Raw genomic sequence first — 54,832 nt, 5'->3', positions numbered from 1 at the left:
TCCAGCGATTTGGCGGGAGACAGCAGGAACAGCATGGAGGCGTGGTGGTTCGTCGAGGTCGAACAGAAGGAAAGTGAGACACCGAGGTCGTGGCCGCAAGGATACCGGCATCGGCCGTGCGCCAGCGCAAAGGCGGGGCCCAAAAAGCAAGAAGGCGGCCGAGGCCGCCTTCTTGCTTGCTCACCGCATCAAGCTGCTGGAGGCTGCTCGAACGGGAGTTTCATGGCCGAGAGGTCGCGGCGGGTTTCCACCAGCACCAGCGGGCCCTCATCGGCCACCACCACCTGCGGACGCTCGCGCGGCACATGGATGGGCTTGGGTTCCGCCGCGATAGCGGCCTGCACGGCAGCGATCTTTGCGGCATCGGAGTTCACCCACTGCAGGCCCGACGATTCGGCGACCTGCTGCAGGTCATCCAGCGGCAGCGTGAACGCCTGCACACGGGGCAGACCCGCTGCGGGGGCCGGCGCTGCCACGGGGGCGGCGGCTGCAGGCGCAGGGGCCGCTACAGGTGCTGCCACAGGTGCTGCCACAGGTGCTGCTATGGGGGCGGGGGCCTGTACCACCGGTGCAGGGGCTGCCACGACAGGTGCGGCAGCAGGAGCCGGGGCCGGTGCGACGGGGGCGACGGCCACAGGGGCAGGGACGCTCTCTTGCACTGCAGCCGCGACAGGTGCCGCCACGGGCGCTGCGGCTTCGGTGGCGGCAGCAGGGGCTGCTGCGCTGAAGTAGCTGCGGCGCGGTGGCTCGTCCTGGGGCTCTGCCGTTGCTGCGGCCGGGACATTCGAGGTATCGAAGTCCAGCAGGGGGGCTGCCGGTGCTGCGGCGGCTTCGGCGCCGTCGCGTGGACCGCGCTCACCGCGTTCACGGCGGTCACGGCCATAGCGGTCGCGCGAGCGGCGCTCACGGCGCTGCTCTTCAGTGCCTGCGGCTGCGGACTCGTTGCCCGTCAGGTCCAGATCGGGCAGCAGCGCCAGCGGCGAGGTGTCGGCAAAGTCGCCTGCCGGTGCAGCGGCTTCCGTGCCCTCGGCGTTGCGGGGCGAACGCTCGCCACGTTCGCGGCGGCCGGAGCCGTCGCCGCGCTCGCGGCGGGGGCCGCGCTCGCCACGTTCACTGCGCGGTGCCTGGCCGGCGGCGGCGTCGGAGCCACTGCCGATCGGGCCTTCCACCTGGGCACCGGCGACTGCCGCTGCCTGCTCGCCATTCAGGGCGGCGCCATTGGACTGGTTGCGGCCTTCGCTGTCGTTGCGGCCACCACGGCCGTTGCGGCCGCCGCGTCCGTCACGTCCCTCGCGGCCTTCACCCTCGGGGCGGCGCTCGCCGCCTTCGCGCGGTGGGCGGCTGCCCTGGACTTCGGCGTCGCGGGGTGCACGGCCTTCGGCCGGGCGTTCGCCACGGCGGCCACGTCCTTCTGTGGCGCCATCGCGGTTGCCGCCTTCACGGCCGCCACCTTCGCGCTGGCCATCGCTGCGGCCGGGCGCATCGCGGTTGCTGCGGCGTCCGCCACGGCCTTCGCCGCGGCCATCACGGCGGGGTTCGCGGGCGGTGGTTTCCGCGGCGGGTGCGGCTGCTGGTGCAGGGGCCGCCACCGGTGCAGGTGCTGCCGCCGGTGCGCCACCAAAGCCGAACAAGCCCTTGATGAAGGCAAGAATCCCTTGCTCCTGAGGTGCAGCAGGCGCTGCCGCAGCGGGTGCCGGTGCGGGCATGGGCGCAGCAACTGGCGTGGCCGCAGGGCGCTGGCCCTGGCCGGCGCGCGGTGGGCGGGCCGCGCCTTCGGGGCGGGGCTCGACCTGCGGTGCCGGTGCGTCGGGCAGCACGCCCTTGATCACCGGGGTCTGCTTGTTGGTGGGCTCCTGCGAGCGGCGCGTCACGGCCGTGGGGTCTTCCACTTCTTCGGCGAGCTTGTAGCTGGCTTCGATGTGGTCCAGGCGCGGGTCGTCGTGCTTCAGGCGTTCCAGGCGGTAGTTGGGGGTTTCCAGCGTCTTGTTGGGAACCATCAGCACGGCCACGCGTTGCTTGAGCTCGATCTTGGCGATTTCGGTGCGCTTTTCGTTCAGCAGGAACGAAGCCACTTCCACCGGCACCTGACAGTGCACGGCGGCCGTGTTGTCCTTCATCGACTCTTCCTGGATGATGCGCAGGATCTGCAGCGCCGAGGACTCGGTGTCGCGGATGTGGCCCGAGCCGCCGCAGCGCGGGCAGGGGATGGACGAGCCTTCGGACAGCGCGGGCTTCAGGCGCTGGCGGCTCATTTCCATGAGGCCGAACTTGCTGATGGTGCCGAACTGCACGCGGGCGCGGTCTTGGCGCAGCGCGTCGCGCAGGCGGTTTTCCACTTCGCGGCGGTTCTTGCTCTCCTCCATGTCGATGAAGTCGATCACGATCAGGCCGCCCAGGTCGCGCAGGCGCATCTGGCGGGCCACTTCGTCGGCGGCTTCCAGGTTGGTGCGGGTGGCGGTTTCCTCGATGTCGCCGCCCTTGATGGCGCGGGCCGAGTTCACGTCCACGCTGACCAGCGCTTCGGTGTGGTCGATCACGATGGCGCCGCCCGAGGGCAGTTGCACGGTGCGGGCGTAGGCCGATTCGATCTGGTGCTCGATCTGGAAGCGGCTGAACAGGGCGGCGTCGTCGCGGTAGCGCTTCACGCGGGCGGCATGCTCGGGCATGACGTGCGCCATGAACTGCTGCGCCTGTTCGTAGATGTCGTCGGTATCGATGAGGATGTCACCGATATCGTTGTTGAAGTAATCGCGGATCGCGCGGATGACGAGGCTCGATTCCTGGTAGATCAGGAAGGCGCCCTTGCCACCCTTGGCAGCGCCGTCGATGGCGTTCCACAGCTTGAGCAGGTAGTTCAGGTCCCACTGCAGCTCGGGCGCGGTGCGGCCGATGCCGGCGGTGCGCGCGATGATGGACATGCCATTGGGGTACTCCAGCTGGTCCATCGCCTCCTTGAGCTCGGCGCGGTCCTCGCCCTCGATGCGGCGCGAAACGCCACCGCCACGGGGGTTGTTGGGCATCAGCACCACGTAGCGGCCGGCCAGCGAGACGAAGGTGGTCAGGGCCGCGCCCTTGTTGCCGCGCTCTTCCTTTTCGACCTGGACCAGCAGTTCCTGGCCTTCGCGGATCACTTCATTGATGCGCGCCTGGCTGGGCGAGACGCCCGGGGCGAAGTAGCTGCGCGAGATTTCCTTGAACGGCAGGAAGCCGTGGCGGTCTTCGCCGTAGTCGACGAAGCAGGCTTCCAGCGAGGGCTCGACGCGTGTGACGACGGCCTTGTAGATGTTGCCCTTGCGCTGTTCGCGCCCTTCGATCTCGATCTCGTAGTCGAGGAGCTTTTGTCCGTCGACGATGGCCAGGCGCCGCTCTTCGGGCTGCGTGGCGTTGATGAGCATCCGCTTCATGATGCGTTTCCTTCTTGTGTTTCGCGGAGGGCAGCGGCGCAGCCAACACAGCTGCAGCGGGCTGCCACCCGCAGTTCCAAAACAATGAACAAGCTCTACAGGAGCTGTGAATGCCTGGACTGACGCATCGAAACGAAGGGAATTGCCGGGGATGCCGAAAGCCTGCCGCGCGTTAGCGCGGCAGCGAAAGGCAGGGGCGCATGGAAGGGGGCGAGTGGGAGAGGCGCAGTTTTGCCACGAACAAGGTGGCTGGTTGCGCTGGCCGGACGGATGTTGCAGGCAATTGCGCGCGCATGGCCAGGGGCATGCGCCACCGCCACAAGGTCACAATCCAAGCCATCAACAACCACATGCTCGCTTCGATCCGCTGACAGACCCTGCCCTGGTGGGGCGCATCTGCCAGCTTGGGGGATTCCGTATCAGTGTTTCAATCTGTCAGCCCGCCGGCTGGCACCCAGGCCATTGCAGGCATCTGGCCTGCAATCTGCGTGGGCGACACCCGCTGGCATCGACCTGCCTGCGCCCGTGTTGTGATCGCGTGGACTAAACTCCAGACAAATCAACCACTTACACAGCAACGCGCAGGTGAAACACATTATAGGGGGCAAACCGCCGTCCGGCCCCGCCCCGGCTTCCAACCCGCCCGCCGCCCGGCTCGTCGAGGTCGATGAGGACTCTGCAGGCCAGCGCCTCGATAACTTTTTGATACGCCACCTCAAGGGCGTGCCCAAGACGCATGTCTACCGCATCATCCGCAGCGGCGAGGTGCGCATCAACAAGGGCCGCGCCAGCGCCGATACCCGCGTGGAAGCGGGCGATCTGGTGCGCCTGCCGCCCGTGCGCATCTCCGAGAAGGTGGCCGAGAAGGCCGAGCGGCCTGCGCCCGCGCGCGAATTCCCCATCCTGCTCGAAGATGAGCACGTGATCGCAATCGACAAGCCTGCGGGTGTGGCCGTGCATGGCGGCAGCGGGGTGAGCTTTGGCGTGATCGAGCAGCTGCGCCAGGCGCGACCCACCGCGAAGTTCCTGGAGCTGGTGCACCGGCTGGACCGGGACACCTCGGGCATTTTGCTGGTGGCCAAGAAACGCTCGGCGCTCACGCACCTGCAGGACCAGTTCCGCGAGCGCGAAACCGGCAAGACCTACCTGGCGCTGGTCACCGGGGTGTGGACCGCCAGCAACAAGGTCATCGACCTGCCACTGCACAAGTATTTGCAGGCCGATGGCGAGCGCCGCGTGCGCGTGACCACGGCCGACGACCCTGACGGCATGCGCTCGATCACCCTGGTCAAGGTGCGCCAGGCCGTGCCGGCGCGCCAGGAACAGGGCCTGCCGGCCATGACGCTGCTGGAGGTGACGATCAAGACCGGGCGCACGCACCAGATCCGGGTGCACTTGGCGAGCCAGGGCCACGCCATCGTCGGTGACGACAAGTACGGCGATTTCGAGTTGAACAAACGCTTGCAGAAGCTGGGCATGCGGCGCATGTTCCTGCACGCGTGGCGGTTACAGTTCAACCACCCGGCCAGTGGCGAGCGCGTGGCGCTCAACGCCCCACTGCCGCCCGAGCTGGCCGATTTCGTACCCTCTGCCTGAGTGCCTTGCCCCATGCGTCCCACGTCCCGCCCCCGCCGTTTCGACCTGATTGCCTTTGACTGGGATGGCACCCTGTTCGACTCCACGCAGATCATCGTGCGCTGCATCCAGGCGGCCGTGAAGGACGTGGGCGGCACCGTGCCCACGGACCAGGCGGCCTCGTACGTGATCGGCATGGCCCTGATGCAGGCGCTGGCCCATGCCGCGCCCGACGTGCCGCCCGAAAAGTACCCGGAGCTGGCCAATCGCTACCGTTTTCACTATGTGCAACACCAGGACGACCTGAGCCTGTTCGAGGGCGTGCTGCCGATGCTGGCCGACCTGCGCGATGCCGGGCACCTGATCACGGTGGCCACGGGCAAGAGCCGGCGCGGCCTGGACGATGTGCTGCATTCCAAGGACCTCAAGGGCGTGTTCGACGGTTCGCGCACGGCCGACCAGACGGCCGGCAAGCCCCACCCGCTGATGCTGCAGGAGCTGATGGCTGAGTTCGACGTGCTGCCCGAGCGCGTGCTCATGATCGGCGACACCACGCACGACCTGCAGATGGCGCTCAACGCCGGCTGTGCCAGCGTGGGCGTGAGCTATGGGGCGCACGAGCCCGACGCCTTCCACGTGCTGCAGCCGCTGGCCGTGGCGCATTCGGTGCGCGAGCTGCACGACTGGCTGCGGGCCAACGGATAGCCTCTTCATCGGTCACTTTCTTCATCTGCCACTGCCGTTGTCCTCCCATGAGCACTGCCGAGCCTGCCTCCATTCCCTTGTGCAACAGCGCCGATCTGGTGGATGGCGGGCTGGCGGTGCCCTTTGATGTGAAATACGCGGGCCAGACCTGCAGGGCCTTTGCCATTCGCTACAGCGGGGCGCCGCATGCCTACCTCAACCGCTGCACGCATGTGGCGATGGAGATGGACTACCAGCCCGACCGGTTTTTCGACGATTCCGGCAACTGGCTGCTGTGCGCCACGCATGGCGCGGCCTACCTGCCCGACACGGGCCAGTGCGCGGGCGGGCCGTGCAGGGGCGGGCTGGTGAAGATAGCCCTGTCGGAGTCCGATGGTGCAGTGCACTGGCATACTGCATACAACCTCCAGCCCGTCGAGTTTTAGGGGCGTTCCCTGGCTCGTCCTGTTTTTTGCATATTTGCCTGTGGCGGCCTGCCCGCCAAGGGCCGCATGGTGTCTCAAAAGGCCTGAAATGACCGATCCCCAACAGCCTGGAATCCCGGGTTCCGACAAGAATTTCCCCCCGTCGCAGGACCTGTGGTCGCAATCAGCCGCCCCGTCCGGCGCCCGCGCGGCTGTGCAGGAGCCTGGGTGGGAGCGCGCCACGCTGGAGAAGCTGGCCTTTGCGGCCCTCAGCGAGCAGCGCTCGGCCCGCCGCTGGAAGATCTTTTTCCGCTTTGCCTGGTTGCTGCTGATCGTTGCGCTGGCCTGGGGCGCCATGCGCCAGGCATCGACCGGCGCGAGCAAGAGCACGCCGCACACGGCGGTGGTGGACATCAAGGGCGAGATCGCCTCGGGTGCCGAGGCCAGTGCCGAGTTCGTGGTGGCCGCCATGCGCAGCGCCTTCGAGGACGAAGGCTCTCAGGCCGTGGTGCTACTGATCAACTCGCCGGGCGGCAGCCCGGTGCAGGCCGGCATCATCAACGACGAGATCGTGCGCCTGAAGGTCAAGTACAACAAGCCCGTGTATGCCGTGGTCGAGGAGACCTGTGCCTCGGCCGCCTATTACATCGCTGCGGCGGCGGATGAAATCTTCGTGGACAAGGCCAGCATCGTGGGCAGCATCGGCGTGCTGATGGATGGCTTTGGCTTCACCGGCATCATGGAAAAGCTCGGTGTCGAGCGCCGCCTGCTCACGGCAGGCGAGAACAAGGGGTTCCTCGATCCCTTCAGCCCCCAGACCGAAAAGCAGCGCGAATACGCGCAGGCCATGCTCAACCAGATCCACCAGCAGTTCATCGGCGTGGTGAAGGCTGGCCGGGGCGACCGGCTCAAGGTCACGCCCGAAACCTTCAGCGGCCTGTTCTGGACCGGCCAGCAGGCCGTGGAGATGGGCCTGGCCGACAAGCTCGGCAACCTCGACTACGTGGCGCGCGAGGTGGTCAAGGCCGAGGAGATCATCGACTACACGCGCCGTGACAACGTAGCCGAGCGCCTGGCCAAGCGCTTCGGCGCGGCCATGGGCATCGGCGCCGCCAAGGCGATGATGTCTGCCGGGCCGCAGCTGCGCTGATCAGGAATCCAGTCCGCCAGCCTTGCGCTGGCGCGATCCGTCTTCCAGGATGGTGTCGTCGGCCAGCAGCTTGCCGGATTCGTCCCACTGCTTGCGCGCTTCCAGCCGCGTGCTGCCCCGGTTGTCGGGTGCCGTGTATCGGTCTTCCTGGGCCACGCGGCCATTGGCGTGGAACTGCTGCTGAATGCCGGTGCGCTGCTGCTGTTCGGTGAGCAGTTCCCGGCGCGTGAGCCGGCCCTCGTCATCGCGCAGTTCGCGCTGGATGCGGGTGGACTCCCCGATGCCGGTCATCGTCGAGCGTTCGCGTGCCGCCCCGTTGAGGTACCAGCGCTCAAGCAGCGCTTCGCGCCCATCGGCATAGCCATGCTGTTCGATCAGCTGGCCCGTGCTGCCAAAACGGCGCAGGCTGTGCAGCGGGCCGCGCGTGTCGCGCAGGAAGCGCTGCTCATCTGGCGTGAAGATGCGCTCTTCGCGCAGCACGCTCTTGCCGCCTTCGGTGAAAAAGCTGCGGTGCACGCGCCGCCCTTCCTCGTAGAGCATCTGCTGCGCCACCACGCCATCGCTCGTCCATTCGGTGGACAGCAGCAGCCGGCCCTGGTCGTAGCGCACCTGGCCGGCCTTGGTGCCAGCACTGGTATACAGCGGGGTGTCCGCAGCGCCTTCGAAGCCGCAGGGCTTGCGGTCTTCGGGCAGGACGCTGGCGCGCGGGCACTGCAGCCGCGTGGGCTGGCCGGCGGCGTTGTATTCGATGACGAACTGCTCCTGCCCTCCCGTATGGAAAGAAAGGCGTTCGGGCCGGCCATTGGCATCGAAGCGGCGCACGGCCCCGACCGTGCTCCCGTTCTCGGCGAATTCCTCGCGCTTGAGTTGACCATTGGGCCAGAACTCGGCCACGCGGCCCTGGCTGTTGCCGCGCTCGTTCACGCTGCGCTCGCGCGTGAGCTTGCCTTCGCGGTCGAAAAAGCGCTCCCGGCCCAGGTACTTGCCGTCCTTGAGTTCCTGCTCGCGCTGCAGCTGGCCGGTGTTTTCGTCGCGGCAGCGCAGCAAGCCGGTCAGGCCCGCGGTCTCGGCGCCGTTGGACGGGTTGACGCTCTTGCCGTTGAATTCGCAGCGGACGATGGCGTGTGCGCCCGTGGCACAGGTGCCCAGGGCAAGGAGCAGAAGGGCTGCTGAGAGGCTTTGCATGGCATGGAGCGGGCTCAGCGGCCCAGGGCAAACACGATGGGGGTGCGGTTGCTGGGTACCAGGGGCTGGGCGCGCCACTTGCGCACGAGCTGGCTGCGGATCTGGGCGCTGGGCAGCGTCAGGCCACTGGCCAGTGCCAGGCGGGTGTGGGGCTGAAGGGTCTGCACCAGGGCTTGCCAGAGCGCGGGGTTGCGGTAGGGCGTCTCGATGAACAGCTGGGTCTGGCCGGTCTTGAGGGCCAGGGATTCGAGCTCGCGGATGCGCTGCGTGCGTTCCTGCCCGTCCTGTGGCAGGTAGCCGGCAAAGGCAAAGCTCTGGCCGTTCAGGCCGCTTGCGGCCAGGGCCAATAGCAGCGAGACTGGGCCGACCAGTGGCACCACGAGAATGCCCAGGTCGTGCGCGGCGCGCACCACGGACGATCCCGGGTCGGCCACGGCCGGCATGCCCGCTTCACTGACCAGGCCCATGGCGTGGCCGGCCAGTGCCGGGGCCAGCAGGGGCTTGGCGTCGAACGTGGCGGAGCCCTTGTCGCCGTGGTCGCCTTTCTTGTGCACCTCGCGTGGCAGCTCGGTGATTTGTTGCTGCTGCAGAGGTGTTGCCAGTGGGTGCAGGGCATCGATGCGCTTCAAGTATGCGCGGGTGCTCTTGGCGTTCTCGCAGATCCAGTGGGTGAGCAGCGCGGCCTGCTGCAGGGTGCCGGCGGGCAGGGCGTCCTGCAGGGGGGCTTCCACCTCGCAGCCGAAGTCCAGCGGTGCGGGCACCAGGTACAAAGTGCCGCTGGCGGCTGCGCCGGTCGGTGCGTCCATGGGCGTGGCGGGGCGGGTGCTCATGGCAGAACCACTCCGGCAGCGCGCAGCATGCGGCAGGTGCGGATCAGCGGCAGGCCGATGAGGGCTGTGGGATCGTCGCTGTGGATGGCGTCGAGCAGTGCGATGCCCAGGCCCTCGCTCTTGGCGCTGCCGGCGCAGTCGTAGGGCTGCTCGGCGCGCAGGTAGCGCTCGATTTCATCGTCCGACAGGTCGCGAAAGCGCACTTCCACGGGGGCGATGTCCACCTGCTCGAAGCCGCTGGCCTGGCATACGGTGGCCACGGCGGTCTGGAAGATGACTGTCTGTCCGCGCATCTGGCGCAGTTGCAGCACGGCGCGCTCATGGGTGCCGGGCTTGCCCAGCGGCTGGCCGGCCAGGTCGGCCACCTGGTCGGAGCCGATGACCACGGCCTCGGGATAGAGGTGTGCCACGGCCCGGGCCTTGGCCAAAGCCAGGCGCAAAGCCAGATCGCGCGGGGCCTCGCCCGGGCTGGGGGTTTCGTCCACCTCGGGAGAGGCGACCTCGAAAGGCAGGTTCAGGCGCGAGAGCAGTTCGCGGCGGTAGCGCGAGGTGGAGCCCAATACCACAGGGCGTTGCAGGGCAGGGGATTGATGCATTCGCTGATTCTCTTACACTGCCGCCATGACCAAGGAATTCTCAGTGGACCGGCTCGACGTCAAAGCGTTTGCTTTGGCCGGCGCGCGCCTGGCCGGCCATGATTCCCTTTTGAAGTATGAGCGCCTGGCCCAGGAGGCCCGGGGGCTGCACCCCGACCTGCTGGTGGACTGGCAGGCGCAGGGGGAAGTGCGCACGGCGCTTGGCGGCGCAGGCCAGGTGTGGCTGGTGCTCAAGGTGCGTGCGTCCTTTCCCATGGAATGCCAGCGCTGCCTCACGCCGGTGGATGTGCCGCTGGAGGTGGACCGTGCGTTTCGCTTCGTGGCCGACGAGGCCACCGCCGAAGCCCTCGACGACGAGAGCGAAGAGGACTTGCTGGCGATGACCCGTGAGTTCGACCTGCACGAGTTGATCGAGGACGAATTGCTCATGGCGCTGCCCGTGGTGCCCAAGCATGACGAGTGCCCGACGGCTGTGCCGCTGGCATCGACGGACGATGACTTCGAGGCGGCAAGCGCCGACAAGCCCAATCCTTTTGCAGCGTTGGCAGGCCTCAAGAAAGACCGCAAGGGAGACTGAATCCATTTGGGATATAATCGAGGGCTTCGCGCGAATCCCTCGTGTCTTCTATGGGCTCATCGCGTATTTACCAACCTATTTAAGACCAGGAGCCATCATGGCCGTTCAGCAAAACAAAAAGTCCCCTTCCAAGCGCGGTATGCACCGCTCGCACAATGCCCTGAATGTGCCAGGCATTGCAGTGGAGCCCACCACCGGCGAAACCCACCTGCGCCACCACATCAGCCCCAACGGTTTCTACCGCGGCCGCCAGGTGCTCAAAAACAAGTCTGAAGCCTGATCTTCAGTACCCTTCAAAGGCCCGTAGCTACGGATTCTGTAGCGCGGGCCTTTGTTTTGACCGTTGTATCCATCTTCCGGCCAGCGCAGTTGGTCGGACAAGTCGCCCATGATCACACTGGCTGTTGACTGCATGGGGGGCGATCACGGCCCCCGCGTCACGCTCGCGGCGTGCCGTCAGTTCCTTGGCAATCACCCGGATGCCCGCTTGCTGCTGGTCGGCCTGGCGGACAGCCTGAAGGATTTTTCCCATGACCGCGCCACCATCGTCCCTGCCACCGAGGTGGTGGCCATGGACGATCCGGTCGAGGTGGCCCTGCGCCGCAAAAAAGACTCTTCCATGCGCGTGGCCATCCAGCAGGTCAAGGATGGAACTGCGGGGGCGGCGGTTTCTGCTGGCAATACCGGCGCCCTGATGGCCATTGCGCGCTATCTGCTCAAGACCCTGGACGGCATTGATCGGCCTGCCATTGCCACCCAATTGCCCAATAACCAGGGGCGCGCCACCACGGTGCTCGACCTGGGTGCCAATGTGGACTGCTCGGCAGAGCATCTGCTGCAGTTCGCGGTGATGGGTTCGGCCCTGGTGTCGGCCTTGCGCGATGATGGCGGCGAGCCCACCGTTGGGTTGCTCAATATTGGTGAAGAGATCATCAAAGGCAGCGAAGTCATCAAAAAAGCGGGTGAACTGTTGCGATCTGCTGCCGAAGCGGGCGATCTCAATTTCTACGGCAACGTCGAAGGCAATGACATCTTCAAGGGCACGGTGGACATCGTGGTCTGTGACGGATTTGTCGGCAACGTGGCGCTCAAGGCCAGCGAAGGGGTGGCTGCGATGGTGATAGGAGGGCTCAAAAATGAGTTTTCTCGCAACATTTTCACAAAAGCTGCTGCTATCGTTGCCTATCCGGTGCTAAAGGCGCTCATGATCCGCATGGACTACCGGCGCTACAACGGCGCGGCACTTTTGGGGCTGCGCGGACTGGTGTTCAAGAGCCATGGCTCGGCCGATGCCATGGCCTTCGAGCAGGCCTTGAACCGGGCGTATGATGCAGCCCGCAACAACCTGCTCGACCGTGTCCGGACCCGGATTGCGCATGCGGCGCCGCTCTTGGCCCCCGCCGATGCCCAGCCCAGGCCTGCTGCGGCGACGACGACACATTAATGAGACGCTATTCCCGCATAACCGGCACTGGCAGCTATCTGCCACCGCGCCGGCTCACGAATGCCGACCTCGTGGCCGAGTTGGCCCGCGATGGCATCGAAACCTCGGACGAGTGGATCGTTGAGCGCACGGGGATCCGGGCGCGGCATTTCGCCGCCCCTGATGTGACGGCCAGCGACCTGGGTCTCGAAGCTGCTCGCAATGCCTTGCAGGCTGCGGGCCTGCAAGCGCAGGACATCGACCTGATCATCGTCGCCACGTCCACGCCGGACATGGTGTTTCCCTCGGTCGCTTGCATCCTGCAGCACAAGCTGGGTGCCAATGGCTGCCCGGCGTTCGATGTGCAGGCCGTGTGCAGTGGTTTTGTCTATGCACTGGCCGTGGCCGATTCGATGATCCAGACCGGCGCGGCGAACCGTGCCCTGGTGATTGGCGCCGAAGTCTTCAGCCGCATCCTCGACTTCAAGGACCGGACCACCTGCGTGCTGTTCGGTGATGGTGCCGGTGCCGTGGTGCTGGAGGCGTCCGAGACGCCCGGCATCCTGTCGAGCGACCTGCATGCCGATGGCAAGCATGTCGGCATCCTGTGCGTGCCGGGCAATGTCTCGGGCGGCCAGGTGCTGGGCGACCCGGTGCTCAAGATGGACGGCCAGGCCGTGTTCAAGCTGGCCGTGGGCGTGCTGGAAAAGGCCGCCCATGCCGCTCTGGCCAAGGCCGGCATGACCGAAGCCGATGTGGACTGGCTGATTCCCCACCAGGCCAACATCCGCATCATGCAGGGCACGGCCCGCAAGCTCAAGCTGTCGATGGACAAGGTGGTGGTCACGGTGGACCAGCATGGCAACACCTCGGCAGCGTCGATTCCCCTGGCGCTCGACCACGCGGTGCGCAGCGGGCAGGTCAAGAAGGGTGAAACGCTGCTGCTCGAAGGCGTGGGCGGTGGATTCACCTGGGGTGCTGTGCTCCTGAAGCTGTAGCCCGCCGCCTTTGGGCGGCCTGCAGAACCCGATTCCTCTTATCTATCTGTGCTGGCATGAAGTCATTTGCATTTGTTTTTCCCGGGCAGGGCTCGCAGTCGGTCGGCATGCTCGATGGCTGGGGTGACCACCCTGCGGTTGCCGAGACCCTGCGCGAGGCCTCGGATGCCCTGGGCGAGGACATTGTCCTTTTGATCAGGGAGGGCCCCAAGGAGGCGCTGGCCCTGACAACCAACACGCAGCCCGTGATGCTGGCCGCCGGTGTGGCGGCATGGCGCGTGTGGCGTGCCGAAGGCGGTGCGGCGCCCGTCGCGCTGGCGGGGCACTCGCTGGGCGAGTATTCGGCGCTGGTTGCTGCGGGCGTGCTGACGCTGTCGCAGGCTGCGCCCCTGGTGCGCCTGCGTGCTGCCGCCATGCAGGAGGCCGTGCCCGTGGGAACCGGTGCCATGGCAGCCATCCTGGGCATGGATGCAGCCAAGGTCATCGCCGGTTGCGCCGAAGCGGTAGCCACATTTGGCTCTGGCAGCGCCGAGGTGGTGGAGGCTGTGAACTTCAATGACCCCATCCAGACCGTGATCGCGGGCACGAAGGCGGCGGTGGACAAGGCCTGCGAGGTGCTCAAGGCCGGCGGCGCCAAGCGTGCGCTGCTGCTGCCGGTGTCGGCGCCTTTCCATTCAAGCCTGATGAAGCCCGCAGCCGACAAGCTGCGCGAGGCCCTGGCTGCGGTAGTGCTGGCAGCGCCCGCCATTCCCGTGGTCAACAACGTGGATGTGGCAGTGCACAGCGATGCCGACGCGATCCGTGATGCCCTGGTGCGCCAGGCCTTTGGTGCCGTGCGCTGGGTGGAGTGCGTGCAGGCGCTCAAGGCGCGCGGCGTGACGCACATTGTGGAGTGTGGCCCGGGCAAGGTGCTGGCGGGCCTGACCAAGCGCATCGACCCCGAGCTGGTTGGTGCCGCAGTATTTGACACGGCCTCGCTGGCCGAAGCATGGGAGTTGCTGGCATGACGGAAACTGTTCAACCCACCCAGGTGGCCCTGGTCACTGGCGCATCGCGCGGCATTGGCGCGGCAATCGCGCTGGAGCTGGCCGTGCGCGGCTACCAGGTCGTCGGCACGGCCACCACCGATGACGGCGCTGCCCGCATTTCTGCGGCCCTGGCGGCCTATCCTGGCTCCAAGGGGGTCAATCTCAACGTGAACGACGGTGCGGCCATCGAGGCCACCATCGATGCCATCGTGAAACAGCAGGGTGGCCTGCATGTGCTGGTGAACAACGCCGGCATCACGCGCGACACCCTGGCCATGCGCATGAAGGACGACGATTGGGATGCGGTGCTGGACACCAACCTCAAGGCGGTCTTTCGCGTGAGCCGCGCCGCCATCCGTCCCATGATGAAGCAGCGCTTCGGGCGCATCATCAGCATCACCAGCGTGGTCGGTGCATCGGGCAACCCAGGCCAGGCCAACTACGCTGCCGCCAAGGCCGGCGTGGCCGGCATGACGCGCGCACTGGCGCGTGAACTGGGCAGCCGCAGCATCACCGTGAACTGTGTGGCCCCTGGTTTCATCGAAACCGACATGACCGCCGGACTGCCCGAAGAGCAGCAAAAAGCGCTGCGCACGCAGATCGCTTTGGGTCATCTGGGCAAGCCTGAGGACATCGCACACGCGGTCGCCTACCTCGCTTCACGCGAGGCTGGCTATGTGACTGGGCAGGAGTTGCATGTCAATGGCGGCATGTACATGTAATTGTTGAAAGATAACGCCGGTTCATCCGGACGGCGGGCTGCTGAGGGGCTTCTCCTTAAGCGGCTAGAATCGCGGATTCATTCACAACCCCCAGAGGGAAACCATGAGCGATATCGAAGCACGCGTCAAAAAAATCATTGCCGAACAACTCGGTGTGGAAGAGTCCCAAGTCACCAATGAAAAGGCCTTCGTGGCAGACCTCGGTGCCGACTCGCTCGACACGGTGGAACTGGTGATGGCCTTGGAAGACGAGTTCGGCATCGAGATCCCCGACGAAGACGCCGAGAAGATCACGACGGTGCAAAACGCCATCGATTACGCCAACACCCATCAGAAGGCCTGAGCCGGCGCACTGCGCCTGACTTGAGCGATCAGCAGAAGGTTTTTACGCATGAGCCGTCGTCGCGTTGTCGTGACCGGCCTGGGTTGCGTCAGCCCCGTGGGAAACACGGTGGCCGATGCCTGGGCCAATGTCCTCGCTGGAAATTCCGGCATTGACCTCATCACCAAGTTCGATGCGTCGAACTTTTCCTGCAAGATCGCAGGGGAGGTCAAGGGGCTTGACCTGGAGTCGTACATCAGCGCCAAGGACGCGCGCGCGATGGACGCCTTCATCCATTTCGGCATTGTCGCGGCAGCGCAGGCCATACAGGATGCGGGGCTGCCCACCGGAGAGGCGCTGGACGACGAGTTCGCCACGCGCATCGCCTGCGTGATCGGATCCGGAATCGGCGGCCTGCCGCTGATCGAGGACACCCATGCCGAGCTGACCAACCGCGGACCACGGCGCATCACGCCGTTCTTCGTGCCGGCATCCATCATCAACATGGTGGCGGGCCATGTGTCCATGCGTTTTGGCTTCAAGGGCCCGAATCTGGCTGTGGTGACGGCCTGCACGACGGGCCTGCACTGCATTGGCGAAGGCGGCCGCATGATCGAGTACGGCGATGCCGATGTCGTGATTGCCGGCGGCACGGAATCCACGGTGTCACCGTTGGGCATTGGTGGCTTTGCTGCGATGCGCGCGCTGTCCACCCGCAACGATGACCCTAAGACGGCCTCGCGCCCCTGGGACAAGGACCGTGACGGCTTCGTGCTGGGTGAGGGGGCTGGCGTGCTGGTGCTCGAAGAGTACGAACACGCCAAGGCCCGCGGCGCCAAGATCTATGCCGAGCTCAGCGGCTTTGGCATGAGTGCCGATGCCGGGCACATGACCGCGCCGAACATGGACGGCCCGCGTCGCGCCATGATCAGCGCCATGCGCAATGCCGGCATCAATCCCGGCGATGTGGGTTACCTGAACGCGCACGGAACCTCCACGCCCTTGGGCGACCTCAACGAGACCAATGCCATCAAGGCGGCCCTCGGCGAAGCCGCCTACAAGACGGTGATCAGTTCCACCAAGTCGATGACGGGCCACCTGCTCGGCGGAGCGGGCGGGATCGAAAGCGTGTTCACCGTGCTGGCACTGCACCACCAGAAGGTGCCGCCGACCATCAACCTGTTCAACCAGGACCCCGAGTGCGATCTCGATTACTGCGCCAACACGGCCCGTGATGTGAAGATGGACTATGCGCTCAAGAACAACTTCGGCTTCGGCGGGACCAACGGTTCCCTGGTGTTCAAGCGGGTCTGACGGCTTGATGTCAGTGCCCTTGCGGGCGCTGGCATGCTGTTTGCGGCAAACTGCAGGACGATGATGTACCTGCATTCCCCCTCCTTTCCATGAATTCCATGGCGCGCCAGGCCCCTGCCGTGCGCTTGCCCGTGCGGCGCAGCCGCGCCGTGGGCGCTGTGCTGGCCGCCGTGGCGCTGGCCGGTGCTGCGGTGCTGTGGGCCTGGTGGCTGCTGGGGGCGGGGCAGGGGGTGATCCCTGCACTGGCCGGTTTGAGCGCCTGGCTGGCCGCAGTGGCTGGTGCCTGGCACTGGTGGCTGGGCCAGTTTTGCGGAGAGTTGCACTGGGACGGCCAGCAGTGGTGGCTGGATGCGCTGCTTCCAGGCCGCTCGCCGGTGATGCTGCAAGGCGCTCCAGAGGTGCAGTGGGACCTGCAAGGCCACTTGTGGGTATGCGTCCAGGAGGCGCAAGGCCGCCAGCGCTTCTGGCTATGGTTGGAGAGCCGCCAGCAGCCCGAGCGATGGCCGGATCTGCGGCGTGCGGTATATTCGCGCGCCGGAACGGGCACTGTGAGTGCCGGAAAGTTCGCGCCGATCCACAGCCGACAGGCGTGAACCCAGAGATTCGATGACAGTCCAAACGCCGCCTCCCACACCCGACAACAGCGATCTTCTCCTGGTGGAGCGCGCGGTGGCGGGCGATCAGCGGGCCTTCGAGCTGCTGGTCATCAAGTACCAGCGCCGCATCGAGCGCCTGATCGGCCGCATGGTGCGCGACACCGACATCATCCCGGACATCGCGCAGGAAACCTTCATCCGCGCCTACCGGGCCTTGCACCAGTTCCGGGGCGACGCCCAGTTCTATACCTGGCTGTACCGGATTGCCGTCAATACCGCCAAGAAGGCGCTGATGGACATGAAGCGCAACCCGGTGATTTCAGAGAACGCCTTGAGGGGCTCTGACGATGAAGATGAAACTTCTCGTGTCGGGCATGAACTAACCAGCGACGAGACCCCTGAAACGGTGCTGGCCGCCCAGGAAATCGCCCAGGCGGTGAATGCTGCCATGGAGGCGCTGCCCGAGGATTTGCGCCAGGCGGTGACGCTGCGCGAGATCGAGGGGCTCAGTTACGAAGAGATCGCTGCTGCCATGGGCTGCCCCATCGGCACGGTGCGGTCGCGCATTTTCCGCGCGCGGGAGGCGATTTCGGCCCGCGTGCGCCCGATGCTGGAAAACCAGACGGGCAAAAGGTGGTGATGGTGCGGTGTACGGCAAGGGTAAAGCAGTGTCTGGTGACGGATATGCAGGTGAGACCATGAACAATGATGTGATGACGACGAAGCGCGAACAGATTTCGGCGTTGGCCGATGGCCAGTTGCATGGCGATGCGTTTGCGGATGCCATCGCCTGCACAGGCGATGACGAAGGGCTGGCCACATGGCAGCTCTACCACCTGGTGGGTGATGTGCTGCGCTCGAACGAGCTGGCGCGTGCCGACAGTGGCAATGTGCTGCTCTCGCGCCTGCGCGAACAGATGGCCCAGGAGGCGCCGGTGCGGCGCCCTGCCGCGTTGGTACCCGAACCGGCCCTGGGTGTGGTGGCGCAGGCCCGGTTGCCTGCGGCCAATGCCTCGGTGTTCCGCTGGAAGATGGTGGCGGGGGTGGCCTCGCTGGCTGCCGTGGCGGCCATCGGGTGGTCTTCCGTCGGCATGCTGCAGGGCAGCAGCGGGGTTTCGGGGGCCCAGATGGCTTCTGTGGGAGCGCCTGTGATCCAGACTGCTCCGGCACCGCAGGGTGTCACGCAGTCGGGCTCCATGATCGCCGTGGCCGAGAACGAAGGCCAGCAGGTGATGATCCGCGATCCGCGCTTGGACGAGCTCCTGGCGGCCCACAAGCAGTTTGGCAGCACGTCCGCGCTGCAGATGCCTGCGGGCTTCCTGCGCAATGCCACCTTTGCCACGCCCAGCCGCTGAATTTGCCTGACCTGACGCGCCACAATGGGATGGATCTCTGACTTTGCCCTGGCGCATGCCGCCGCACGGGTGTGGCGGCGTGCTGCGATCGCTGGCCTGGCCTTGTGGCTGTGCGCTGGCTTGTGGCCTGCTCCAGCGCATGCGCAGTCTGCGCAGAGTTCGGTAGCGTCCGCGTTGCCGCCCCTGTCTCCGGTGAGTCCCGTGCGCGACATCGGCCAGTGGATAGAGCGCATGCACCAGGCGCCCCGCAATCGCCCCTATGTCGGTACCTTCGTGGTGCTGTCCTCCTCGGGCGCGATGTTCAGCTCGCGCATCTGGAATGCCTGTGACGGCAAGCAGCAACTGGAGCGGGTGGATGGCCTGAGCGGCACGCCGCGCAAGGTGTTCCGGCGCGACGGTGAAGTGCGCACCTTCTTGCCAGAGGAGCGCACGGTGCGCACCGAGCGCGGTGACGCGCGCGGGCTGTTCCCACAGTTGCCGTCGGTGCAGGGCACGTCCCTGGCCAGGCACTATGAGGCCCAGGTGCTGGGCCAGGAGCGCGTGGCCGGCCTGGATGCGGACGTGGTCTGGTTCAAGCCGCTGGATCCCCTGCGTTTCGGCTACCGCATCTGGAGCGAAAAGGAGTCGGGCCTGGTGGTCAAGTTGCAGACCCTGGCGACCGATGGCCGGGTGCTGGAGCAGGCGGCCTTTTCCGAACTCGACCTCAATGCCACCGTGCCTCTGGACAAGCTTTCGCGCATGATGGACGACGTATCGGGCTACAAGGTGATTGCCCCTGCGGCGGTGAAGACCACGGCGCTGGAAGAGGGTTGGCGCATGCGCCAGCCGGTGGCCGGCTTTGTGCCGCAAAGCTGCCACAAGAGGCTGGCGGCTGCGGGGCCCGCAGAGGCGTTGCCGGTGCTGCAGTGCCTGTACTCCGATGGCCTGGCGACTGTGTCGTTGTTCATCGAGCCCTTCGATGTGAAACGGCATGGCGCACAAGGCCAGTTGGGCAGTGTGGGCGCCACGCAGATGCTGGGCCAGCGCATGGCCTCCGATGCCTGGGTGACGGCCGTCGGTGAGGTGCCCATGCAGACGCTGCGCCTTTTCGTCGGTGCATTGGAGCGCGCGCGCTGACCTGGCGCGGCGAACAGCCCTGGTACTGCGTGGTTTTCGGGAACCAAATGCAGGCCCGCCTCTTCACAGGCTGTGACACTCTTTTTCGCGTTCCCCACAATTTGAAAGGTCGATGATGCCCAAGTTTGATTGGAGTATGCTGCGCGCCCTCGCCGTTTCGGGCGTGGTGGCGACGGTGGCCAGCGTGGCGGTGCTGCCCCAGGGCGCGGCCATGGCGCAGTCTGCCGTGGTCCGGGGCTTGCCGGACTTCACTGACCTGGTGGACCAGGTTGGTCCGTCGGTGGTGAACATCCGAACGCGCGAGAAGGCGTCCGAGCGTTCGGGCGCCAACGGCATGGACGAGGAGATGGCGGAGTTCTTCCGCCGCTTCGGCGTGCCGATTCCCAACGTGCCGCGCCAGCAGCGCCCTCAGCGTCCGCAGCAGGATGAGGAGGCGCAACCGCGCGGCGTGGGCTCGGGCTTCATCCTCACGGCCGATGGCTTCGTGATGACCAATGCGCACGTGGTCGAGGGGGCCGATGAGGTCATCGTTACGCTCACCGACAAGCGCGAGTTCAAGGCGCGCATCGTGGGTGTCGACAAGCGCACCGACGTGGCCGTGGTCAAGATCGAGGCCACCGGGTTGCCGGCTGTGAAGGTGGGCGACGTGAGTCGCCTCAAGGTGGGTGAGTGGGTCATGGCCATCGGCTCGCCCTTCGGCCTGGAAAACAGCGTGACCGCCGGCATCGTGAGCGCCAAGCAGCGCGACACGGGCGACTACCTGCCCTTCATCCAGACCGACGTGGCCATCAACCCCGGCAATTCCGGTGGCCCGCTGATCAACATGCGCGGCGAGGTGGTGGGGATCAACAGCCAGATCTACTCGCGTTCGGGTGGTTTCATGGGCATCTCGTTTGCGATCCCGATGGACGAAGCGATCCGCGTCAGCGAGCAGTTGCGCTCGTCGGGCCGCGTGACCCGGGGCCGCATTGGCGTGCAGATCGGCGCGGTGAGCAAGGACGTGGCCGACGCGATTGGTCTGGGCAAGTCGCAGGGTGCAATGGTGACGGGGGTGGAGTCGGGCTCGCCGGCCGACAAGGCCGGGGTCGAGGCAGGGGACATCATCACCCGCTTCGACGGCAAGCCCATCGAGAAGGTGGCAGACCTGCCGCGCCTGGTGGGCAACACCAAGCCCGGTACCAAGAGTGCCATCACGGTGTTCCGCCGCGGCAGCGCGCGCGACCTGACCATCACCATCGCCGAAATCGAACCCGACAAGCCGGTCGCCAAGGCCGTGGAGCGCGAGGAGAAGCCCAAGGCGTCGGCGGCAGCCCAGCAACTGGGTCTTTCCGTGCTTGAACTCACCGATGCACAGAAGAAGGAACTCAAGCTCAAGGGCGGCGTGGCCGTGGCATCGGCCACCGATGCCGCTGCGCGGGCGGGCCTGCGTGAAGGCGATGTGATTCTGTCTGTGGCCAATACGGAGATCGCGGGCCTCAAGGACTTCGAGTCGGTCGTGTCCAAGGCGGACAAGAGCAAGCCCTTGAGTCTGCTCTATCGCCGCGGCGAGTGGGCCCAATATGCGGTGATCCGCCCTCTGCGCTGAAGGAGGAGGTGGCCGAATTCCAGATGGGCAAAGGGGTAGTCCCATGGGCTATTCCCTCGGTATTTGATGGGTTTTCCCAAATAACTCCCTGGAAGCGGGCCCCTGCTGCGGCCCTGAAAAAAACTTAGAGGTTAGCTTTCGCTAACTTCCGGAACGGGGCATCAACCAGTTTCGATAGAATGCAGGGGTCTGTTCAACCGTTATGTGCATATTGAACGGCTCCTGCTCCACCATGCGGGATGCACCGTGTTCATGCACAGCTGATCCACAGCTCACCCACAAGTTGTTCATCATCGCGCGGACTGAATCTGTGAATAAACTGTGTATAAAATCCCTGTTGCAGTCAGGCAACGACCCTTTTCGTGCCAGTGCCGGGCTGCTTCCGACTCGCTTTTTGCCTACAATGAAGATCCAACTATCGCAGTTGCCAATGATTGTTGGTTCAGGGCGCGTCGCCACTCGACGCGCCCTTTTTTCTTGTGCGCGCCGTTTTAATTCAATTACTTGACGCTTCCCGTTGATGAACCACATCAGAAATTTTTCCATCATTGCGCACATCGACCATGGCAAGTCGACGTTGGCTGACCGCTTGATCCAGCGATGCGGCGGCCTTGCAGACCGCGATATGGAGGCCCAGGTTCTGGACTCGATGGACATCGAAAAAGAGCGTGGGATAACCATCAAGGCGCAGACCGCTGCGCTGCAGTACAAGGCCCAGGATGGGCAGGTCTACAACCTCAATCTGATCGACACTCCGGGTCACGTTGACTTCTCGTACGAGGTGAGCCGCTCCCTGTCCGCATGCGAAGGCGCGCTGCTCGTCGTCGATGCCTCGCAGGGCGTCGAAGCACAGACCGTGGCCAATTGCTACACCGCGCTCGACCTCGGCGTGGAAGTGGTGCCGGTGCTCAACAAGATGGATCTGCCCAATGCCGATCCGGAGAATGCGAAGGCCGAGATCGAGGACGTGATCGGCATCGATGCAGAGCATGCAATCCCCTGCTCGGCCAAGACCGGCATGGGCATCGACGAGATCCTCGAAGCCATCGTGGCCAAGGTGCCTGCGCCGCGCGGCAATGCCGACGGTCCGCTGCGCGCGATGATCGTCGACAGCTGGTTCGATAGCTACGTGGGCGTGGTGATGCTGGTGCGCGTGGTCGATGGCCGCCTGCTCAAGGGCGAGCGCATCAAGATGATGGCCAGCGAAGCGGTGTACAACGCGGACAACCTGGGCGTGTTCACCCCCGCCAACGAGCCGCGCAACTCGCTCGACGCGGGCCAGGTTGGCTACATCATCGCCGGCATCAAGGAGTTGCAGGCCGCCAAGGTGGGTGACACCATCACCCTCGAAAAGAAGCTGCCCAACAATGCCGGCCCAGCCACTGAAGCGCTGCCGGGTTTCAAGGAAATCCAGCCCCAGGTGTTTGCGGGCCTGTACCCGACGGAAGCCAGCGAGTACGACTCGCTGCGCGATGCGCTGGAAAAGCTCAAGCTCAACGACGCTTCGCTGCACTACGAACCCGAGGTCAGCCAGGCGCTGGGCTTTGGTTTTCGCTGCGGCTTCCTGGGCCTGTTGCACATGGAGATCGTGCAGGAGCGCCTGGAGCGAGAATTCGACCAGGACCTGATCACCACGGCGCCCAGTGTGGTCTACCAGGTGGTCCGCGCCGATGGCGAGACCGTCATGGTCGAGAACCCGTCCAAGATGCCCGACCAGGGCCGGATGGAAGAGGTGCGCGAGCCCATCGTCACCGTGCACCTGTACATGCCCCAGGACTACGTGGGCCCGGTGATGACGCTGGCCAACCAGAAGCGCGGTGTGCAGATCAACATGGCCTACCATGGCCGCCAGGTCATGCTGACCTATGAGATGCCGCTGGGCGAGATCGTGCTCGACTTCTTCGACAAGCTCAAGTCCGTCTCGCGCGGCTATGCGTCGATGGACTACGAGTTCAAGGAGTACCGCGCATCCGACGTGGTCAAGGTGGACATCCTGCTCAACGGCGAGAAGGTCGATGCGCTGTCCATCATCGTGCACCGTTCGCAGTCGCAGTACCGCGGCCGGGCAGTGGTGGGCAAGATGCGCGAGATCATCAGCCGCCAGATGTACGACGTGGCCATCCAGGCCGCCATCGGCGCCAACATCATCGCGCGCGAGACCATCAAGGCCCTGCGCAAGAACGTGCTGGCCAAGTGCTATGGCGGGGATATTTCCCGCAAGCGCAAGCTTCTGGAAAAGCAGAAGGCGGGCAAGAAGCGGATGAAGCAGATCGGTTCGGTCGAGGTGCCCCAGGAGGCCTTCCTCGCCATTTTGCAGGTGGAAGATTGATGCAGTTCATGCAAATTCTGACGGCCGCCATCCTGGCCGCCTTTCTTGGCTACGTGGGTTCCTGGTACTTTGGCCTCATCGAGGGCAATTTTGCGCTGCTGCTGTTCCTGGCCACGGTGGTCACGGGGGCCTTCTGGCTGGCCGAGCGGCTGTACTTCCTGCCCCAGCGCCGCCGTGCAGCCCAGGCGATTGAAGACGCTGCCGTGCAGCGCCGGGCCGAACTGGACCGCATGGGCATCCAGAAGGTGGATCTGGATGTGCAGGAAGCCCAGGGGCGCCTGCTCATGCAGCCCTGGTGGCTGGACTGGACGGCCGGGCTGTTCCCGGTGATCGCAGCGGTGTTCGTGCTGCGCTCCTTTCTGTTTGAACCATTCAAGATCCCGTCGGGCTCGATGATCCCGACCCTGCTGGTGGGCGACCTGATCCTGGTGAACAAGTTCACCTACGGCGTGCGCCTGCCGGTGATCAACACCAAGATCATCGAGGGCAACAAGCCCGCGCGCGGCGATGTCATGGTGTTCCGCTACCCGCCGCAGCCCAGCCTGGACTACATCAAGCGCGTGATCGGCGTGCCGGGCGACGAAGTGGCGTACCTGAACAAGCGCCTCACGATCAACGGGCAGGCGGTGCCCACCACGGCCGTCCCGGATTTTCTGGACGAAGTGAAGTACTACCCGCAACTCGAAGAGCAGATCGATGGCAAGGCACACCGATTGCTGAACTATCCGGATGCTCCGGCCTTCATCCAGGGCGCGACCAGTTTTGCGTATCGTGACAACTGCCGCTACAGTGTTGAAGGCGTGGTGTGCAAAGTGCCGGAAGGCCACTATTTCATGATGGGGGACAACCGCGACAATTCGCTGGATTCTCGCTATTGGGGCTTTGTGCCCGACGCCAACATCGTGGGCAAGGCCTTTTTCGTCTGGATGAATTTCAGCAATCCCAAGCGCATCGGGTCTTTCCAATGACCCATGGCCTGTTTTAATCAGTAAGTACGGAGAGGGGAGAGTATGTATTCCAACCGTTTTGCCAGCCGTTCGCGCCAGCGTGGTCTGTCGTTCATTGGTGTGATTTTCATCGGGCTGATCTGCGTGGCCGCATTTGCCATCGGTGGGCAGTCTGTCCCCATTTTTCTGGAGTACCAGGCGATCAACAAGGCTGCCACCAAGGCTGCCAAGGAAGAGACCACGGTGGCCGGGATACGTGGTGCTTTTGACCGAGCGGGTGCGATCGACAACATCAGTTCTATCTCTGGCAAAGACCTGGAGGTCACGAAGCGTGGCGATAAGAATGTGGTGAGTTTTAAGTATTCACGCGAGATCCCCCTCGCTGGTCCGGCTTATCTCGTCTACCGCTTCGAGGGACAGACCAAGTAGTGTCCCCCAGTCTTCTTGCGCTGCAGGACCGCCTGCAGCATCCCTTTTCCGACCCCTCGCTGCTGCAACGTGCCATCACGCACCGCAGCTTTTCGGCCGACCACAATGAGCGGCTCGAGTTCCTGGGGGACTCCGTCCTAAACCTCGCGGTGGCGAGTCTTCTGTACCAGCGCCTGGGGTCCTTGCCTGAAGGCGACCTCTCGCGCGTGCGGGCCAACCTGGTCAAGCAGGACACCCTGCACCAGTTGTCCCTGCGCCTGCGTGTGTCTGAGGTGTTGCGCCTCGGTGAGGGTGAATCCAAATCCGGTGGCCACCAGCGCCCTTCGATCCTTGCCGATGCGCTGGAGGCGCTGATCGGCGCGGTCTACCTCGACGCCGGTTATATGCAGGCCGAAGCCCTGGTGCACCGCCTGTTCCAGGCCATGGAGATCAACCCGCAGATGCAGGCGGCCTCCAAAGACCCGAAGACCGCGTTGCAGGAGTGGCTCCAGGGCCGCAAAATGAAGCTTCCGCAGTATGCCGTCGTGGCCACCGTGGGGGCGGCGCACCGCCAGACCTTCGATGTCGAGTGCGATATTCCCGAACTGGGCCTGATAGAGCGTGGCATCGGCGGCTCCCGCCGTGCCGGTGAGCAGGCTGCGGCAGCGGCCATGCTGGCCACACTGAAAGCAAAGAATCTATGAACGACGACAACGCCACCAACGACACAGCGGGCGATGCCGGTACCCCTGCAGACCATCCCCAAACCCCGGGGGATCTGGATGCCATGCTGGCGGCTGCAGGTGCACCTGCGGCCATGCCAGGCCAGCGCTGCGGCGTGATTGCCATCGTCGGCAAGCCCAACGTGGGCAAGTCCACCCTGCTCAATGCACTGGTGGGCCAGAAGATCAGCATCACCTCGCGCAAGGCACAGACCACGCGCCACCGCATCACCGGCATCCGCACGCGCGAGCAGACCCAGTTCGTCTTTGTCGACACCCCAGGTTTTCAGACCCGGCATGCCACGGCCCTGAACAAGTCGCTCAACAAGACCGTGATGGGCGCCATCGGCGACGTGGACCTGATCCTCTTCGTCGTGGAGGCGGGCAACTTCACGCTGGCCGACGCCAAGGTGCTGTCGCTGTTCAAGCCCGGCATTCCCACCTTGCTGATTGCCAACAAGCTCGACATGGTCAACCGCCGTGCCGAGCTGGCCCCCTGGCTCAAGAGCATGCAGGAGCGCCACCCGTTCGCCGAATTCGTGCCCATGTCGGCCAAGAACAAGGGCGATATCGAGCGTCTCTTCGGTATCTGCGCCAAATACCTGCCCGAGCAGGCCTGGTGGTATGGCGAGGACGAGCTCACCGACCGCAGCGAGAAATTCCTGGCCGGCGAAACCGTGCGCGAAAAGCTGTTCCGCTTCACGGGTGACGAGTTGCCTTACACCTCCACTGTGGTCATCGACAAGTTTGAGGAAGAAGCGAGCAAGCAGCACAAGCGCCTCGTGAAGATCGCCGCCACCATTGTGGTCGAGCGCGACAACCACAAGATGATGGTCATCGGCGACAAGGGCGAGCGCTTGAAGCGCATCGGCACCGAAGCCCGCCAGGAACTCGAAAAGCTCATGGATGCCAAGGTGTTCCTGGAGCTATGGGTCAAGGTGCGCTCGGGCTGGGCCGATGACGAGGCGCGTGTGCGCTCCTTCGGTTACGAGTGAGGATGGCCGCCGCGCTGCTCCGTGCAGAGGCGCTTCAACGCCTGCGGCCTGGCTGAAAGCCGCCCATGGCCGTTGCCAAGCGCATTTCCGATGAACCGGCCTTCGTACTGCACAGCTACGACTGGAGCGAGTCGAGCCTGATCCTGGAGGTGTTCTGTCGCCGCCAGGGCCGTGTCGCCCTGGTCGCCAAAGGCGCCAAGAAGCCCACCTCCAATTTTCGCCCCGTGCTGCTGCCGCTGCAGCCGCTCTTGCTCACCTACACCCTGTCGGGCGATGGCTCGGCCGACATCCACACGCTCAAGGGGGCCGAGTGGGTTGGCGGGCATGTCATGCCGACGGGTGATGCCCTGCTGTCGGGCATGTACCTCAATGAGCTGCTGCTGCGCCTGCTGGCGCGGGCTGATGCACACACTGCGCTGTTCGATGACTATGCCGGCGTGGTGCGCGTGCTCGCCAGCGAGCATGGCGATGCACTCGAGCCCGTGCTGCGCAGTTTCGAGCTGCTGCTGCTGCGCGAGATCGGGCTCTTGCCCAGCCTGGATGCGCAGACCATGACCCTGGAGCCCTTGCACCCCGGCACGCGCTACACGCTGGTGGCCGAAGGGGGGTTGCGTGCGGCCTCATCTGGCGATCGCGTCGCGCTGCCCGGCAGCCAGTGGCAGGCCCTGCAGGCGGCACTGGACAGCAATGCATCCAGCTACACCGCCACCTTGCGCGCCTGCGCTCCGGTGGCCGCCGAGCTCAAGCCCCAACTGCGGGCGCTCTTGCAATACCATTGCGGCAGTCCCACGCTGCGCACCCGCCAGCTCATGATGGATCTGCAGTCTCTCTGACCTCTATACACCACATGCCACACCCCACGCCGCACCGTACCGCCCTGTCGGTCAACGTCAACAAGGTCGCCCTGGTGCGCAACACGCGCCACCTGGGAATTCCCAGTGTCACGCGTGCGGCCCAGCTGTGCCTTGAAGCCGGCGCGCGGGGCATCACCGTGCATCCCCGTCCGGACGAACGCCACATCCGCAGCCATGACGTGTTCGAGCTGGCTGAACTGATGAAGGCCTGGCCCGACCGGGAGTACAACATCGAGGGCAACCCCTCGCAGAACCTGATGGACTTTATCCGCCAGGTGCGCCCGCACCAGGCCACTTTCGTGCCCGACAGCGAAGACCAGTTCACCAGCGACCATGGCTGGAGCTTCCCGCAGGATGCCGAGCGCCTGGCGCCCTTGATCGCCGAGTGCAAGGCCCTGGGCGTTCGCGTGAGCCTGTTCATGGACCCGGTGCCCGAAGCCATGGCCGCCGCCAAGGCCGTGGGGGCTGATCGCGTCGAGCTTTACACCGAGCCTTATGCCGCCGCCTGGGGAACCTCCGGGCAGGCCTTGCAGTTGGAGCGCTACCGCACTGCCGCCCAGGCCGCGCTCGATGCCGGGCTGGGCGTCAATGCCGGCCATGACCTGAACCGCGACAACCTCACCGCTTTCGTGCGCGAGGTGCCCGGCGTGCTGGAGGTGTCCATTGGCCACGCGCTGATCGCCGATGCATTGGAACTGGGCTACGCCGCCACCGTGCAGGCCTACAACGCCTGCATCGCCCCAGCAGGCTGAGTGCCGTGCCATGATCTACGGCATCGGAACCGACATCTGCGACGTGCGCCGTATCCAGGCCAGCCTGGAGCGCCATGGCGACCGCTTCGCCGAAAAGGTGCTGTCCCAGGGTGAACTCGCCACCTGGCGTGCGCGCACGGCCCGCTGGCCGGACCGGGGCCTGCGCTACCTGGCCACGCGCTTTTCCGCTAAGGAAGCCTTCAGCAAGGCCATCGGCCTCGGCATGCGCATGCCCATGACCTGGCGCCACTGCGAAGTGGCCAAGCTGCCTTCGGGCCAACCCGTGATCGTGCTGCACGGTGCGCTCAAGGAATGGTTCGAAGAGCGTGGCCTGCAGGCCCACCTGAGCGTCACGGACGAGACGGACTACGCCGCCAGCTTCTGCGTGGTCGAAAAAGCCCCCTGATTTCCGCCGGCATGCAGCTCTCAGCGTGGCCGCCCAGTTTCCATCCCTTCTGATTTCACAAGCCCATGACCGAACACGCACCCGTCATCCTCGATGTGGCCGGCACCGCGCTCAGCGCCGACGACCGCCGCCGCCTGGCCCACCCGCTCACTGGCGGCGTGATCCTGTTCGCCCGCAACTGGGAAAACCGGGCCCAGTTGCTGGGCCTGACCAGCGCCATCAAGGCCGTGCGCGATGATCTGCTGGTCTGCGTGGACCATGAAGGCGGGCGCGTGCAGCGCTTTCGCACCGACGGCTTCACCCACCTGCCGCCCATGCGCGCCCTGGGCGCGATGTGGATGGACGATGGCAAGGGCGCCAAGGCGGTGCCCGGCAGCGGCGCCCTGCGCGCGACCAATGCCGCGACGGCCGCCGGCTATGTGCTGGGCACCGAGCTGCGCGCCTGCGGCGTGGATTTCTCGTTCACCCCGGTGCTCGACCTCGACTGGCAGGACGAAGACGCCGGCTCGCGCAGTGGCGTGATCGGCGACCGCTCCTTCCACCGCGATCCGCGCGTCGTGGCCCTGCTCGCCAAGAGCCTCATGCACGGACTGCTGCAGGCCGGCATGGCCAATTGCGGCAAGCACTTTCCCGGCCATGGCTTCGCCCGGGCCGATTCGCACACCGAGGTACCGGTGGACACGCGCAGCCTCAAGGCCATCCTGGCCGACGACGCGGCGCCATACCCCTGGCTCAGCAGCACGCTCACCAGCGTGATGCCGGCCCACGTGATCTACCCCAAGGTGGACAGCCGCCCCGCCGGGTTCTCCCAACGCTGGCTGCAGGACATCCTGCGCCGCGAGATGCGCTTTGATGGCGCCATCTTCAGCGACGACCTGAGCATGGAAGGGGCTCGCCGCCTCGATGGCCAACTGGTCAGCTACACCGATGGTGCCCTGGCCGCGCTGCAGGCCGGATGCGATCTGGTGCTGCTGTGCAACCAGAGCGTGGGCGATGGCAAGGCCGTGGACGAACTGCTGGGCGGCCTGGCGGATGCGCAGGCCCGGGGCCGCTGGCAGCCCAATGTGGACAGCGAGTCGCGCCGCATCGCCCTGCTGCCCGAGACCCTTCCCCAGGCCTGGGACGACCTCATGTACCAGCCGGCCTACCTTCAGGCGCTGGACCTGCTGCCCTGATCCGCGTTCGAGGCCTGCTGCCGCAGGCTCAGGGTGCTGGATACGCCGATGGAGCGCTCTGCGCGGGCAGTGCTGGAGCGGGTTCCGCGACAGGTGCCGCCAGGGGCGGGGGCGGCCCTCTCCAGCGCCGTATCACGCGCTGGAAGATCAGGGCGTTGGGTATCTGCAGCCAGGTGCCATCCGGGCCCGCATGGAGGTGGTCTTCGAGCGTGGTGTACAGCAGGTTGATGTCCACCACCCGGCCTTTGGCGCCGGGCTTCTCTGCCGTGTCCAGCACCTCGATATAGTCGCCCACGCGGAACGGCCGCACCGTGAAGATCAGCAGCGCGCAGAACAGGTTGGACAACACGCTCCACGCCGCGAAGAAAGCCACGGCGCCCACGGTGGCAAAGCCCGTCAGGGCCGTCCACAGCACCGTGGCCGAAACCCCCATGCGTTCGAGCACCAGCAGGGAGGCGCTGGCCACGATGGTCCAGCGTATCAATCCCTTGATGGGTACCAGCAGCTCGTCGGGCAACTGGTAGTGGGCGGCGGCACGCGCCACCAGGCGCCGCAGCAGGCGCTGCAGCATCCAGGCCACAAAAACGACCAGCAGGATCTGCAGGCTGGGCACGATCACATCGAGCCAGTCCTGCACCCAGTCCGGGAGCCGCGTCTTCAAAACATGCAGACCGTTGGTGGCCATGGAAAAAGGGCGCGCTCGGGCGCGCAGAAAACGGAAAAGATCGCCATCAGCTGCGCAATTGCTCCACGGTGTCCATCTGCATCTCGAAACTGAAAAAGCGGTTGCGGCCCTGGGCCTTGGCCGCATACAGTGCCTGGTCGGCGCGCATGATCATGCTCTCGGCATTGGTGCTGTCGTCGGGCACGCAGGTGGTGATGCCACCCGACAGCGTGAGTGCATCGCCCAGCGGCGAGTCGGGGTGGGCAATGCCGCGCACCTTGAGCAACTGGCCCAGGGCCCTTGCAAAGGTCATGGCACCCGATCGCGGGGTGTTGGGCAGGATCAGTGCGAACTCTTCGCCGCCATAGCGCGAAGCCACGTCGCGCGGCCGCACGCACACCTCGCGCAGCAACCGGCCCACCTCTTTCAGGCAGGCGTCTCCCTGCACGTGGCCGCTGGCGTCGTTGAACAGCTTGAAATGGTCCAGGTCGCACAGCATCAGCGTCAGCGGCGTGCCGTCGCGCCGGGCCGACAGGATCTCGCTGTGCAGCATGCGGTCAAAGCCCCGGCGGTTCACCAGGCCGGTCAGCGAGTCCACTTCCACCATCTCGTTGAGGCGCTGGTTGGCCAGATGCAGCTCGGCCGATACCGACACCAGCCGCCGGCGCATGTCCAAGAGGCGCTGCATGGCGCGCAGCTTGGCCATCAGCACGATGGGCTTGACGGGCTTGACCAGGTAGTCGTCGCCCCCCACCTCGATGCCGCGCCATACGTCGAGTTCATTGTCCAGGCCCGACAGGAAGATGATCGGCGTCCAGTCGCCCGCCTCGCTCTCGCGCATCTGCTGGGCCACCCAGTAGCCGTCCTTGCCGGGCAGCCGGATGTCCAGCAGCACCAGGTCCGGCCGATGTGTCTTGAACAGGTGCAGTGCCGCCGCACCTTCGGGGGCCTCGAAGATCTCCGACACCCCTGCGTGCCGCAGCTCGGCCACGAGCGCCGCCCTCACCGAATTCTGGTCCTCCACCACCAGTACCGAAAAACTGTTGCGGGAGGACGCCGAGGCGGGCGCTGCAGGGTAGGGCGCGCTGCTGGGGGTGAAGGGCACGGTAGCTCTCCTTGAAGCGAAGGGCACTGCGCGGCAGCCGCTCAGGACTCCCGCCGCAATGCCGGGAACAGTATCACGTCGCGGATGCTCGGGCTATCGGTCAACAGCATCATCAGGCGGTCGATGCCGATGCCGCAGCCGCCCGTGGGAGGCATGCCGTACTCCAGCGCGCGCACGAAATCGTGGTCGTAGAACATGGCCTCGTCGTCACCGCTGTCCTTGGCGGCCACCTGGGCGTGGAAACGCGCGGCCTGGTCCTCGGCGTCGTTGAGCTCGCTGAAACCATTGCCGAACTCGCGCCCGGTGATGTACAGCTCGAAGCGCTCGGTCACCTCGGGCCGGGTGTCGTTGGCACGCGCCAGCGGCGAGATTTCGGTGGGGTGCTCCATGATGAAGGTGGGCAGCCACAGCTTGTCTTCCACCGTCTCTTCGAAATACAGCACCTGCAGGCTGGCCAGCGAACGCGTGGACAGCTTGTTCTTTTCTTCGTTCAGGCCCAGCTTCTTCAGTGCACTGATCAGCCACGCGGCGTCGTCCACATGGGCGCCTGCCTCGGTGTACTGGAAGATGGCTTCGCGGATCGTCAGGCGCGCAAACGGCTGCGACAGGTCCACCGCGCGGCCCTGGTAGGTCAGCTGCAGCGAGCCCGTGGCCTTGAGCGCCACTTCGCGGATCAGCGTCTCGGTGAAGTCCATCAGGTCCAGGTAGTTCCAGTACGCCGCGTAGAACTCCATCATGGTGAACTCGGGGTTGTGGCGCACAGAGATACCTTCGTTGCGGTAGCTGCGGTTGATCTCGAACACGCGCTCGAAACCGCCCACGATCAGGCGCTTCAAGTACAGCTCCGGCGCGATGCGCAGGTACATCTCCTGCTCGAGCGCGTTGTGGTGCGTCACGAAGGGCTTGGCATTGGCACCGCCCGGGATCGGGTGCAGCATGGGCGTCTCGACCTCAAGGAAGCCGTGGTCCACCATGAACTCGCGCAGGCCGCTCACGGCCTTGCTGCGCGCGATGAAGCGCCTGCGCGCCTGTTCGTCGGTGATCAGGTCCACATAGCGCTGGCGGTACTTCTGCTCTTGGTCGGCCATGCCGTGGAACTTATCGGGCAGCGGGCGCAGGCTCTTGGTCAACAAGCGCAGGCGCGTGACCTTGATCGACAGCTCGCCGGTCTTGGTCTTGAACGTGGTGCCCTCGGCGCCCACGATGTCGCCCAGATCCCAGTGCTTGAAGGCCGCATAGGCCTCTTCGCCCAGCGCATCGCGGGTCACGTACAGCTGGATCTGGCCGCCGGTGTCGCCCAGGGATCCGTCCTGCACCGTGGCAAAGCTGGCCTTGCCCATCACGCGCTTGAGCATCATGCGGCCGGCCACGCTCACCGTGGCCGGATTGGCCTCCAGGGCCTCGGCATCGAGTGGGCCATAGGTCAGGTGCAACTCGGCCGCCTTGTTCGCCGGCTTGAAATTGTTGGGGAAAGCCACGGCGCCGCCCTGGGCCTGGGTTTCGCGCAGCGCGCGGAGCTTTTCGCGGCGCTCGGCCATGAGCTTGTTGTCGTCCGGGGGCACTGGTGGGGTGTTCTGTTCAGACATAGGTGCTGTCAATGCGGTGCGAGCGTGGTGCGTCGAAAATAAGGGGCTGTCAGGGAGTCTGCGGCAGCCAACCCTTGATTTTATCGGCTTGGCGGGCGCAACCCGGTTTTTTACCCGTGCAGTGCCGGGTTTTAGGCACCGTGGGCGGCCCTGCGCGGTCGCTGCGGTGGTTCAGCGCGGCGTATCCTGGCCCGGCGACGCATCCGGGCGCAGCACGGCGTGCATCGTCTGCGCCAGGATCCGCAGGTCCTGCCACACGCTGTGGTTGCGCGCATAGCGCGCGGCATAGTCCAGCTTCACGGGCAGGATCTCTTGCACGTAGGTGCGCTCGGGGTCGGCGCTCTGCGCCAGCAGCGCGCTTTCGTTGCGAAATGCGATGGAGGCCAGGTCGGTGATGCCCGGGCGCACGCTCAGCACGATGGCTCTGAGCTCGGCCGGGTACATCGCCACATAGCGCGGCACTTCGGGCCGCGGGCCCACCAGGCTCATGTCGCCCTTGAGTACATTGAACAGCTGCGGCAGTTCGTCTAGCTTGCTGTGGCGCAGCCACTGGCCCGCGCGGGTGATGCGCGCGTCCTCCCCCACGGTAATGGCCGGGCCCGCCCGGTCGGCCCCGGTGTGCATGGAGCGGAACTTGTAGATGTGAAAGCTGCGCCCGTGCCGGCCCACCCGCTCCTGGCGGAACAACGCCCCGCCTGCCGAATCCCAGCGCACCCATAGCGCGATGGCCAGCAGCACCGGGCTGAGCGCCAGCAGGGCGCCGCCCGAGACCACGATGTCCATCAGGCGCTTGAGCATCCTCATCCCAGCAGGGTCTGCAGGGCCGCGATCACGCGGTCCTGGTCGGCGTCGGTCATGGCCGTGAACAGCGGGATGCTCACCATGGCCTGGTAGGCCGCATCGGCCTGCGGAAACATCTCGGGCGTGAGCTGGTAGCGGTCGCGCCAGTAGGGGTGGCGGTGCAGCGGCACATAGTGCACGCTGGTGCCGATCCCCAGGTCCGACAGGCCCTGCACCAGCGCATCGCGCGACAGGCGCGCACCCGGAGCCAGTCGTATCACGTACAAGTGCCAGGCATGCACGTCGCCCATCGGCGCCTCGGCCGGCAGCACCAGCGGCAAGCCTGCCAGCGCCGCGTGGTAGTGCTGCGCCAGGTACTGGCGCCGCTGCACGAAGGCCGGCAGGCGCGCCAGTTGCTGCACGCCCATGGCCGCAGCCACGTCGGTCATGTTGTACTTGAAGCCCGGGGCCACCACCTCGTAGTACCAGGCAGGCGTCTTGGAGGTGAAGCGATCGAAGGCATCGCGGTTCATGCCGTGCAGGCGCATCACGCGCATGCGCTTGGCGAGATCCGGGTCGCGTGTCACGGCCATGCCACCTTCGCCGGTGGTGATGGTCTTGTTCGCGTAGAAACTGAACACGGTGACATCCGAGGCCAGTTGGCCCACCAGCGTCCCTCTCCAAGTCGTGGGCAGGGCATGGGCGGCATCCTCCACTACCTTGAGGCCATGCTCTTTCGCAATGGCCAGGATGGCGTCCATGTCGCAGGCCAGGCCGCCATAGTGCACCGGCATGATGGCCTTGGTGCGCGGCGTGATCGCGGCACGCACCAGTGCCGGATCCATGTTCAGTGTCACCGTGTCCACGTCCACCAGCACCGGGTCGGCTCCAAGGTAGCGCACCACCTCGGTGGTCGCCGTGAAGGTCAGCGTGGGGGCGATCACCTCGTCGCCCGGGCCAATGCCCAGGGCTTCCAGGGCCAGGTGCAGGCCGGCGGTGGCCGAGTTCACGGCCAGGCTGTCCACACCGCCACCCAGGTAGTCGGTGAAGGCCTGCTCGAAAGCCCGGGTTTGCGGGCCGGTGGTGACCCAGCCCGAGCGCATGGCCTCGGCGACCGCGTTCACCTCGGCATCGCCGATGTCGGGACGGGCAAAGGGGAGGAAAGGCAGGGCGGTGGTTTCAGCGTTCGGCATGGTCGGGTGGCAATGGGGTGGAAGGGGCAGCACCACGGCCGATGGCGTGGTATTCCAGCCCGGCGGCGCGCAGCTCGGCGGGCTCGAAGAGATTGCGGCCGTCGAACACCACGCGTTCGCGCAGCGTGGCGGCCAGGTGGGCGAAGTCCGGGCTGCGGAACTCCTTCCACTCGGTGGCGATGACGAGCGCGTCTGCGCCTTGCAGCGCTGCATCGGCCAATTGCACGAAAGAAAGGCCTGTGCGTTCGCCCAGGGCCTGGCGCGCCTGGTCCAGGGCCTGCGGGTCATAGGCAACGACCTCGGCACCCAGGGCCAGCAGCCGTTCGATGATGTCCAGGCTCGGCGCCTCGCGCATGTCGTCGGTGCCGGGCTTGAAGGCCAGGCCCCAGAGTGCAAAGCGCCGGCCCGCGAGGTCGGCGCCAAAGCGGGCGACGATCTTGTCGGCCAGCACCTGCTTCTGGCGCTCGTTCACGGCCTTCACGGCCTGCAGGATCTGCAGGTCCTGCCCGGCATCCTGCGCCGTCCGGATCAGCGCCTTTACATCCTTGGGAAAGCACGATCCGCCGTAGCCCGTGCCGGCGTACAGGAAATGCGTGCCGATGCGCGGGTCCATGCCGATGCCGGTGCGCACGTTCTCGATGTCGGCGCCCAGCTTCTCGGCCAGCAGCGCCAGCTCGTTCATGAAGCTGATGCGCGTGGCCAGCATGGCATTGGCCGCGTACTTGGTGAACTCGGCACTGCGAACGTCCATCACCACCAGGCGGTCGCGGTTGCGCATGAAGGGCGCATACACCGCACGCATGAGTTCGGTGGCGCGCTCATCCTGGGTGCCCAGGATCACGCGGTCAGGCCGCATGAAGTCCTGCACCGCACTGCCTTCCTTGAGGAACTCGGGGTTCGATACCACCGCAAATTCCGGCTGCGCACCGCGGGAGGACAGTACGGCGGCCACAGCGTCGCGCACCTGGTCGGCCGTGCCCACGGGCACCGTGCTCTTGTTGACGATGAGCTTGTAGCCCGCCATGCGCTCGGCGATCGATCGCGCTGCCGCCAGCACATGCTGCAGGTCGGCCGAGCCGTCTTCGCTCGGGGGCGTGCCCACGGCGATGAACTGCAGCAGGCCATGCGCCACGGCATGGTCGATGTCGGTGGTGAACTCCAGGCGGCCGCTGCGCGCGTTGCGCAGCACCACGTCCAGCAGGCCCGGCTCATGGATGGGCAACTGGCCCTGGTTCAGCGATGCGATCCTGCGCGCATCGAGGTCCAGGCACACCACGTGGTTGCCCATCTCCGAGAGACAGGCCCCGGTGACAAGGCCTACATAGCCGGTGCCGATGACGGTGATTTTCATGGAACGTGATTCAGTGCGGAACGGGGATGCCAACGGTCAAGCCGGCCTGGCCAGCCAGGTCAGTCGGTGGGTGCGCAGCGGGTAGAGCAGGGCGGATGCAGGCCCGATGCAGGCCGCAGGCAGCCTGCGCGCAATCGGCGGGGCCAGCGTGATCCGCCGCGACTGCACCTGCGCCCTGGAAAACAGCCGGTGCAGCTCGGCCAGGGGCACACCGCGCACATCCGGGTTGCGGGGATTGTCCACGATGAAATCGTAGACCAGCACACCGCCGCCCGGTGCCACCCAGCGCCACAGCACGTCGGCCATGTGCTGGCGGAACGCCGGGTCCAGCAACGAGCTGAACAGTGTGAAGGCCAGTACCGCGTGCTGGCTGCCCTCGGCCACGGGCGCCAGCGTGGCATCGCCTTCGGTGATGCGCACGGCGCTGGGCAAGATGCCGCGTGCCTGCGCGGCACGTTCGCCGATCAGCTCCAGCCCCTGCAGGCGTGCGGGGCTGGCACCCAGGCGCAACAGGTCCTGCAGGTTGCCTCCGCTGCCACAGCCCACCTCGGTGATGGATTTGTCCGCGAGGTCCGTCCAGCCATGCGCACTCCACAAACGCACCATGGCGCGCAGGCGCTCCTGCTGCGCCTGCAGGGCCGAGGCGCTGGCCATCAGTTGGTAGTGCCGCGCGTCCTGCGCGGCATCGCGGCGCGCATAGCGCGCCTGCACGGCCTGGGGCTCGGTGGGGTCGCTCATCGCGTGATCCGGGCGAACCGGGCCGACGGTGCACGCGCGCGCAGCACGTCCCACAGGCCGCGCCAGGTGCCCAGGCCATAGGCCACATGGTAAGCCGCGATCACCACCGGCAGCCGCGCCAGCAATTGCCAGCGGCCTGCGCTGCGCGCGGCCGACACCGATGCCAAAGTCACGTAAGCCGCATACAGCGCGATCAGTGCCGCCAGCGGCAGCACGGTCCAGGGCAGACACAGCGCGAACAGGCCGAGCGCGGCCACGAAGGCCGCCGGCACCAGTTGCCGAACCGAGCCGGCCTGCCCGTGCTTGCGCATCACGAAGGGGCGCCAGTAGCCGTATTGCCGCTGCTGTGCGAACAAATGGCGCAGCGAATTGCGTGGGTGGTAGAGCGAATGGATCAGCGGGCTTTGCCAGATGCGCCCGCCCGCCAGGCGCAGGCGCAGGTTGTGCTCGTCGTCCTGGTTGCGCACCAGGGCTTCATCGAAACCGCCGATGCGCTCGAACACGGCACGCGGCCAGCAGCCCAGGTAGACCGTGTCCACCTCGCCATCGTGCTGCGTGTCGCGCGAGCGCGCGCCACCCACCACCCAGCGGCACTGGAAGGCGGCGGCCACGGCCCGGCCCATGGGCCCCGTGCCTTCGGCCACCCAGGGGCCACCCACATTGTCGGCACCGCTGCGTTGCAAGGTTTCGATGCAGCGCGCCACATAGTCGGGCGCGAACCGGGTATGGATGTCCAGGCGCACGATGACTTCGCCACGGGCGCGTGCAATGCAGGCGTTGAGGCCGGTGGAGACGATGCGCCCGGGGTTGTCCACCCACTGCAGCCGCGCGTCCTGTGTGCTGCGCGCGACCAGCAATTCGCGCGTGCCGTCGTCGCTGCAGCCATCGGCCACCAGCACTTCCATCTGCCAGCCGGGCGGTAGCACCTGCGCCAGCGCACTGTCGCAGAATGCGGCGATGTGCCCCGCCTCGTTGCGGCAGGGCGCGATCACGCTGACCCATGCCGGGGTGTCCTGGGGCCGGCTCATGGGGTGCCCATCCGTTCTCGGTAAAGTCGATCCATCGTGTCCATCTGTACGGCGCGGTCGCCGTCGCGCGCAATGCGCTTCACATTCTCCTGTCCATGGCGCTGCATCCGGGCATCGTCGGCGGCCAGGGTTTCCAGGCAGCGCGCCAGCGCCGCCGCATCGCGTGGTGGCACCAGCAGGCTGGCGTCCAGCCAGGCGCGGTTGGCATCCAGGTCGCTGGCCACCACGGCCAGCCCGCAGGCCATGCTCTCGAGCACCGAGACCGAGGTCGCGTCGCTCGTCGGTACCGAGGCCGACAGCTTGCACTGCGCCAGCACCCGCGCCATGCCCGCATCGTCCAGCCGTCCGTGAAAAACCACGTGCCTTTCCATCCCCCTGGCGGTTACCAGTGCGCGCAGCGCTGCTTCCATCGATCCTCCGCCCAGCAGGTGCAGTTGCACCCCTGCCTCGGGATGGCGTGCCACCAGGGTGGCCACGGCTTCGACGATGGTGTCGATGTTGTAGTTGGGCTCCCAGGAGCGCAGGCTCACGATCTGCAGGCCGGTCTTGGCGGCCCAGGGCGCGGGCGCAAAGCGCGCCAGGTCCACACCCCAGTGGATCTCCTGCACGGGGCAGGCAGGGCCATAGGCCTTGGCCGCATCGATCAGGCTTTGCGAGTCACCGGTGATCAGGTCGGCCCGGCGCAGGCTCCAGCCCGTCAGCCAGCGCATCAGCGTGTTTTTTTGCGGCGTCACCAGCAGGTCGCTGCCCCAGGCCGTCATCACCAGCGGATGGCGGCCGCAGCGCGCGGCCAGGTAGCCGTAGGAGGTGATGTAGTGCGCGTGCACGATGTCGGGCGCCAGGGCCTGTACAAAGCGGCGCGCCTGCCCCACGCGCAGCAGCCAGTCGGTCGAGCGGCGCACGGGCGCCAGCACCTTCTGCTCCACCCCCTCGATGGGGGCCGGGCGGGCTGTGACCAGCGATACCCGGTAGCCACGCGCGCGCATTTCCACCGCCCAGCGCTGGATGTGCGGGCTGGTGGCATCGCCCAGCAGGCACAGATGCCTGTTTGCTTCAGCCATGGGTTCTTGCCTCCAAGGCCTGGGGCAACTCCCCCGCCCAGGCACGGTAGTGTTCGGCCCATTCGGGGAACTGCGCCAGCAGCGCCGCATCCGCCGTGCGCACGTCACCGACCTGGCGCGCAGGCGCGCCCGCCATCACGGCAAACGCCGGCACCTCTCCGCGTACCTGCGAGTAGGCGCAGATCAGCGCGCCCCGGCCGATGCGCGTGCCCGCCTCGATCAGGCTGTGTGGCCCCACGAAGGTGTAGGCGCCGATGTGCACGGCCGCTTTCACATAGCCGGGCATCTCGCCGCCCGCATGGGTGGCGTAGCCGCGCCCGAGCAGCCGGATGGAACGGTGCGAGCTGTGCGTGACGATGCTCACGAAATTGGTGATCTGCACGCCCTCGTCGATGGTGAGGCCCGCCGTGGCGTCGAGAAAGTTGAACTGGCCGATGAACACATGGTCTGCCAGCGTGAGGCCGTGCTCGCCCTCGATGCAGGTGCTGGGTGCAATCCGCGTGTGCGCCAGCAGCACGCCGCCCGGCGTTCGCTCGCCGAAGACCATGCGGTACATCAGCGCCTGCCAGATCCGGCGCCGTGCGCGGTTAAGCCAGGCTTTCATCGGGGATGTGTTTCCAGTGGGCAAGGGTGAGAACGTAGTAGGCGAAGTAGGGCAGCATGGATGCCGAGATGCCCCAGGCCGCGCCTTCCAGGCCGCCCAGGGCCAGCCCGGCCAGCAGCCCGGCAAAGAAGGCCAATTGTCCCACCAGCGCCAGCTTGAGGGCCCAGCCCTGTGCGCGCCAGGCCAGCGTGGTCACCGACAGCGGCGAGGCGATGAAGTGCAGGGCGATGTAGGGCGCGATCGCGCGCACCAGGGGGCCGGCCTCGCTCCACTGCGCACCGAACGCGGTGGTGAAAAGCCAGGGACCCCAGAGCATCAGCACCGCGGCCATCGGCAGCGCGATGGCCGCCAGCGCCAGCATGCTCTTGCGCACCAGGGTGCGGGCCTGTGCCGCGCTGGGGGCCTGCAACAGCTGCGGGTACAGCGCCTGCGACAGGGCGCCGCCCAGCAAGGTGGCCGGCGCCTTGAGGTAGCGCAGCGACAGCGCCCACAGGCCTGCTGCCGCATCGCCCGCCCAGGCCGCGACGGCGATGAGCGTCAGCGTGTCCTGCAGCGCACCGATGAAGGCATGCGGCGTATTGAGCAGCGGGAAATCGCGGTGCTTTGCGGCCATGGCCCGCAGCGATGCCCAGGGCGTGCGCCACAGCACCGCCCAGCCCCCGGCAGGTGCCGGCCTGGCCAGGGCCGCCGCAGCCACCAGCCCTGCGGCCACCGCACCGGCCAGCAGTCCGGCCGCGCCCAGCTTGAGCAGGCCCAGCGCCAGCTGCAGCACGGCACCGCCGCCATGCTGCACCAGGCGCGCAACGGACAGCAGGCCAAAGCGCTGTGAGCGCGTGGCCCACAGCGTGAGCCACTGCGTGGCCGCGATGGACAGCACGGCCAGCGGCAGGGCCCAGGCCAGCGGCATGCCCTGCAGCACGGCTATCACCCCGCCGGCCACCAGCGTCCCTGCCGTGACCAGCAGCAGCAGGCGCGCGCACAACGCCATGAGCTCGGCCGCGCCCGGCTCGGCTTTTTCCAGTGGCAGCGCGAATTCGTAGCGCGCACAGCCGACCACCGCCACGTTGGTGGCCAGGGCCCACAGCAACGCGAACTGGCCGAATTCGGCCGGCGTGTACAGGCGCGTCAGCGCCGGGCCCAGCAGCAAGGGCAGCGCATGGGCCACCACACTGCCGGTCAGCAAGGTGGCCGTGGCGCGCAGCAGGGTGGAGCTCACGTCAGTGATCCATGGCGCTGCGCGCCACCTGCGGCCCACGAAACCGGCACGGCCCAAGCCAGCGCCCCCGTGCAAGGGCCGCCAAGCCGCGAATGCGGCGCTTCGCTTGCGTGCACCGGGGGCGTCCCCCTCCCGACTCGCGCAGTGAGTCGAGAGAGGGTTGAAGGCGCGAAGCGACTCAGGGGGGGCTTCATGTCAGGCCTGCTGGGGATCCTGGTGGAAGCCCGGTACCAGTTCGTGCAGCAGGACCATCATGGCGGCGCCGTCCGCCTGGTGGATGGCACGCTCCAATGCCTGCAGGCGGCTCTCCAGCACCTCCCAAGCGAGGTGTTCCTCATGGGCACGCAGGATGCGCGGGTGCGGCGTGGGCTCTGCGCCATCGCCGATCAGCAGTTCCTCGTAGAGCTTTTCGCCTGGGCGCAGGCCGGTGAAGACGATCTCGATGTCCCCCTCGGGATGGCCCGGTGCGCGCACGCTCAGGCCCGACAGCGCGATCATGCGCTGCGCCAGCTCCAGGATGGGGATGGGCGCGCCCATGTCCAGCACGAAGACCTCGCCGCCCTGCGCCATGGCGCCGGCCTGCAGCACCAGTTGCGCGGCCTCGGGGATGGTCATGAAATAGCGTGTCACGTCCGGGTGCGTCACCGTGACGGGGCCACCCGCCGCGATCTGGCTGCGGAACAGCGGGATCACGCTGCCGCTGGAGCCCAGCACGTTGCCGAAGCGCACCATGGAAAAACGAGTGCGCGGTGTGCCGCCCTGCGAATCGGGCTGGCGGGTGCAGGACGCCACCGCCTGCAGCACCAGTTCCGCCACGCGCTTGCTGGCCCCCATCACGTTGGTGGGGCGCACTGCCTTGTCGGTGGAGACGAGCACGAAGTTTTCCACGCCACTGTCCATGGCCGCGCGCACCATGTTCAGCGTGCCGAAGGCGTTGTTGCGGATGCCTTCGCCCGCGTTGGCCTCCACCATGGGCACGTGCTTGTAGGCGGCCGCGTGGTAGATGGTGCGCGGGCGGTGCGCCTGGCACAGGTCGAGCATGTGCTGTGCGTGGCTCACGCTGGCCAGCAGCGGCACCAGCTCGCAGGCCATGGCTTCCTGCTGCACGATGGCCTGCAGCTCCTGGTGGATGCTGTAGAGCGCGAACTCGCTGTGGTCCACCAGCAGCAGGCGCGCCGCGCCTTCGCGCGCGATCTGGCGGCACAGCTCGCTGCCGATGCTGCCGCCCGCGCCCGTGACCATCACCGCCTGGCCGCGGATGTGGCGGCCCAGCAGCTCGGGGTCGGGCTCCACCGGCTCGCGGCCCAGCAGGTCTTCCAGGTCCAGGTCCTGGAAGTCGGTCACCGTCACACGGCCACTGGCCAGGTCCGTGAGACCGGGGATGGTGCGTATGCGCACGGGCAGCGAGCGCAGGTTCTCGATGATCTGGTGGCGGCGCTGGCGCGGCACGCTGGGCAGGGCCAGCAGCACGTCGGTGATGCCAAAGCGTTTCACCACCTCGGCCAGCGCGATGGGTGCATACACCCGCACGCCGTTGATGCTGCGGCCCACTTTGGCGCGGTCGTCGTCGGCAAAGGCCTCGAGCACGTAGTTGCGCGCGCTCACCAGCCCTGCCGCCGTCTGGGCGCCGGCCGTACCGGCGCCGTAGATCAGCAGCCGGTGCGGGGCCTTGGTGGTCTGCCCGGCCAGCCACATCCAGCCCAGCGAGCGGCTGGCGCCCACCAGCAGCAGAAAGATCACCGGCTGAAGAATGCCCACGCTGCGCGGGATGCCGACCCACTGGCCCGCCATCAGGATGGCGAACAGCAGCGCCCCGTAGATCGCCACGGCCTTGCCGGTGGTGACCAGGGCCGTGATGCCGGTGTAGCGGAAGATGGCGCGGTACAGCCCCAGGTTCACGAAGATGGGGAAGGCCAGCACGGGTGCCAGGGCATAGGCCAGCCACTGCATGCCTTCGGGCCAGTGCAGCACGTCCAGCCGCAGGGTGAAGGCCAGCCACATGGCGAACAGGCCCATGGCGATGTCCAGCGCCACCACCACCAGCCGCTTGACCGGGCGGGGCCACTCCAGAACGTTGCTCAGCACGGGCTGGCCGCTTTGCCGGATCCGCGGGTCACTGCGCGATGCCCGTGCGTTCCAGCACGTCGCCCACGAGCTCCAACCGCACCAGGGGGTTGTCCAGTTCCATCAGGCGCTGCTTGAGCTCCAGCGGCACGGGCAGCAGCTCGCACCAGCGGTTGGCCACCCAGCCGCAGTCGTCGAGCTGGGCGGCAGTAGGCACCAGCGCGCCGGGGCTGTCCGGGTCGCGCTGCTGCAGGGTGTTGAGCACCTGCGCCAGGGCCTGCGACGCCTTTTTCAGGTCGTCGGGCACGGGCACCGACATGTCGGGATCGAGGTGCGTCACGTCGGCAATCCACAGGCCGTGCACCAGGTGGCTGCGCTGCACGATGCGAAAGCGCTGGCTGCCCCGGCACTGCAGGGTGATGAGCCCGGGCTGGGGCGTGTCGAGTTTGTCGATGACGGCCAGGGTGCCGATCTCGCTGAACTGCTCCTCCGGGGCGCCTGCCTGGCGCACCTCGTGGCCCTGGGTGAGGGACACCACACCGAAGGGGGCGCCCATCTGGTGGCATTTGCGCACCATGTCCAGGTAGCGCACCTCGAACACGCGCAGGGCCAGCAGGCCCTCGGGAAAGAGGACGGAACCCAGAGGGAAAAGGGGCAAAGATGACAGTGAAAGGGGTTGTGTCATAAGGCAGGTTCTTCGCCCGCTATCATCCCATGGCGCGGGCTGCTTTCGCACCGCCCGCTTTCCTTTTTGCCGCTCCCATGTTCTTCCAGATCGCTTCCTTCCTGCTCGATGTCGTCGGTGGCCTGCTCACGGGCGCCTGTCTGCTGCGCCTGTACATGCAGTTGCAGCGCGTGCCGTTTGGCAACCCCATCGGCGGGCTGGTCTTTGCGCTCACCGACTGGATCATCCTGCCCCTGCGCAAGCTGATCCCCCCGGTGGGCAAGTGGGACCTGTCCAGCCTGGTGGCGGCGGTCCTGTTCCAGGTGCTGCAGTACGTGCTGTTCCTGCTGCTCGTCGGCGCGGCCGCCGCCTGGGCCTGGCTGCCCTGGCTGGTGCTTTTTGGCCTGGCCAAGGTCGCGGTGTCGGGGCTCATGGGCCTGCTCATCGTGCATGCGGTGATGTCCTGGATCTCCGCCCGCTCGCCGCTGTCCGATGTGGTGTGGCGCCTGTGCGCCCCCGTGCTGCGGCCGTTCCAGAAGGTGATTCCCCTGCTGGGCGGGGTGGATCTGTCGCCGCTGGTGGTGCTGGTGCTGCTGCAGGTGCTGATGATTGTGCTGGCCAACCTGCAAGCCAACGTGATGCGCTGACTGGGCCCGCAGAGCAAAAAAGCGCCTGGTCTTTCGACAGGCGCTTTTTTCATGGGGCATGCCAAGGCATGCCTGTCGGATTGTTGCGTGCTTACACCACGGCGTCTGCGGGCAGGCGCTGCAGCATGGCCAGGCTGCTGGCCACGGTATTGCGCAGCTCGCGGCGGTCGCAAATGAAATCTACGGCGCCCTTGGTCTGCAGGAACTCGGCGCGCTGGAAGCCTTCGGGCAGGGTCACGCGCACGGTGGATTCGATCACGCGCGGGCCGGCAAAGCCGATCAGGGCCTTGGGTTCGGCAATCACGATGTCGCCCACGAAGGCGAAGCCGGCGCTCACACCGCCCATGGTCGGGTCGGTCAGCACGCTGATGTAGGGCAGGCCCTTCTTGGCCAGGCGTGTCAGCGAGGCATTGGTCTTGGCCATCTGCATCAGCGACAGCAAGCCTTCCTGCATGCGCGCACCGCCGGTGGCGGTAAAGCACAGGAAGGGCACCTTCTGCTCGATGGCGGTCTCCACGCCGCGCACGAAGCGCTCGCCCACCACCGAGCCCATGGAGCCGCCCATGAAGTCGAATTCGAAGCAGGCGACCACCACGTTGATGCTTTTGACCGCACCACCCATGACGATGAGGGCATCGGTCTCGCCCGTGTTCTCCAGCGCCTCCTTGAGGCGCTCGGGGTACTTGCGGCTGTCCTTGAACTTCAGCGCATCCACAGGCAGCACTTCCTGGCCGATCTCGTAGCGGCCTTCGGGGTCCAGGAAGGCGTCCAGGCGCGCCCGTGCACCGATGCGGTGGTGGTGGCTGCAGTGCGGGCAGACGTTCTGGTTGTGCTCCAGGTCGGACTTGTAGAGCACCGTTTCGCAGCTCGGGCACTTGATCCACAGGCCCTCGGGCACCTGGCGGCGCTCGGTCGGGTCGGTTTGCTGGATTTTGGCGGGCAGGAGTTTTTCAAGCCAGGACATGTGTTTTCCTCGTCAATGACAGGGTTTCAGGCCATTTCGACCGATCCAGGACCACCAGGGCAGGACGCGAAAAGACACAACCGTGTGTGCAACCATAGTGGGCGCCCGCCGGAGAGGGCGGGCGCCAAGGCCCACATTATGCGTCGAGTGCCTTGCGGATCCCGCGCAGGAAGTCGACCGTGATGGGGACGACCTTCTCGTGCGGCTGGTCCTCGATCAGCTGGATGATGCGCGTACCGATTACCACGGCGTCGGCCACCTTGCCGATGGCCTGGGCCGTGGCGGCATCGCGGATGCCGAAGCCCACGCCCACGGGGATCTGCACATGCTGGCGGATGCGCGGCAGCATCTGCTCCACGGCAGCGGTATCCAGCGCGCCCGATCCGGTCACGCCCTTGAGCGACACGTAGTACACATAGCCGCTGGCCACGCGCGCCACCTGGGCCATGCGCTCGTCGGTGCTGGTGGGCGCCAAGAGGAAGATCAGGTCCATGCCGTGCGCGCGCAGGCTGGCGGCAAAGGCCTCGCATTCCTCGGGCGGGTAGTCCACCACAAGCACGCCGTCCACACCGGCCGCTGCCGCGTCGCGCACGAAGGCGCCCGCGCCATGCACCTGGTCATAGCGCTCCACAGGGTTGGCATAGCCCATGAGCACCACCGGGGTGGTGGTGTTGCGCTTGCGGAAGTCGCGCACGTGGTCGAGCACCTGGGCCATGCCGATCCCGAGGGCCAGGGCCTTTTCGCCCGCCTTCTGGATCACCGGGCCATCGGCCATGGGGTCGGAAAAGGGCACGCCCAGCTCGATCACGTCGGCGCCCGCCTCCACCATGCCGTGCATGAGGGCCGGGGTGATGTCGGCGAACGGGAAACCGGCGGTGACATAGGGCACCAGGGCCTTGCGGCCCTGCGCCTTCAATTGGTCGAAAGTGGTGCTGATGCGGTTCATGGCTTGGCCTCTGCACCCTTCACGGACAGTCCGCGCATGGAGGGGCGGTCGTAGAAATCTTCGCCCGACAGGTCGGCCACCGTGCCGATGTCCTTGTCGCCGCGCCCGGACAGGTTGACCAGGATGGACTGGTCGGCGCGCATGCTCGGGGCCAGCTTCATGGCATAGGCCAGGGCGTGGCTCGATTCGAGCGCGGGGATGATGCCCTCCACCCGGCACAGGTGGTGAAAGGCTTGCAGCGCTTCCTTGTCGGTGATGCCGACGTACTCGGCACGGCCGATCTCCTGCAGCCAGGCGTGCTCGGGGCCCACGCCGGGGTAGTCCAGGCCTGCGCTGATGCTGTGCGTCTCGGTGATCTGGCCGTTGGCGTCCTGCAGGATGAAGGTGCGGTTGCCGTGCAGCACGCCCGAGCTGCCGCGCTGCAGCGATGCCGAGTGCTTGCCGCTGTCCAGGCCCTCGCCGGCGGCTTCCACGCCGATCAGGCGCGTCTTCTCGAACGGAATGTAGGGGTGGAAGATGCCCATGGCATTGCTGCCGCCGCCCACGCAGGCGATCACGGCATCGGGCTGCTCGCCCTGCACCTTCTGTTCGGCCAACATCGGGGGCATCTGCGTGAGGCATTCCGTGCCGATCACGCTCTGGAAGTCGCGCACCATCATCGGGTAGGGGTGCGGGCCCGCCACCGTGCCGATGATGTAGAAGGTGTTGTCCACATTGGCCACCCAGTCGCGCATGGCTTCGTTCAGGGCGTCCTTGAGCGTCTTGCTGCCCGATTCCACGGGCACCACGGTGGCGCCCAGCAGCTTCATGCGGTAGACATTGGGGCTCTGGCGCTTGACGTCCTCCGAGCCCATGTAGACCACGCATTCGAGGCCGTAGCGCGCGCAGATGGTGGCCGTGGCCACGCCGTGCTGGCCCGCGCCGGTCTCGGCAATGATGCGCGGCTTGCCCATGCGCCGGGCCAGCATGGCCTGGCCGATCACATTGTTGATCTTGTGGGCACCGGTGTGGTTGAGGTCTTCGCGCTTGAGGTAGATCTGCGCGCCGCCCAGTTCGCGGCTGGTGCGCGCGGCATGGTAGACGGGCGAGGGCCGGCCCACGAAGTGCTTGAGCTCGTACTGGAACTCGGCCAGGAACTCGGGGTCGTGCTGGTAACGGGCGTAGGCCTCGCGCAGTTCGTTGATAGCGTGGGTCAGCGTCTCGCTGACGAAGCTGCCGCCGTAGGAGCCGAAATGGCCCGAAGGATCAGGTTGCTGATAGGAACTCATGGGGATTCTTTGCAAGTTGTGCATCGGCCGCGCGCACGGCGGCAACGAAGCGATGGATTTTTTCGGCGTCCTTGATGCCTCTCAGGAGGCTTCCATCGGGCCCATGGGCCTCGACGCCGGAACTGACATCAACCGCCAGCGTGGTGCAACGCGGGCGTACTTGCAAAATGCCATCGGTCACGTTTGCAGGCGTGAGTCCACCAGACAAAACGAGGTGAGAGCCGACGCTTGGTGGAAGGAGTGACCAATTGAATGCCTTGCCGCCGCCGCCGTACCCCTCGACATGGGCGTCGAGCAGGATGGCCTGGGCGTTTGAAAAATCGTGTGCGTATTTTACGAGGTCGAATTGTGCCGCATCCGGGCCCAGGGGTATTCGGGCAGCGCGCAGGTAGGGTCGGGCACCGCCTCCGGTGGCTGCCTGGCATTGCTCAGGCGTTTCGTCGCCATGGAATTGCACGGTGGCGCCGGCAATCTGCGCGGTGGCGGCCACCACCTCCTCGGTGCTGGCATTCACAAATAGCAGCACCGGCGTGACGAAGGGTGGCAGGCGCCGCGCCAGCTCGGCCGCGCGCGCTGCCGTGACGGCGCGCGCACTCTGGGCGAACAGCACGAAGCCGATGGCATCGGCACCTGCCGCCACGGCGGCGTCCACGTCCTGCTCACGCGTCAGTCCGCAGATCTTGATGCGGGTGCGGGCGGCGGGCAGGGGCGTGGTGTGGGAAGGCGATGAAGTGCTCATGGGAGCCAATCATACGCAGCCGTGCGCTGGGGCAGGCCCCACGCGGCGTCGTAGACCGGTCCCTGGAAGTACAGCCCGTCGGGCGAGAAGGTGGGCGCCGCCGCGTCGCGCGAGCGTGCCTGTAGCACCTGCTCTATCCACCCGGGCGGCTGGTCGCCCCGGCCGATCACCACCAGGCAGCCCATGAGGTTGCGGATCATGTGGTGCAAGAAGGCATTCGCCTCGAACTCGAAGCGCCAGTAGCAGGGGCTCCAGCCCAGCTCGGGGTGGGGCTCGCCCGGGCCACGCTGCGTGATGTCGATGCGCGACAGTGTCTTCACCGGCGACTTGGCCTGGCATGCGGAGGCGCGGAACGAAGTGAAGTCGTGCTCGCCCAGCAGGTGGTCTGCGGCCTGGCGCATGGCCGCATGGTCCAGGGGGTGGTAGACCCAGCCGACGCGCCCGGCGTCCACGCTCGGGCGCACGGGCGACTGCAGCAGCACGTAGGCATAGCGGCGCGCCACGGCGCTGCCACGCGAGTGGAAGCTGTCGGGTACGTGGCTGGCCCATTGCACCGCAATGTCGGGGGGCAGAAAGGTGTTGGTGCCGCGCACCCAGGAGGAGGGTGGCCGGTTCAGGGGGGTATCGAAATGCACCACCTGCATCAGGCCGTGCACCCCCGCATCCGTGCGGCCGGCGCACAGGGTGCTCACGCGGTGCGTGGCAAAGCGCGCCAGGGCCGCCTCCAGCTTGTCCTGGATGGTGTTGCCGGACAGCTGGCTTTGCCAGCCGCTGTAGGGCTGGCCGTTGTAACTGACACCCAGGGCCACCCTCATGGGCGGGCCTGGGCTGGGGTGGGGTAGCTCAGGGCCGTGGAAGCCGAGCGCATCAGCCCAGTTCGACCAGCATGCGCTGGGCGCGGGTGCGCAGGGCGCCGCTCGATTCGGCCACGACCTCTTCGATCAGCGTGCGGGCACCGTCGGTGTCGCCGATGGCGTTGAACTCTTCGGCCAGTGCCAGCTTGGTGGCCAGTGGGTCGTCCTGGGCGGCGGCCGATCCGTCGTCTTCCGAGATGGGTACGGCGGCCGTGGGGATTTCCGCTTCGCGCGATGCGGGGGCGGCCATGGGCTTGGAGGGCGCCGTCAGGTCCAGCGACAGCTCGCCCAGATCGAAGTCCATCGGACCGGAGTCCTGGGCTTCGGCCAGGGGCATGGGGCCCGTGGGCGCCATGGTGAGTTCGTCGTTGGGGGCTGCACGGCCTGCGGGCGCTGGCGTGGGGGCCGGTGCGGGCGCATTCCAGGCGGCATCGCCCGTCAGGTCAGGCAGGTCGAAATCTTCACTGGACAGCACGGGCTCCGTGCGTTGCGGCGCGCGCGGAGCAGGCGCTGCCGCAGTGGCGGCTGCAGCCGCTGCGGCAAACCCGCCGGGAGGCGCGGGTGGTGCATCGGTGAGTGCGTCGTCGGGCAGATCGAGGTCGAGGTCCAGGTCCAGATCGGGCGGCAAGGCGGCGGAGGCCACGGGAGCGCCCGAGAAGGTGCTCACGAACGCGCCGGGAACCGATGGGTTCTCGTCCTCCACCATGCCGGGGCGGCCGCCGGGCTGGTACAGCGGGTTCTCTGGCTCGATGCCACGGCCCAGGTCGACGATGCGCGCCCAGTCGGGGCCTTCGCCCTGCGTGAGCTTGAACACTTCGCCGGCCACCGACTCCAGGGCCTTGCGGTCCTGGCGCTTGGCATAGATCTCGGCCAGCTTCACGTGCACGGAGACGCGGGCCGGGTTGTGGCGGATGGCTTCCTTGAGGATTTCCTCGGCCTGCAGGTCGCGGCCATAGGCCAGGTACACGTCGGCTTCGGCCACGGGGTCCACGTCACCGCCGGCATCGAGCTGGCTGGGCGAGTAGGCCATGGACGAACCGGTGGTCATCTCGCTGTTGGCCGTGTCCACGCGCTGGCCGCCACTGGCGCCGAAGAACGAATCGGGCTGGATGCGGCTTTCAAGGAACGAGCTGTCCACGCCCGCATTGTTGCGCCGGCGCTGGATCACGCGGTAGGCGCCATAGCCCAGCAGCAAGGCCAGCAGGCCGCCACCGGCCAGGGGGATCAGCGGGTCGTCCAGCAGGCCGTCGAAGAAGCCGGGTTCTGCCACCGGTGTGGGTGGCGGCAGCACGATGGGCTTGGAGGCAGGGGCTGCGGGGGCGGCAGGAGCCGCGTCCGACGCAGGGGCTGCGCTGGCCTCGGCCGATGCACTGCTGGTGGGTTCGGAGGCCGCCATTGCCGGTGGGGCTTCTGGGGCGGCAGGCGTGGCGGGCACGCCGGGCACGGCCACCTGGGCCGTGCTGGCTGCGGGGACTGCCGCTGCAGGAGCGGTTGCCGGTGCTGCAGGCGTGGCTGGCGTCGAAGGTGCTGCGGCCGATGCGGCGCCGAGCTTGTTCAGGTCGCTGATGTTCTTGGACAGTTCGGCCATGCGGGCCGATGCGTCGCTGGCCTGCTTGTCCTTGGCCAACTGGTCTTCTGCGGCCTTCTGGCCCTTGACCGAACCCTTGGACAGGGTGAGCTTGTCGGGGGCCGTGGTGGCGGGCTTGCTGTCTTCCACCCGGGTCTGCACCGAGCCCTTGGCCGAGCGTTCTGCCGATGCCACGGTAGCGGAGGGGGCAGATTCGGCCAGCTTGCGGCGGAAGGCGCCGAAGTCACGGCTCTGCGCTGCCAGGATCTGGCGGGCTTCGGGCACAGGCGTGGCCTGGGCCGTGGCCTGGTCAGGGATCTGCAGCACGGCGCCGGCCTTGATGCGGTTGATGTTGCCGCCGATGAAGGCGTCCGGATTGGCGCGCTGCATGGCCACCAACATCTGGTCGAGCGAGACACCGCCCTGGCGGTTGGCATTGGCGATGCGGCCCGCCGTGTCGCCGGCCTGCACGGTCACACTGCCTTCGGCGGGTGTGGCGCGGGGGGCTGCTGGTGCACGGGGCGTTGCGGCGGGTGCCGATGCAGCACCCGAAGAGCGCCCGGCGACGGCGGGCGGAACCTCGGGGCGTGAAGCGGGAGGGCTGATCTGCGGGGATGCCGTGACCGCTGGCGCCGGGCGGCGCATGGCGGGCGGGTCGAACAGCATGGTGTAGCTGCGCACCAGGCGGCCCGAGCCCCAGGACGCATCGAGCACCAGGTCGACGAAGGGGTCGTTCACCGGGCGGTCGCTGGACAGGCGCAGCACGGCCGAGCCATCGGCACGGCGTTGCAGTTGCACCTGCAGGTTGTTCATGGTGGGCGAGTACTCCATGCCCTGGGCGCGGAACACCTCCGGCGTGGCGGTGCTGGCCTTCAGGGTTTCTGCCTCCGCAGGGGTGATCTGCGGCAGGTCGATCTCGGCGCGCAGGGGCTCGCCCAGCGCGGATTGCACGGTAATGCGGCCCAGCGCGAGCGCGGACGCATCGGTGGCGTAAAGCCCGGCAGTGGCCACGGCCGCAGCCGCCAGCACAGAAAATTTCCAACGATGCATGTTTGCCATCAACTGATTGGGTTGTGCGGCTCGGTCGAGCGGTGCTGTTTTTCTCATGGTCTGGTCCCGCCCCGGCGCGTGAAAATATGTAAAAAGCACCATAGCATCAATGTTTTGCACTGACAAGCTGAGGTGGCGCGGAAGCTTTGCCCCTGGTGTCCATGCACCAGATTGGGGCATTCAGATGTTGCCAATTGCCAACGTCACGTAACTGGGTGTGTCAGGCTGCTGGGCACAAAAAAGCGCGCGCAATCTGCATTGCGCGCGCTTTTACGGGGCTTGCCGGGGCGTAGTTTACGCTGCCAGCAGGATGCGCAGCATGCGGCGCAGGGGTTCGGCGGCACCCCAGAGCAACTGGTCGCCGATGGTGAAGGCGCCCACGTACTCGGGGCCCATGGCCAGCTTGCGCACGCGGCCCACGGGGATGGTCATGGTGCCGGTGACGGCCACGGGCGTCAGGTCCTTGATGGTGGCCTCGCGCGTGTTGGGCACCACCTTCACCCACTCGTTGTCGGCGGCGATCATGGCCTCGATGTCGGCCACGGGCACGTCCTTCTTGAGCTTGAAGGTCAGGGCCTGGCTGTGGCAGCGCATGGCGCCCACGCGCACGCAGAAACCGTCCACCGGGATGGCGGGGGCCGTGAAGCCTTCGCCCTGGCCCAGGATCTTGTTGGTTTCGGCCATGCCCTTCCACTCTTCCTTGGACATGCCGTTGCCCAGGTCCTTGTCGATCCAGGGGATCAGCGAGCCGCCCAGCGGCACGCCGAAGTTGGCCGTCTCGGCACCGGTCAGCGCGCGCTGCTTGGCGATGACCTTGCGGTCGATCTCCAGGATGGCGCTCTTGGGGTCGTCCAGCAGGGACTTCACCTCGGCGTTCAGCGTGCCGTACTGCGTGAGCAGTTCGCGCATGTGCTGGGCGCCGCCGCCGCTGGCGGCCTGGTAGGTCTGGGTGCTCATCCACTCGACGAGGCCGGCCTTGTACAGTGCGCCCACGCCCATCAGCATGCAGCTCACGGTGCAGTTGCCGCCGACCCAGTTCTTGCCGCCCTTGGCCAGTGCGTCCTTTATGACGGGCAGGTTCACGGGGTCGAGGATGATGACGGCGTCCTTTTCCATGCGCAGCGTGGAGGCGGCGTCGATCCAGTGGCCGTTCCAGCCGGCAGCGCGCAGCTTGGGGAAGACTTCGGAGGTGTACTCGCCGCCCTGGGCGGTGATGATGATGTCGCAGCGCTTCAAGGCGTCGATGTTGAACGCGTCCTGCAGCGTGGTCTCGTTCCTGGCCACCGCAGGGGCCTTGCCGCCCGCGTTGGAGGTGGAGAAGAACAATGGCTCGATCAGGTCGAAGTCATTTTCTTCGGCCATGCGATCCATCAACACCGAGCCGACCATGCCGCGCCAGCCGACCAAACCTACCAACTTGCTCATTTCAACGCCCTTTCAGATTGAGAAACAGTGCCAGACCGGACTGCTCGCCTGGCTCGTCAGGCCAGGAGGGGCGCACGACGAACCAGGCTGAGTCAGCCCTTAATGGTCGTGGTTTTGGTGATGGTTGCGCGCGCAGCCACACCGGCCGTGGCGGCGGGTGCAATGTTCAGGGCGAACGTGTGGGCGGCAAACATAGGGTCAGGAGTATATCGCAAGCCCGGTACAGCGCTCAAGGGACCAGCGCGACGGCATTGCACAACGAAAAAGGGCGGCCCCGAGGCCGCCCCTTGCACCGTGCAGATGCCTGTTACTTGAGCGCCTGCACGACGGCGTCGCCCATCTGCGCGGTGCCGACCTTGGTCGTGCCTTCGCTCCAGATGTCGGGCGTGCGCAGGCCCTGGGCCAGCACCGCCTGCACGGCGGCTTCGATGCGCTGGGCGGCGGCTTCCTGGTTCAGCGAGAAGCGCAGCATCATCGCGGCCGAGAGGATGGTGGCCAGTGGGTTGGCCACGCCCTTGCCGGCGATGTCGGGTGCGCTGCCATGGCTGGGTTCGTACAGGCCCTGGTTGCTGCTGTTGAGCGAGGCCGAGGGCAGCATGCCGATGGAGCCGGTGAGCATGGAGGCTTCGTCCGAGAGGATGTCGCCGAACATGTTGCCCGTCACCACCACGTCGAACTTCTTCGGTGCGCGCACCAGCTGCATGGCGGCGTTGTCCACATACATGTGGTCCAGTTCCACGTCGGGGTATTCCTTGCCGACTTCGGTCACGATGTCCTTCCAGAACTGGAAGGTCTCGAGCACGTTGGCCTTGTCCACGCTGGTCACGCGCTTGCTGCGCTTGCGTGCGGCCTGGAAGGCCACGTGCGCGATGCGTTCCACCTCGGGGCGGCTGTAGCGCATGGTGTCGAAGGCCTCTTCGGCACCGGGGAAGTGGCCATCGGTGGCGATGCGGCGGCCACGCGGCTGGCCGAAGTAGATGTCGCCCGTCAGCTCGCGGATGATGAGGATATCCAGGCCCGAAATCAGCTCGGGCTTGAGGCTCGATGCGCCCACCAGTTGCTCGTAGCAGATGGCAGGGCGGAAGTTGGCGAACAGGCCCAGGTTCTTGCGCAGGCCCAGGATGGCCTGCTCGGGGCGCAGGGGGCGGTCCAGCTTGTCGTACTTCCAGTCGCCCACTGCACCGAACAGGATGGCGTCAGCGTCCTTGGCCAGCTTCAGCGTGGCGTCGGGCAGGGGGTGGCCGTGCGCCTCGTAGGCGGCGCCGCCCACCAGGGCCGATTCCATCTCGAACTGGAGGTCCAGCACTTCGAGGACCTTGACGGCCTCTGCGACGATTTCGGTGCCGATGCCGTCACCCGGCAGAACTGCGATTTTCATGAAGGACTTCTTCTTAAAGTGAATGGCCGCGCGCCCTGGCTTGCACCGGGCTGCGACGGCCACTGGTCGATGAACTGGTGGTTTTTGGGTTCAGGAAACCATGGTGTGCGCGAGCCAGGGCTTCGTGGCCAAGCGCTGCGCTTCAAAGGCGCGGATCTTGTCGGACTGCAGCAAGGTCAGTCCGATGTCGTCAAAGCCGTTGAGCAGGCAGTATTTGCGAAACGCCTGCACCTCGAAGGGAATTTCTTCGCCCTGAGGGCGCACGACGACCTGGCGTTCCAGGTCGATGGTGAGCTGGTAGCCGGGGAAGGCCAGCACCTCGTCGAACAGCTGGGCCACCGTGGCTTCGGGCAGCACGATGGGCAAGAGGCCGTTCTTGAAGCAGTTGTTGAAGAAGATGTCGGCAAAGCTCGGCGCGATCACGGCGCGAAAGCCGAACTGGTCCAGCGCCCAGGGCGCGTGCTCGC

54 protein-coding genes (2 of these 54 running past the window's edge) are annotated in these 54,832 nt (G+C 66.4%); 27 read left to right on the top strand and 27 right to left on the bottom strand.

All coding sequences use genetic code 11. The features are described from left to right. Together yaaA and ACSQ3Y_RS26720 are read right to left on the bottom strand one after the other, a co-directional pair. Window positions 1–35 carry the 5' portion of a peroxide stress protein YaaA gene (gene yaaA / locus ACSQ3Y_RS26725; RefSeq protein ID WP_436179398.1) on the bottom strand. The gene continues 745 nt to the left of window position 1, outside the view, so 35 of the gene's 780 nt are visible here — the first part of the coding sequence; its start codon is at window positions 33–35; its stop codon lies off the left edge, out of view. 153 nt (window positions 36–188) lie between these two features. Beyond that, entirely contained in the window at window positions 189–3,404 is a 3,216-nt protein-coding gene (locus ACSQ3Y_RS26720; protein ID WP_436179397.1) for an Rne/Rng family ribonuclease, read from the bottom strand. 585 nt (window positions 3,405–3,989) lie between these two features. On the opposite strand from ACSQ3Y_RS26720, the gene ACSQ3Y_RS26715 reads away from it, so the two are divergent. From ACSQ3Y_RS26715 to ACSQ3Y_RS26700, 4 genes are all read left to right on the top strand, one after another. After that, complete coding sequence (locus tag ACSQ3Y_RS26715; RefSeq protein WP_057202089.1) at window positions 3,990–5,000, top strand: RluA family pseudouridine synthase; 1,011 nt, start codon at window positions 3,990–3,992, stop codon at window positions 4,998–5,000. A gap of 12 nt (window positions 5,001–5,012) precedes the next feature. Continuing rightward, window positions 5,013–5,684 carry an HAD family hydrolase gene (locus ACSQ3Y_RS26710; RefSeq protein WP_057202090.1) on the top strand — a complete coding sequence of 224 codons (672 nt, stop codon included), beginning with the start codon at window positions 5,013–5,015 and terminating at the stop codon, window positions 5,682–5,684. Between the two features lie 47 nt (window positions 5,685–5,731). After that, window positions 5,732–6,109 carry a Rieske (2Fe-2S) protein gene (locus ACSQ3Y_RS26705; protein ID WP_057202091.1) on the top strand — a complete coding sequence of 126 codons (378 nt, stop codon included), beginning with the start codon at window positions 5,732–5,734 and terminating at the stop codon, window positions 6,107–6,109. A gap of 88 nt (window positions 6,110–6,197) precedes the next feature. Continuing rightward, window positions 6,198–7,238, top strand: coding sequence for a S49 family peptidase (locus tag ACSQ3Y_RS26700; RefSeq protein ID WP_436179396.1), 1,041 nt, complete (start codon window positions 6,198–6,200; stop codon window positions 7,236–7,238). On the opposite strand, the gene ACSQ3Y_RS26695 is transcribed toward ACSQ3Y_RS26700, so the two are convergent. The 3 genes from ACSQ3Y_RS26695 to ACSQ3Y_RS26685 are packed head-to-tail and all read right to left on the bottom strand — an operon-like array spanning window position 7,239 to window position 9,849. Further along, on the bottom strand, window positions 7,239–8,423 hold the full coding sequence (locus ACSQ3Y_RS26695) for a toxin-antitoxin system YwqK family antitoxin (RefSeq protein WP_436179395.1): 1,185 nt from the start codon (window positions 8,421–8,423) through the stop codon (window positions 7,239–7,241). Window positions 8,424–8,437: 14 nt separating this feature from the next. Then, window positions 8,438–9,253, bottom strand: coding sequence for an SAM-dependent methyltransferase (locus ACSQ3Y_RS26690; RefSeq protein WP_436179394.1), 816 nt, complete (start codon window positions 9,251–9,253; stop codon window positions 8,438–8,440). Then, window positions 9,250–9,849 carry a Maf family nucleotide pyrophosphatase gene (locus ACSQ3Y_RS26685; RefSeq protein ID WP_427999678.1) on the bottom strand — a complete coding sequence of 200 codons (600 nt, stop codon included), beginning with the start codon at window positions 9,847–9,849 and terminating at the stop codon, window positions 9,250–9,252. The genes ACSQ3Y_RS26690 and ACSQ3Y_RS26685 overlap by 4 nt, the downstream gene beginning before the upstream one ends. A gap of 25 nt (window positions 9,850–9,874) precedes the next feature. Between ACSQ3Y_RS26685 and ACSQ3Y_RS26680 the strand changes: the two genes are divergently transcribed. From ACSQ3Y_RS26680 to nagZ, 22 genes are all read left to right on the top strand, one after another. Beyond that, entirely contained in the window at window positions 9,875–10,426 is a 552-nt protein-coding gene (locus tag ACSQ3Y_RS26680; RefSeq protein WP_436179393.1) for a YceD family protein, read from the top strand. Window positions 10,427–10,523: 97 nt separating this feature from the next. Continuing rightward, a complete protein-coding gene (gene rpmF, locus ACSQ3Y_RS26675) occupies window positions 10,524–10,706 on the top strand; it encodes a 50S ribosomal protein L32 (RefSeq protein WP_005794249.1) in 183 nt (60 codons plus the stop codon). Between the two features lie 108 nt (window positions 10,707–10,814). Continuing rightward, window positions 10,815–11,870 (top strand): phosphate acyltransferase PlsX, encoded by a 1,056-nt coding sequence (gene plsX / locus ACSQ3Y_RS26670; protein WP_057202096.1) that lies wholly within the window; start codon window positions 10,815–10,817, stop codon window positions 11,868–11,870. Then, window positions 11,870–12,847 carry a beta-ketoacyl-ACP synthase III gene (locus ACSQ3Y_RS26665; RefSeq protein WP_057268439.1) on the top strand — a complete coding sequence of 326 codons (978 nt, stop codon included), beginning with the start codon at window positions 11,870–11,872 and terminating at the stop codon, window positions 12,845–12,847. Before plsX ends, ACSQ3Y_RS26665 begins: the two co-directional genes overlap by 1 nt. Window positions 12,848–12,903: 56 nt before the next feature. Beyond that, window positions 12,904–13,854: an ACP S-malonyltransferase gene (gene fabD / locus ACSQ3Y_RS26660; RefSeq protein ID WP_436179392.1), complete on the top strand. Its 951-nt coding sequence runs from the start codon at window positions 12,904–12,906 to the stop codon at window positions 13,852–13,854. After that, on the top strand, window positions 13,851–14,597 hold the full coding sequence (gene fabG / locus ACSQ3Y_RS26655; RefSeq protein ID WP_179681603.1) for a 3-oxoacyl-ACP reductase FabG: 747 nt from the start codon (window positions 13,851–13,853) through the stop codon (window positions 14,595–14,597). Before fabD ends, fabG begins: the two co-directional genes overlap by 4 nt. Window positions 14,598–14,700: 103 nt before the next feature. Further along, window positions 14,701–14,940: an acyl carrier protein gene (gene acpP / locus ACSQ3Y_RS26650; RefSeq protein ID WP_003058049.1), complete on the top strand. Its 240-nt coding sequence runs from the start codon at window positions 14,701–14,703 to the stop codon at window positions 14,938–14,940. A gap of 48 nt (window positions 14,941–14,988) precedes the next feature. Then, on the top strand, window positions 14,989–16,233 hold the full coding sequence (fabF, locus tag ACSQ3Y_RS26645) for a beta-ketoacyl-ACP synthase II (protein WP_179681602.1): 1,245 nt from the start codon (window positions 14,989–14,991) through the stop codon (window positions 16,231–16,233). An 89-nt stretch (window positions 16,234–16,322) separates the two neighbouring features. After that, window positions 16,323–16,826 (top strand): hypothetical protein, encoded by a 504-nt coding sequence (locus ACSQ3Y_RS26640; RefSeq protein ID WP_436179391.1) that lies wholly within the window; start codon window positions 16,323–16,325, stop codon window positions 16,824–16,826. A gap of 13 nt (window positions 16,827–16,839) precedes the next feature. After that, a complete protein-coding gene (gene rpoE / locus ACSQ3Y_RS26635) occupies window positions 16,840–17,469 on the top strand; it encodes an RNA polymerase sigma factor RpoE (RefSeq protein WP_179681600.1) in 630 nt (209 codons plus the stop codon). Window positions 17,470–17,527: 58 nt separating this feature from the next. Beyond that, window positions 17,528–18,184, top strand: a complete 657-nt coding sequence (locus ACSQ3Y_RS26630) for a sigma-E factor negative regulatory protein (RefSeq protein ID WP_436179390.1) — start codon at window positions 17,528–17,530, stop codon at window positions 18,182–18,184. Between the two features lie 24 nt (window positions 18,185–18,208). Beyond that, window positions 18,209–19,300: a MucB/RseB C-terminal domain-containing protein gene (locus ACSQ3Y_RS26625; RefSeq protein ID WP_057202104.1), complete on the top strand. Its 1,092-nt coding sequence runs from the start codon at window positions 18,209–18,211 to the stop codon at window positions 19,298–19,300. Window positions 19,301–19,415: 115 nt separating this feature from the next. Then, entirely contained in the window at window positions 19,416–20,885 is a 1,470-nt protein-coding gene (locus ACSQ3Y_RS26620; RefSeq protein ID WP_057202559.1) for a Do family serine endopeptidase, read from the top strand. Window positions 20,886–21,405: 520 nt separating this feature from the next. Further along, window positions 21,406–23,214 (top strand): translation elongation factor 4, encoded by a 1,809-nt coding sequence (lepA, locus tag ACSQ3Y_RS26615; protein ID WP_057268442.1) that lies wholly within the window; start codon window positions 21,406–21,408, stop codon window positions 23,212–23,214. Further along, window positions 23,214–24,182, top strand: coding sequence for a signal peptidase I (lepB, locus tag ACSQ3Y_RS26610; protein ID WP_436179389.1), 969 nt, complete (start codon window positions 23,214–23,216; stop codon window positions 24,180–24,182). Before lepA ends, lepB begins: the two co-directional genes overlap by 1 nt. A gap of 42 nt (window positions 24,183–24,224) precedes the next feature. Further along, entirely contained in the window at window positions 24,225–24,590 is a 366-nt protein-coding gene (locus ACSQ3Y_RS26605) for a DUF4845 domain-containing protein (protein ID WP_436179388.1), read from the top strand. After that, window positions 24,590–25,273: a ribonuclease III gene (rnc, locus tag ACSQ3Y_RS26600; protein ID WP_436179387.1), complete on the top strand. Its 684-nt coding sequence runs from the start codon at window positions 24,590–24,592 to the stop codon at window positions 25,271–25,273. Before ACSQ3Y_RS26605 ends, rnc begins: the two co-directional genes overlap by 1 nt. Then, on the top strand, window positions 25,270–26,286 hold the full coding sequence (gene era, locus ACSQ3Y_RS26595) for a GTPase Era (RefSeq protein WP_057202109.1): 1,017 nt from the start codon (window positions 25,270–25,272) through the stop codon (window positions 26,284–26,286). Before rnc ends, era begins: the two co-directional genes overlap by 4 nt. A 65-nt stretch (window positions 26,287–26,351) precedes the next feature. Beyond that, entirely contained in the window at window positions 26,352–27,119 is a 768-nt protein-coding gene (gene recO, locus ACSQ3Y_RS26590) for a DNA repair protein RecO (RefSeq protein ID WP_057268447.1), read from the top strand. 14 nt (window positions 27,120–27,133) lie between these two features. After that, on the top strand, window positions 27,134–27,892 hold the full coding sequence (locus ACSQ3Y_RS26585) for a pyridoxine 5'-phosphate synthase (protein ID WP_057268448.1): 759 nt from the start codon (window positions 27,134–27,136) through the stop codon (window positions 27,890–27,892). Window positions 27,893–27,902: 10 nt separating this feature from the next. Beyond that, the gene (gene acpS, locus ACSQ3Y_RS26580; protein WP_057202112.1) at window positions 27,903–28,298 is read left to right on the top strand and encodes a holo-ACP synthase; all 396 of its coding nucleotides are present in this window, start codon (window positions 27,903–27,905) and stop codon (window positions 28,296–28,298) included. Between the two features lie 65 nt (window positions 28,299–28,363). Further along, the gene (nagZ, locus tag ACSQ3Y_RS26575; protein ID WP_427999683.1) at window positions 28,364–29,473 is read left to right on the top strand and encodes a beta-N-acetylhexosaminidase; all 1,110 of its coding nucleotides are present in this window, start codon (window positions 28,364–28,366) and stop codon (window positions 29,471–29,473) included. 28 nt (window positions 29,474–29,501) lie between these two features. On the opposite strand, the gene ACSQ3Y_RS26570 is transcribed toward nagZ, so the two are convergent. The 13 genes from ACSQ3Y_RS26570 to ACSQ3Y_RS26510 all read right to left on the bottom strand — a co-directional run bounded on the left by ACSQ3Y_RS26570 (window position 29,502) and on the right by ACSQ3Y_RS26510 (window position 43,548). After that, entirely contained in the window at window positions 29,502–30,158 is a 657-nt protein-coding gene (locus ACSQ3Y_RS26570; RefSeq protein ID WP_427999684.1) for a mechanosensitive ion channel family protein, read from the bottom strand. Window positions 30,159–30,204: 46 nt separating this feature from the next. Next, entirely contained in the window at window positions 30,205–31,242 is a 1,038-nt protein-coding gene (locus ACSQ3Y_RS26565) for a GGDEF domain-containing response regulator (RefSeq protein WP_436179386.1), read from the bottom strand. 41 nt (window positions 31,243–31,283) lie between these two features. Beyond that, the gene (lysS, locus tag ACSQ3Y_RS26560) at window positions 31,284–32,828 is read right to left on the bottom strand and encodes a lysine--tRNA ligase (RefSeq protein ID WP_057202116.1); all 1,545 of its coding nucleotides are present in this window, start codon (window positions 32,826–32,828) and stop codon (window positions 31,284–31,286) included. A 171-nt stretch (window positions 32,829–32,999) separates the two neighbouring features. Next, window positions 33,000–33,626 (bottom strand): sugar transferase, encoded by a 627-nt coding sequence (locus ACSQ3Y_RS26555; protein WP_436180176.1) that lies wholly within the window; start codon window positions 33,624–33,626, stop codon window positions 33,000–33,002. Window positions 33,627–33,628: 2 nt separating this feature from the next. Further along, the gene (locus ACSQ3Y_RS26550) at window positions 33,629–34,801 is read right to left on the bottom strand and encodes a DegT/DnrJ/EryC1/StrS family aminotransferase (RefSeq protein ID WP_436179385.1); all 1,173 of its coding nucleotides are present in this window, start codon (window positions 34,799–34,801) and stop codon (window positions 33,629–33,631) included. Next, window positions 34,788–36,152 carry a UDP-glucose dehydrogenase family protein gene (locus tag ACSQ3Y_RS26545; RefSeq protein ID WP_436179384.1) on the bottom strand — a complete coding sequence of 455 codons (1,365 nt, stop codon included), beginning with the start codon at window positions 36,150–36,152 and terminating at the stop codon, window positions 34,788–34,790. Before ACSQ3Y_RS26545 ends, ACSQ3Y_RS26550 begins: the two co-directional genes overlap by 14 nt. A 36-nt stretch (window positions 36,153–36,188) precedes the next feature. Then, on the bottom strand, window positions 36,189–36,890 hold the full coding sequence (locus tag ACSQ3Y_RS26540) for a class I SAM-dependent methyltransferase (protein WP_436179383.1): 702 nt from the start codon (window positions 36,888–36,890) through the stop codon (window positions 36,189–36,191). Then, on the bottom strand, window positions 36,887–37,918 hold the full coding sequence (locus tag ACSQ3Y_RS26535; protein WP_436179382.1) for a glycosyltransferase family 2 protein: 1,032 nt from the start codon (window positions 37,916–37,918) through the stop codon (window positions 36,887–36,889). The genes ACSQ3Y_RS26540 and ACSQ3Y_RS26535 overlap by 4 nt, the downstream gene beginning before the upstream one ends. After that, a complete protein-coding gene (locus ACSQ3Y_RS26530) occupies window positions 37,915–38,979 on the bottom strand; it encodes a glycosyltransferase (protein WP_057202122.1) in 1,065 nt (354 codons plus the stop codon). Before ACSQ3Y_RS26530 ends, ACSQ3Y_RS26535 begins: the two co-directional genes overlap by 4 nt. After that, entirely contained in the window at window positions 38,972–39,583 is a 612-nt protein-coding gene (locus tag ACSQ3Y_RS26525) for an acyltransferase (protein ID WP_436179381.1), read from the bottom strand. The genes ACSQ3Y_RS26530 and ACSQ3Y_RS26525 overlap by 8 nt, the downstream gene beginning before the upstream one ends. Continuing rightward, entirely contained in the window at window positions 39,567–40,799 is a 1,233-nt protein-coding gene (locus ACSQ3Y_RS26520; RefSeq protein WP_436179380.1) for a lipopolysaccharide biosynthesis protein, read from the bottom strand. The genes ACSQ3Y_RS26525 and ACSQ3Y_RS26520 overlap by 17 nt, the downstream gene beginning before the upstream one ends. Window positions 40,800–40,994: 195 nt before the next feature. Next, a complete protein-coding gene (locus ACSQ3Y_RS26515; protein ID WP_427999693.1) occupies window positions 40,995–42,884 on the bottom strand; it encodes an SDR family NAD(P)-dependent oxidoreductase in 1,890 nt (629 codons plus the stop codon). A 28-nt stretch (window positions 42,885–42,912) separates the two neighbouring features. Further along, window positions 42,913–43,548 carry an LON peptidase substrate-binding domain-containing protein gene (locus tag ACSQ3Y_RS26510; RefSeq protein ID WP_436179379.1) on the bottom strand — a complete coding sequence of 212 codons (636 nt, stop codon included), beginning with the start codon at window positions 43,546–43,548 and terminating at the stop codon, window positions 42,913–42,915. Between the two features lie 77 nt (window positions 43,549–43,625). Here ACSQ3Y_RS26510 and ACSQ3Y_RS26505 point away from each other — a divergent pair, with 77 nt between their 5' ends. Next, window positions 43,626–44,174: a YggT family protein gene (locus ACSQ3Y_RS26505; RefSeq protein WP_057202561.1), complete on the top strand. Its 549-nt coding sequence runs from the start codon at window positions 43,626–43,628 to the stop codon at window positions 44,172–44,174. 91 nt (window positions 44,175–44,265) lie between these two features. Here ACSQ3Y_RS26505 and accD read toward each other — a convergent pair whose 3' ends face one another. From accD to leuD, 9 genes are all read right to left on the bottom strand, one after another. Further along, window positions 44,266–45,138: an acetyl-CoA carboxylase, carboxyltransferase subunit beta gene (gene accD / locus ACSQ3Y_RS26500; protein WP_057268463.1), complete on the bottom strand. Its 873-nt coding sequence runs from the start codon at window positions 45,136–45,138 to the stop codon at window positions 44,266–44,268. A gap of 136 nt (window positions 45,139–45,274) precedes the next feature. After that, entirely contained in the window at window positions 45,275–46,084 is an 810-nt protein-coding gene (gene trpA / locus ACSQ3Y_RS26495) for a tryptophan synthase subunit alpha (protein ID WP_057202128.1), read from the bottom strand. Continuing rightward, window positions 46,081–47,352, bottom strand: a complete 1,272-nt coding sequence (gene trpB, locus ACSQ3Y_RS26490; protein WP_436179378.1) for a tryptophan synthase subunit beta — start codon at window positions 47,350–47,352, stop codon at window positions 46,081–46,083. Before trpB ends, trpA begins: the two co-directional genes overlap by 4 nt. Further along, window positions 47,330–48,091, bottom strand: a complete 762-nt coding sequence (locus ACSQ3Y_RS26485; protein ID WP_057202130.1) for a phosphoribosylanthranilate isomerase — start codon at window positions 48,089–48,091, stop codon at window positions 47,330–47,332. The genes trpB and ACSQ3Y_RS26485 overlap by 23 nt, the downstream gene beginning before the upstream one ends. Beyond that, window positions 48,088–48,906, bottom strand: coding sequence for a tRNA pseudouridine(38-40) synthase TruA (gene truA / locus ACSQ3Y_RS26480; RefSeq protein ID WP_436179377.1), 819 nt, complete (start codon window positions 48,904–48,906; stop codon window positions 48,088–48,090). The genes ACSQ3Y_RS26485 and truA overlap by 4 nt, the downstream gene beginning before the upstream one ends. A 52-nt stretch (window positions 48,907–48,958) precedes the next feature. Next, on the bottom strand, window positions 48,959–51,562 hold the full coding sequence (locus ACSQ3Y_RS26475) for a FimV/HubP family polar landmark protein (RefSeq protein ID WP_436179376.1): 2,604 nt from the start codon (window positions 51,560–51,562) through the stop codon (window positions 48,959–48,961). 294 nt (window positions 51,563–51,856) lie between these two features. After that, the gene (gene asd, locus ACSQ3Y_RS26470; protein ID WP_436179375.1) at window positions 51,857–52,987 is read right to left on the bottom strand and encodes an aspartate-semialdehyde dehydrogenase; all 1,131 of its coding nucleotides are present in this window, start codon (window positions 52,985–52,987) and stop codon (window positions 51,857–51,859) included. 307 nt (window positions 52,988–53,294) lie between these two features. Further along, window positions 53,295–54,365 carry a 3-isopropylmalate dehydrogenase gene (gene leuB / locus ACSQ3Y_RS26465; RefSeq protein ID WP_057202134.1) on the bottom strand — a complete coding sequence of 357 codons (1,071 nt, stop codon included), beginning with the start codon at window positions 54,363–54,365 and terminating at the stop codon, window positions 53,295–53,297. A 90-nt stretch (window positions 54,366–54,455) separates the two neighbouring features. Beyond that, window positions 54,456–54,832: the 3' portion of a 3-isopropylmalate dehydratase small subunit gene (gene leuD / locus ACSQ3Y_RS26460; protein ID WP_436179374.1), read on the bottom strand. Its footprint extends 274 nt past the window's final position; only the last 377 of its 651 coding nucleotides appear in the window; the start codon falls outside the window, past its right edge; it ends in the stop codon at window positions 54,456–54,458.

It is taken from the genome of Acidovorax sp. LjRoot66 (genome assembly GCF_964253305.1).
Lineage (GTDB): Bacteria > Pseudomonadota > Gammaproteobacteria > Burkholderiales > Burkholderiaceae_C > Acidovorax.
This window is presented reverse-complemented; position numbering and strand designations above follow the sequence as displayed.

What these genes read in the sequence shown, in the direction of transcription:
- ACSQ3Y_RS26720 (WP_436179397.1), bottom strand. Translation starts at nt 3,404, where the DNA reads ATGAAGCGGATGCTCATCAACGCCACGCAGCCCGAAGAGCGGCGCCTG.
- ACSQ3Y_RS26710 (WP_057202090.1), top strand. Translation starts at nt 5,013, where the DNA reads ATGCGTCCCACGTCCCGCCCCCGCCGTTTCGACCTGATTGCCTTTGAC.
- ACSQ3Y_RS26705 (WP_057202091.1), top strand. Translation starts at nt 5,732, where the DNA reads ATGAGCACTGCCGAGCCTGCCTCCATTCCCTTGTGCAACAGCGCCGAT.
- ACSQ3Y_RS26700 (WP_436179396.1), top strand. Translation starts at nt 6,198, where the DNA reads ATGACCGATCCCCAACAGCCTGGAATCCCGGGTTCCGACAAGAATTTC.
- ACSQ3Y_RS26695 (WP_436179395.1), bottom strand. Translation starts at nt 8,423, where the DNA reads ATGCAAAGCCTCTCAGCAGCCCTTCTGCTCCTTGCCCTGGGCACCTGT.
- ACSQ3Y_RS26690 (WP_436179394.1), bottom strand. Translation starts at nt 9,253, where the DNA reads ATGAGCACCCGCCCCGCCACGCCCATGGACGCACCGACCGGCGCAGCC.
- ACSQ3Y_RS26685 (WP_427999678.1), bottom strand. Translation starts at nt 9,849, where the DNA reads ATGCATCAATCCCCTGCCCTGCAACGCCCTGTGGTATTGGGCTCCACC.
- ACSQ3Y_RS26680 (WP_436179393.1), top strand. Translation starts at nt 9,875, where the DNA reads ATGACCAAGGAATTCTCAGTGGACCGGCTCGACGTCAAAGCGTTTGCT.
- rpmF (WP_005794249.1), top strand. Translation starts at nt 10,524, where the DNA reads ATGGCCGTTCAGCAAAACAAAAAGTCCCCTTCCAAGCGCGGTATGCAC.
- plsX (WP_057202096.1), top strand. Translation starts at nt 10,815, where the DNA reads ATGATCACACTGGCTGTTGACTGCATGGGGGGCGATCACGGCCCCCGC.
- ACSQ3Y_RS26665 (WP_057268439.1), top strand. Translation starts at nt 11,870, where the DNA reads ATGAGACGCTATTCCCGCATAACCGGCACTGGCAGCTATCTGCCACCG.
- fabD (WP_436179392.1), top strand. Translation starts at nt 12,904, where the DNA reads ATGAAGTCATTTGCATTTGTTTTTCCCGGGCAGGGCTCGCAGTCGGTC.
- fabG (WP_179681603.1), top strand. Translation starts at nt 13,851, where the DNA reads ATGACGGAAACTGTTCAACCCACCCAGGTGGCCCTGGTCACTGGCGCA.
- acpP (WP_003058049.1), top strand. Translation starts at nt 14,701, where the DNA reads ATGAGCGATATCGAAGCACGCGTCAAAAAAATCATTGCCGAACAACTC.
- fabF (WP_179681602.1), top strand. Translation starts at nt 14,989, where the DNA reads ATGAGCCGTCGTCGCGTTGTCGTGACCGGCCTGGGTTGCGTCAGCCCC.
- ACSQ3Y_RS26640 (WP_436179391.1), top strand. Translation starts at nt 16,323, where the DNA reads ATGAATTCCATGGCGCGCCAGGCCCCTGCCGTGCGCTTGCCCGTGCGG.
- rpoE (WP_179681600.1), top strand. Translation starts at nt 16,840, where the DNA reads ATGACAGTCCAAACGCCGCCTCCCACACCCGACAACAGCGATCTTCTC.
- ACSQ3Y_RS26630 (WP_436179390.1), top strand. Translation starts at nt 17,528, where the DNA reads ATGAACAATGATGTGATGACGACGAAGCGCGAACAGATTTCGGCGTTG.
- ACSQ3Y_RS26625 (WP_057202104.1), top strand. Translation starts at nt 18,209, where the DNA reads ATGGGATGGATCTCTGACTTTGCCCTGGCGCATGCCGCCGCACGGGTG.
- ACSQ3Y_RS26620 (WP_057202559.1), top strand. Translation starts at nt 19,416, where the DNA reads ATGCCCAAGTTTGATTGGAGTATGCTGCGCGCCCTCGCCGTTTCGGGC.
- lepA (WP_057268442.1), top strand. Translation starts at nt 21,406, where the DNA reads ATGAACCACATCAGAAATTTTTCCATCATTGCGCACATCGACCATGGC.
- lepB (WP_436179389.1), top strand. Translation starts at nt 23,214, where the DNA reads ATGCAGTTCATGCAAATTCTGACGGCCGCCATCCTGGCCGCCTTTCTT.
- ACSQ3Y_RS26605 (WP_436179388.1), top strand. Translation starts at nt 24,225, where the DNA reads ATGTATTCCAACCGTTTTGCCAGCCGTTCGCGCCAGCGTGGTCTGTCG.
- era (WP_057202109.1), top strand. Translation starts at nt 25,270, where the DNA reads ATGAACGACGACAACGCCACCAACGACACAGCGGGCGATGCCGGTACC.
- recO (WP_057268447.1), top strand. Translation starts at nt 26,352, where the DNA reads ATGGCCGTTGCCAAGCGCATTTCCGATGAACCGGCCTTCGTACTGCAC.
- ACSQ3Y_RS26585 (WP_057268448.1), top strand. Translation starts at nt 27,134, where the DNA reads ATGCCACACCCCACGCCGCACCGTACCGCCCTGTCGGTCAACGTCAAC.
- acpS (WP_057202112.1), top strand. Translation starts at nt 27,903, where the DNA reads ATGATCTACGGCATCGGAACCGACATCTGCGACGTGCGCCGTATCCAG.
- nagZ (WP_427999683.1), top strand. Translation starts at nt 28,364, where the DNA reads ATGACCGAACACGCACCCGTCATCCTCGATGTGGCCGGCACCGCGCTC.
- ACSQ3Y_RS26570 (WP_427999684.1), bottom strand. Translation starts at nt 30,158, where the DNA reads ATGGCCACCAACGGTCTGCATGTTTTGAAGACGCGGCTCCCGGACTGG.
- lysS (WP_057202116.1), bottom strand. Translation starts at nt 32,828, where the DNA reads ATGTCTGAACAGAACACCCCACCAGTGCCCCCGGACGACAACAAGCTC.
- ACSQ3Y_RS26555 (WP_436180176.1), bottom strand. Translation starts at nt 33,626, where the DNA reads ATGCTCAAGCGCCTGATGGACATCGTGGTCTCGGGCGGCGCCCTGCTG.
- ACSQ3Y_RS26550 (WP_436179385.1), bottom strand. Translation starts at nt 34,801, where the DNA reads ATGCCGAACGCTGAAACCACCGCCCTGCCTTTCCTCCCCTTTGCCCGT.
- ACSQ3Y_RS26545 (WP_436179384.1), bottom strand. Translation starts at nt 36,152, where the DNA reads ATGAAAATCACCGTCATCGGCACCGGCTATGTAGGCCTTGTCACCGGG.
- ACSQ3Y_RS26540 (WP_436179383.1), bottom strand. Translation starts at nt 36,890, where the DNA reads ATGAGCGACCCCACCGAGCCCCAGGCCGTGCAGGCGCGCTATGCGCGC.
- ACSQ3Y_RS26535 (WP_436179382.1), bottom strand. Translation starts at nt 37,918, where the DNA reads ATGAGCCGGCCCCAGGACACCCCGGCATGGGTCAGCGTGATCGCGCCC.
- ACSQ3Y_RS26530 (WP_057202122.1), bottom strand. Translation starts at nt 38,979, where the DNA reads ATGGCTGAAGCAAACAGGCATCTGTGCCTGCTGGGCGATGCCACCAGC.
- ACSQ3Y_RS26525 (WP_436179381.1), bottom strand. Translation starts at nt 39,583, where the DNA reads ATGAAAGCCTGGCTTAACCGCGCACGGCGCCGGATCTGGCAGGCGCTG.
- ACSQ3Y_RS26510 (WP_436179379.1), bottom strand. Translation starts at nt 43,548, where the DNA reads ATGACACAACCCCTTTCACTGTCATCTTTGCCCCTTTTCCCTCTGGGT.
- ACSQ3Y_RS26505 (WP_057202561.1), top strand. Translation starts at nt 43,626, where the DNA reads ATGTTCTTCCAGATCGCTTCCTTCCTGCTCGATGTCGTCGGTGGCCTG.
- accD (WP_057268463.1), bottom strand. Translation starts at nt 45,138, where the DNA reads ATGTCCTGGCTTGAAAAACTCCTGCCCGCCAAAATCCAGCAAACCGAC.
- trpA (WP_057202128.1), bottom strand. Translation starts at nt 46,084, where the DNA reads ATGAACCGCATCAGCACCACTTTCGACCAATTGAAGGCGCAGGGCCGC.
- trpB (WP_436179378.1), bottom strand. Translation starts at nt 47,352, where the DNA reads ATGAGTTCCTATCAGCAACCTGATCCTTCGGGCCATTTCGGCTCCTAC.
- ACSQ3Y_RS26485 (WP_057202130.1), bottom strand. Translation starts at nt 48,091, where the DNA reads ATGAGCACTTCATCGCCTTCCCACACCACGCCCCTGCCCGCCGCCCGC.
- truA (WP_436179377.1), bottom strand. Translation starts at nt 48,906, where the DNA reads ATGAGGGTGGCCCTGGGTGTCAGTTACAACGGCCAGCCCTACAGCGGC.
- ACSQ3Y_RS26475 (WP_436179376.1), bottom strand. Translation starts at nt 51,562, where the DNA reads ATGCATCGTTGGAAATTTTCTGTGCTGGCGGCTGCGGCCGTGGCCACT.
- asd (WP_436179375.1), bottom strand. Translation starts at nt 52,987, where the DNA reads ATGAGCAAGTTGGTAGGTTTGGTCGGCTGGCGCGGCATGGTCGGCTCG.
- leuB (WP_057202134.1), bottom strand. Translation starts at nt 54,365, where the DNA reads ATGAAAATCGCAGTTCTGCCGGGTGACGGCATCGGCACCGAAATCGTC.